This is a genomic window from Corynebacterium sp. HMSC062A03 (assembly GCF_001811145.1).
Taxonomy (GTDB): Bacteria; Actinomycetota; Actinomycetes; order Mycobacteriales; family Mycobacteriaceae; genus Corynebacterium; species Corynebacterium aurimucosum.
Map to the genome: position 1 here is coordinate 1 of NZ_KV803701.1, position 56,512 is coordinate 56,512.

The following is a 56,512-nucleotide window of genomic DNA, read 5'->3' on the forward strand; positions in this document are numbered from 1 at the left end:
CCCGCTACGCACCCCGAAACCGGAAGAGCCCCTTAAGCCCCCCAGTCCCAGTGTTGCCGTGGCCGGCATTCAGATATGTGACTAAGGTCGTTGCACTCGTAGAGCTGGCACTCTGGAATTATCCTTGATCCACGTCGCGGCTTCGGGATCAATGAATTTCGCTACCATGTGGATGGCGTTATCAACAGAGTCAAGATGTGCGATTTCACCAGGGATATTGTGTTGTTGGACGATTGATTCGTGGTGAGAGCACCTGTTTCTCATTTTGTAAATAATGACTACAAGTTCTTCGAATTGCTGTCTGTCGTCGGGTTTTACCTTCAATGCCTTTTCTATCTGCGGCCAGATGCTCGCCTGATAGTGGCTACTTAAGAGGAAGCGCCAGAAATCAAAACTGAGTTCAGCGATGATTTTTCCTGGTGGTGCTTTCCTCCCTCCGGCTCTCTTCATTGCTTTGTGGATGCTCTTGGCTGCTTCACTGCTGAAATTTATTCGATGGTTGTCAAACCACCGTTCGTCGTATCTGCGCGTTAGGGCGGTGTGGATGCAATTGCGGAGGAGCACTTCGAGATGCTCAATGTCGGCGAGATAGGTCTTTGTAAGGTGAGTATTCCAAAGGTATAGCGCTTCTGGAGTTGGATGGGCAGCGTAACGGCTCATGCGCGCAGATGAAAACCACTGAGATAGTGGTAGTAGGGCGGATTCTGGATTATTCATTATGGATATGCTAGTTTTTCTGTTGAAAGCCTCGGAACGATCCCTGCACTACAAAAGTAGGAGTAAATCGCCGGGGTTATTGATGTTTTTGGCTTTCCCTAAGCCTAAGCCCGTTGTATGGCTTGTGAGTTTTTCTTAGGACACGACGTGGCGGGTTCCCTGTGAATTGTAGGCTTTAAACCCCGTTAAATTTGTTTAAACGTCATCAAAACCGGCGTCTATAGATGAAAACTGCGGAGTTATCCACAGGCGGCTAGGAAGCCCTAGCGCGTGGTAGGTGTGCTCGCGCATGCTTCGGGCATGAGCACGTTTCACCTAGTTATCGCAGTCGGGGATGCCGCACTGCGAGCAGAAGCAGCTTCCGCGGCTGCTGCCAGTACTGCGGAAGTGAGCACCGTCGAGGATCCGCGGGACTTTTCCCGCCACCTGCCGAAGGCGGATGCTGTCTTAGCTGATTCGCTGACGGCCCGTCTCGTGGCGGGGCATCCGCGTGTGTATTTCCTGGCGCTGGATCCGGGGCCGATTGATTATGAGGCCGCACTCTGTTGCCGCGCGACTGCCGCCTTCATCGTTCCTGCCCAATCAAAAGAGCTCCTGGGCGCATTAGCTGCGGACGCCACTCCGGAGACCACCGTGTCCACCGGTATAACCCTGGCGGTGACCGGTTCCGCTGGGGGATTGGGTGTTTCGACTGTAGCGGTGGCGTTGGCCCGCGAGGCAGGCGCAGATCTCCTTGTTGACGCGAGCCCTTATTCCGGCGGCCTCGACTTGCTGACCGGCATTGAGAACAAGCCCGGCGCGCGGTGGCCGGATCTCGCCGCAGGGACCGGTTCGGTTGATGCAGCAGACCTTGTGCGCGCCTTGCCCACCACCCCGGATGGCATAGCGGTGCTCTCAGCTGCGAGGTCCGCCAACGCGGAGGTGGCCCAGATGACCGCGACCCGGCGCGCGGCGATTATGCAAGCAGCGTGTTTATATCCAGGGACCGTCGTGGTGGACTGCCCACCGTGGGATATCCCTGATGCTGCGGATCACGTGGTGCTGCTTACCGCTGCTGAGGTACGGGCGGCCGCCGCCTGCGCGCAGCTGGTGGCAGAGCTTCGTGCCCGGGCGCAGGAGTGCTCCGTCGTCGTGCGCAATCGTCAGTGGGCTGGCCTGGATGTCGGCGACATCGCCAAGGTGACCCACACAGACCCAATTGCTGAATTGCCGACCATCCGTGGTTTGACCCGCACGGTGGAAACCAGTGGGCTGCCGCGCCAGCTGCCCCGAGCCCTAGCTCGTGTCGCGCGCCAGATTTGGGAGGCCGTGGCATGAACCTGATCGATACGATGCGCACTATCGTGGCCGCCGAGCCGCAGTTAGCCCACGATGCACCAGCCTTGGCGCGGCGCATCCGGCAGGAGGCCGGAGTTATCAGCGACGTCGATGTACTCGACCTTCTGCAGCGCTTGCGCCACGATTCCGTGGGCTTAGGATTATTGGAACCGGTCCTATCGCTGCCGGGGCTGACCGATGTTGTTGTTAATGGCCCCGATTCCTGTTTCGTCGATTGCGGGCAGGGCCTGCAGCCGCGTGATATCGGCTTTGCCGATGACGCCGAAGTACGCCAGCTTGCTACCCGGCTGGCTGCGGTGGCGGGCGTGCGGCTAGATGATGCGCAACCTTTTGCCGATGGGCGCCTGACCCGCCCCGATGGAACGAGGATCCGACTTCACGCGTTGCTTGCGCCTCCTTCAGCAAGCGGAACCTGCATCAGCCTTCGTGTGTTGCGCCAGGCGCAAACCAGCCTAGAGGAGTTAATAACCAATGGCAGCATTGAATCCAGCCTGGAACATGTTTTGCGCGCCGTGGTTGAGCGCCGGGCATCCTTCCTGGTTACGGGAGGGACGGGCTCAGGCAAAACGACGTTGCTCGCTGCCTTGTTGGGGTGCGTGCCCGTCACCGAGCGCTTGCTCATCATCGAGGACACCCCGGAGCTTTCCCCGAATCACCCGCACGTGGTGACCTTGGTATCGCGCCGGGCCAACGCGGAAGGGCGCGGTGAGATTTCTATGTCGCTCCTGCTCCGCCAAGCGCTGCGCATGCGCCCAGACCGCATCGTGGTCGGTGAAATCCGCGGCGCAGAGGTAGTGGAATTGCTTGCCGCGCTCAACACTGGGCACGATGGTGGCGCGGGCACCGTGCATGCCAACTCTGTTGATGAAGTGCCCGCCCGCATGGAGGCCCTCGCCGCGCTGGGAGGACTCGACCGCGTGGCGCTGCACTCGCAGCTGGCGGCCGCCGTGCACGTGGTCCTCGGGATGGAACGCACGCCACAGGGGCGGCGTCTCGCGCACCTCGGCGTGCTGGAGGGAAACCCGGTCACGCCTCAGCTGGTGTGGACGGCCGAAGAGGGCCCGCTTCCCGGGTTTGCGCAGCTGTGTTCGCGGTTGGGGGTGGAACCATGATGTGGCTGTTCCTTGCAGCGGCGTGTTTGCTCTCGCAGCCTGCTTCGGTGACGCGGCTGGAATCGCCGAAACCACGTTCGCTGGCGCCTGCGGCGGTGTTTCTCGGGGTTGGGTGCTGTGTCTTTTTCGGTCGGCCCACTGTTGTGGTGGCGGTGGGCTGCATTGTGGCCTGTGCGCTGTGGTTTGCCAATGACCTGGCAGCCTCGAGGCGCGAGCGTCACAGTGCAGAGGCGCTCGCTTCCTACTTTGGTTCCGTTGCTGCTGAGCTGCGAGCCGGTTCGACGACGGCGGGGGCGTTGCGTCGGGGTGCCGATGCCCTTCCTGACTCCACCCCGGAGAATCTCCGCGCTGCGTTGAGCACGGCTGCGGGTCTCGCAGCACAAGGGGGCTCACCTGCGGTTGCTCTCAATGCACCGGAGGTTGCGCGCTATGCAGCGCTGCTCACCCTGTCTGGGCGCCATGGTGTGGCGCTGGCGAACCTCATTGAGCAGGCCCAAAGCCAGCTGGATACCGCGCGCCGCCACGCCGGTGAGACCGCTGCCTCTTTGCAGGGTCCGCAGGCCACCGCGGTTATCCTGGCGTGCTTGCCGCTGGCGGGCATTCTCATGGGTGGGGCGATGGGTGCGGATTCTCTGGGGTTCTTGTTGGGTGGTGGCTTAGGGGGCGTGCTTCTCGACGTCGGCGTGGCACTCGTCTGCGCCGGCTTTGCCTGGTCGCGCCTCATTCTGCGGAAGGCGGCGCAGTGATGGTCTTGACCTATATCTCCGCTGCATTAATGGCCGCGGCACTCGCTGTTACCGCTTCCGCACCAGCTGGGCGGATAGCCCAGTCGGGCTCGCGCACGCCGCGCCCGAAGACGCCGCGCGATGGTCCAGACACGGACTACAGTGCGCTTGATGCAGCCAGCGACCTGGAGCTCTTCGCCGCATGCCTGGAGGCCGGTCTCTCCACGCGCAGTGCCGTGCTAGCTGTCGCTGAAGCCTCGCCGCGGTGGTCAGAGGCAGCGGCGCTTATCGGGGTGGGGGTTCCCATGGGTACCGCGTGGTCGGCGCTGGCCAGTCAGCCGCATTTGGAAGAGCTGGTGCGGCTTGCGCAGCTGTCTGGCGAATCGGGGGCGGCCATGGCTACTGGGTGCCACCGGTTGGTGGCGCAGCTGCGTGCCGAAGCCTCGGCACAAGCTACCGCGCGGGCGGAGCGCGCTGGCGTGTTCATTGCAGCACCGCTGGCGGTGTGTTTCCTTCCCGCCTTCCTGGTCCTTGGGTTGATACCTGTCCTTATCAGCTTGGGGCAGCAACTTTTCTAGGCCCGTTCATACCAATAATCGCTCAACTAACCACTCACCAATTCAGTAAACGAAACCTACACAAACACAGGAAAGAAAGCTAGGTAAAACATGCAGAAAAAGTTAAACTACCAGTCACTATTAGGAAATGATGATGGTATGTCTACGATTGAGTACGCTATGGGTTCGCTCGCGGCTGCAGCGCTTGCCGCGGTGCTCTATGCCGTGGTCAATGGCGGTGAAGTAACCAGCGCTATTACCTCCATCATCACCGACGCGCTGTCTAACACCCCGGGCTAATGCGCGCGCTGGATGACGCCGGCTCCGTCACCATCGAGGCGGCCCTGTCGCTGTCCGCGCTCGTCATCGTTGCGGCGGGAATCGTGGGTGGCATCGCCACGCTGTCGGCCCACCTCGCTGCCGTTGACGCCGCGGGCGCTGCAGCTCGCTCCGCCGCCATCGGCGTGGACTTTCAGCGCGAAGGAGTGACGGTGACCGTGAGCGAAGGCTCCGGCCTCATGACCGCTGAGGCCGCCGTGCCCGCACCCCTGGGAACCATGCGCGCGCAGGCGGTGTTTCCCGCGGAGATGGCAGCCGGTGGGGCCGCAGGGGCGCAGCCATGAGTCGTCATCAGCGCAGCTGGGCGCGGATCCTGGCGGGCGAGGAGGGCTATGCCACTGTCGTCACCGCCGGGATCATCGCCGCAGTGGCTTCTCTGTTGCTGGCGGTTGCGGCGGTTGCTTCGCTCGTTGTGGCACGGCACGAAGCGCAGGTGGCGGCGGATCTGGCCGCGGTGGCCGGCGCGTGGGAGGTGGCCAAGGGCAGGGACGCCTGCACGAAGGCCACAGAGATTGCCGCGCTCAACGGCGCGGAACTCGGCTCCTGCGTCATCGATGGGAGCGACGTTGAGGTGGCCGCCCAGATGCGCGGGCGCAGCGCCATCGCCCGCGCCGGTCCGGTCTAAGAGGTCATGGTTACCAGCGCGCCAAGCAGCGCTACAGCGCCAGTCTTGTCCAGAGGGTTATTGCCGTTGCCGCACTTGGGGGATTGCACGCACGACGGACACCCGGACTCGCAGGGGCAGGAGCGCACGGCCTCAAAGGTGGCCTTAATCCACTCGGGGAAACGCCGGAATCCTTCCTCGGCGAAGCCGGCACCGCCGGGGTGGCCGTCGTAGACGAAGACCGTGGGCAAGCCCGTATCGGCGTGTTGGGCGGTGGACACACCACCAATGTCCCAGCGGTCGCAGGTGGCAATGAGCGGCAGCAGCCCAATGGCGGCGTGTTCGGCCGCATGGAGGGTGCCTGGCGTGCGCCCGGCGGTGACTCCCATCGCTGCGAGTGCCAGCGGATCGATGGTGTAGGCCACCGCCCGGGTCACCAGGCGCTGCTCCGGCAGGTCAAGGGGGATATCCTCGCCCACGGAGCCATCGGGAAGCCGAACCTGGTAGCCGGTGACCTTGTCGGTCACCTCGACCTCCAGGCTGGCCACCCACAGGCCGGGGGCGTAGTTCACCAAGTCATCGGCCTCGCGCAGGATGCGGATATCCGTCGTGGACTTCGGCTGCGTGGTGTAGTCCGGCGTCTTCGGTACGGCGAGGGCTACGCCTGGCTCGGCGGGAGCTGCGCCACCATCGCCTCCGCCGAGGTGAAGTTCCTCGATCACGAAACTTTCACCGCGGTGCAGGTACACCGCGCCGGGATGTACCTGGCTGACCGCGCGGGCTGCATCGATGGTGCCGAGCAGGCGGCCGTCGGAAGAATCGACAATCATGACCTCCTCGCCCGAGCCGCCGCGCAGCGAGACGGCCGTGTGCGCGGTCTCCGGGGTGAGCTCGCTGGAGCCAGCGGGCAGGGGAGCGGCGAACCAGCCCCGCGGGCGCCGCCGCAGCAGGCCCTGCTGGGCTAAGTCGTGGACCACGTCCTCGGCGTGGAAGGCGGCCACGTCGGCGTCGCTCAGCGGTTTTTCCACCGCCGCGCAGTACACGTGTCCGCCCAGAATATAAGGGTTAGCGGGGTTGAACACGCTGGCCTCGACCGGCCGGCCCAACAGCGCTTCCGGGTGGTGAACCAGGTAGGTATCCATCGGTTCATCGCGGGCTACCAACACCACCAGAGAGCCCTGCCCGCGGCGGCCCGCGCGTCCTGCCTGTTGCCAAAAGCTGGCGACCGTACCCGGGAACCCAGCGGTGACCACGGCATCCAGCCCGCCGACGTCAATGCCCAGTTCCAAAGCCGAGGTAGTGGCTACGCCGAGCAAGGAACCATCATCCAGTGCCTGCTCCAGCGCGCGGCGGTCCTCGGCCAGATAACCCGCGCGGTAGGCGGCAATCCGGCGCGCAAAATCCGGCCTGCCCAGCCTCCCGGAGAGCTCCTCCGCTGCCCGTAGCGCGGTGGTCTCTGCCGCGCGCCGCGAGCGCACAAAGGTCAACGTCCGCGCACCTTGCGCCACGAGCGCGGCCATCATCCACGCTGCCTCCGTCGTAGCGGCGCGACGCACTGGGGCACCGTTCTGCCCTTCGATGCCCTCCATGAAACCCGGCTCCCACAGCGCTACGGTCCGCGCACCCGTCGGCGCGCCGTCCTCAGTCACCGCGAGCACCTCGCGCCCCGTCAGCCGCGCGGTATGCCGCGCCGGATCCCGCATGGTCGCCGAAGCCGCAATTACCACCGGCCGCGAGCCATAGTGCTCGCACAGCCGCAGCAAACGCCGCACCACCAGCGCCACGTTCGCCCCGAAAACCCCGCGGTAGGCATGCGCCTCATCGATGACGATGAATTTCAAGTGCCTCAGCACCCGCGCCCACCGCTGATGCGCCCCCAGCAGAGAAGAATGAATCATGTCCGGGTTGGAAAAGATGAACCGCGCTTGATCCCGGATGCCGGCGCGCGCTTCGGTGGGGGTGTCGCCGTCGTAGGGGGCGGGGTGGACGTCGCGAAGCACGGCGATGCTCTGGGTAAGCTCCAGCACCGCGCGCAGCTGGTCCGAACCCAGCGCCTTCGTCGGCGTGATGTAGAGCGCGCACGCGGTCGAATCCTGCGCCAGGCGGGACAGGATGGGCAAACGGTAGCCCAGCGACTTTCCGGAACTCGTCCCGGTGGACACCACCACGTCGCGCCCCTCCCACGCGGCCTGTGCCACGGCGACCTGGTGGGCATAGAGCTTGGCCACACCTTGCTCCTCCAACGTCGCCCGCAGCTCCGGCAGGACCCACTCCGGCCACGCGGCATAGCTCGCTGGCTGGGCGGGCACGGTGGTGGAGTGCGTTAGCTCGGACTCGGGGAAACGCTCAACAAGGTGCTCGACGAGCTCCTCACCCAGAGGGTTCTCACTCACGCTTGCCTCCACTAATCTGCTGTAGGTGTCCAAACGTGGCACACTGGTGCACTAGTTTGCACTACTTTATTTCCGCAAAGGACAACTCATCATGGCATACGGTACCGTCAAGTTCTTCAACGCCGAAAAAGGCTACGGCTTCATTGAGCAGGAGGACGGCTCCGGCGATATCTTCGTGCACTACACCGAGATCCAAGGAACCGGCTTCCGCACTCTCGAAGATAACCAGCGCGTTTCCTTTGAGATTGGGGAAGACGCTAAGGGCCAGCAGGCCACCAACGTCGAGGTGGTTTAGGGGGATTCGGCATAGCCGCGCCGGGTATCCCACCATTCCAGCAGCTTATTCTGCCCCTTTTGCAGGCCGAAGCCGATGATGACCGCGGCGATGATGGAAATGAGCATGGCTATCGCGGGCGAGCCGGAGAAGGCCACGCCGCCGAGGTAACCAATGGCTAGCGCCTGCGCTACCCACAGCAGCACCCCGAAGGTGTCGAAGAAGAAAAACAGCGGCCACGGGTAGCGCATCGAGCCGAGCAGAATCGTCATGAAGAGCCGGGCCGAGGGGATGAAACGCGCAATGATGATCGCCGCGCCGCCGCTGCGCCGAATGTTGCGTTTAACCCACGTTAAGGCATCGTAGGCCTTCGTGCCTTTTTGGGCTCTATTAATAAGGGTAATGAGCCGCGTTCCCAGAAAGAAGCACAAGTTATCCCCCACAATGGCGGCAACCAGCGCGACGAAAAACATGGTGGGAAGGTGGGGAAAACCTTGGGAACCAGACCAAGCGCCAACCATGTTGAGGGGAACCTCTGAAGGCAACACGGGGAAGAAGCAGTCGAGGAAAATCAGCGAACCCACCAGCGGATAAATCCACTGGGTGGCCATGATGACCTCGAACCATGCAGTAATAGACGCAATCACGCTGTCTCCCGGTTGTGTACTGTGAGGCGAATCCTCGGACGGCCAGTATAGACCCCCTGTTGTGTGGACGCGTACTGGCCTGAATAACTAGAGTGAACCTCTATCTGTGTACTCTAGGGGCAATTGCCCAGCAGAGGACTAACCATCGGAAGGGATGAAGTCGAAGTGGCAGAAGCTACCGGCCCGGGGAAGACCCTGGTCATCGTCGAGTCAGCAACCAAGGCGAAGAAGATTCAGCCTTATCTCGGCGATAAGTACATTGTTGAGGCCTCCGTCGGCCACATCCGGGACCTTCCCCGCGGCGCTGCCGACGTCCCCGCTAAGTATAAGAAGGAATCCTGGGCGCGCCTCGGTGTTAACCCGGAGGATAACTTCACCCCGCTGTACGTCATCAGCCAGGACAAGAAGAAGAAGGTCGCCGACCTTAAAGCCAAGCTGAAGGAATGCGACCAGCTGTATCTCGCAACAGACCCCGACCGCGAGGGCGAGGCCATTGCATGGCACCTGCTCGAGGTGCTCAAGCCCAAGGTGCCGGTGCGCCGCATGGTCTTCAACGAGATCACCAAGTCCGCCATCCTGGAGGCGGCGGAAAATACTCGTGAGCTCGATGAGAACCTCATCGACGCCCAGGAAACCCGCCGCATCCTCGACCGCCTCTACGGCTACGAGGTCTCCCCGGTGCTGTGGAAGAAGGTCATGCCGCGCCTGTCGGCTGGCCGCGTGCAGTCGGTGGCTACCCGCGTCATCGTCGAGCGCGAGCGCGAGCGCATGGCGTTCATCCCCGCCGAGTACTGGGATCTCACGGCAACGCTCAAGTCCACACCGGACTTTGACGCACGCTTGAGCGCCCTTGATGGCAAGCGCGTGGCCGCGGGCCGCGACTTCAACGATAAGGGTGAGCTGAAGAGCGACGAGGTGGTCGTCGTCAAGCAGGCCCAGGCGGAGCAGCTGGCCAGCGCGCTGGAAGGCTCCACCATGACGGTGGCCAGCGTTGAGCACAAGCCTTATTCGCGCAAACCTTCCGCACCGTTTATGACCTCGACGCTGCAGCAAGAGGCAGGCCGCCGCTTGCACTACACCTCGGAGCGCACGATGCGCATTGCGCAGCGTCTTTACGAAAACGGTCACATTACCTATATGCGTACCGACTCGACCTCCCTGTCCAAGCAGGGCCTAGGCGCCGCGCGTGAGGCCGCCACCTCCATCTTCGGTGCGGAGTTTGTTTCGGATGGGCCGCGCACGTATGACCGCAAGGTGAAGAACTCCCAGGAGGCCCACGAGGCCATCCGCCCCGCCGGCGAACGTTTCGCCACCCCGGGCCAACTGGCCGGGCAGCTCGACGCTGAGGAGTATAAGCTCTACGAGCTAATCTGGAAGCGCACCGTGGCCTCCCAGATGGCCGATGCCAAGGGAACCTCGATGAAGGTGACCGCGGCCGTGAGCGCTGGTGGTCACGACGCGGACTTTTCTGCGACCGGCCGCACGATTACCTTCCCGGGCTTCCTCAAGGCCTATGAGGACGTGGCGGCGAAGGGCTCGAAGGAAGAGTCGCGCCTGCCGCACCTCAACGAGGGCGACACGCTGAAGACCGCTGCGGTTACTGCCGACGGCCACTCCACCAACCCGCCGGCGCGCTATACCGAGGCCAGCTTGGTCAAGAAGATGGAAGACCTGGGCATTGGGCGCCCGTCGACGTACGCCTCCATCATCAAGACCATCCAGGACCGCGGCTACGTGCTCTCCCGCGGCAACGCGCTGGTGCCTTCGTGGGTTGCCTTCGCGGTGGTGGGCCTGCTGGAGAATAACTTCACCGAGCTGGTGGACTATGACTTCACCTCCTCCATGGAGGACGAGCTCGATGCCATTGCTGCCGGTTCGGAGAACGGTACGGACTGGCTGAATAACTTCTATTTCGGCAACACGGAGGCCGGCGAGCGGAAGGCCGCATCCATTGCCCGCCACGGCGGCCTGAAGTCCCTGGTGGACATCAACCTGGAGGCTATCGATGCCCGCCAGGTCAACTCGCTGCGTCTCTACACCGACGCTGAGGGCCGCGATGTCTTCGTGCGCGTGGGCCGTTACGGGCCGTATATTGAGCGCGCCGTGGGTACCAACGAGGATGGCACGGTGGAGTACCAGCGCGCTAACCTCTCGGAGACGGTCACCCCGGATGAGCTCAATGAAGCTTTGGCGGAGAAGCTTTTCGCCACCCCGCAGGGCGGGCGCGAGCTGGGCCAGAACCCGGAGAATGGCCGCACCATCGTGGCCAAGGAAGGCCGCTTCGGACCGTACGTGACCGAGCAGGTGCGTGACGACGAGCGCGAGAAGGCCGAGGCCGAAGCCGAGGAGATCGTCAAGGAAGAGCGCGCCGCGGAGGACGCCCAGCGCGCCGCCGAGGGCAAGCGCGCCAAGAACTGGGAGACCAAGACCGCGGCGAAGCAGAAGGAAAAGCGCATTGCTGAGTACGTCGAGGAGAAGCTCAAGCCAGGCACGGCCTCGCTTTTTGCCTCGATGGAGCCGGCCAGCGTCACCCTCGAGGAAGCACTGAAGCTGCTGAGTCTGCCGCGTGAGGTGGGCGTGGACCCCTCGGATGGCGAGGTCATCACCGCGCAGAACGGCCGCTATGGCCCGTACCTAAAGAAGGGCAAGGACTCCCGTTCCTTGGCCAAGGAGGAGCAGATCTTCTCCATCACCTTGGATGAGGCGCGCCGCATCTACGCGGAGCCGAAGCGCCGCGGCCGTGCGGCGGCGCAGCCGCCGATTAAGCAGCTGGGTGATAACGACGTGTCCGGTAAGCCGATGACGGTCAAGGACGGCCGCTTTGGCCCGTACGTCACCGACGGCACGACGAATGCCTCGCTGCGCCGTGGTGACGACCCGGAGCAGCTTACCGACGCCCGCGCCAACGAGCTCCTCTCCGAGCGCCGCGCCAAGGATGCCGCGAACGGTGGTACGAAGAAGTCGACGAAGAAGAGCACCAAGAAGTCGACCAAGAAATCGACGAAGAAGGCCACGAAGAAGTCGACCAAGAAGGCCACGAAGAAGCCTTCGCCGGGTACCAAGAACGTGGTCAAGGCCGGCTCGCGCAGGAAGTAGCAGGACATGAAGACCAGCTTCGCCCGCGATATGGTGGCCCGCACCCAGGAAGGCACCGAGGCTCTCCTGCGCGCGGCGGGCCCGGCCTTTACTGGCCGCGATCACTTCACCCTCGGCGCGCTTGCTGCGGGGGAGACTGCTGTCTGGTCACGCCTGTTTAAGTGGCGCACGCTCGGTGTGGCCACGACGGCCGCTGTACCCGTGCTGCTGGCCCTGCGCCCGGACTGCGCACCGGAGACCCGCGTGGGGCTCATCGCCGCATCCCTGGGGCAGGCCGCCAAGCGCGGTGCACCAACGATGTTCAGCGTGACGTGTGTGAGCGCACAATACGCATCCTTCGCGTGGGCGCTGCGCGGCGCGCGCAATGATGCGGTGGGCTGGGGTCTGCGCGCCGAAGCGTGGGCCGCAGGCATTGCGCTCTCGCGCACCCGGAGTGAGCGCCTCGCCACGGCCGTCGCCGGAATCCCGGCGGCCGCTCTCTCCGCGCTAGCCGGTGATGAGAAGCTCCGCGCCGACGAAGCCACGCAAGGGCTGAGTCATGGCGCTAACCTGCTTCTGGCCTCTGAGGCGCTGACGGTCCTGAACCCGGTTGAGCAGCGCCAGGATGCGGGCCTGCGTGGCCGGGCCCTGGATGCGGCGCAGTCGGCGGCGCAGACGGTAGGCCTGGTACTGCTGGTGGATGGGTTGGCGCGGAAGGGCCGGGATTAGACGTCGCACCTAATTCCGGGCGCATTGTCTTGCCGTAGGACAAGCGGCGGTGCACCCACTCGAAGGGCCCAGGTTTGCCTGCGGCCTCGAGCGCGCAGGCGATGATAAGCGTTGCTAGCCATACCCCGGCGGCCAACGTTGCTTGGCCTGCGGCGCTGAACTCCGGTCCAATGTTGAGGGTGAAGGGGTAGACCAGCGCCAGGAAAAACACGGACTGCAGTACATAGCCGGTCATGGAACGCTTGCCCAGTGCGATGAGCGGCCACAGGAACCACGGGCGCGCACCACGGCGCTGCAGGGGTTCCAGGGCAAGTGTCGCCGCCGCCACGATGCCCGGCCCGGTGAGCATTCCGATGCAGCTATTTGCTGCGTTGAGGGGATCTGCCAGCGCTGGATCCAGCACCCCAATCGTCGACAAGCCCCAAGGCAGGCCGAGGAAGAGAATGATGGCTACAGCCACCAGTGTCCACGCCCATAGCTCGCGATGATGGCCCCCGGCCAGAGTGCCGCGGCGCGCCCACACGAAGCCCACGAGCATAACCGGCAGGACCATGGCGCCGGTTAGGGGGATGGACATCAGTTGGGCGCCGACCATGATGGCCTGCTCACCCAGCAGCTCCCAATAGGAGTCGGCGGCAGTAAAGCCGCTGAAATCGAAATCTGAAGTATCGATGAATGCGGCCCCAATACCCATTCCGATGCCCGACACAACCAGCAGCGAACAAAGCCCGTAGGCCACGCGCATGAGGAGCTTGTCAGTTAAAGAAAGCAGCAGTGCGATGAGCATGCCCATCGCGCCATAGAGGATCATGATGTCGCCGGAAAAGAGAAAGAGGCAGTGCAAGACGCCGAACAGGGCGAGAAAGCCATAGCGTTTTGCCAGCACGGCTTGTGCGCGGAGAAGCGGGAAGCCGCGCCGCCATAAGCTCATTGCGATAAGCCCCACGCCGAAACCTAAGAGCGTGGAGAACATCGGCAGGCCGCGCACGTGAATGAACATGGCGGCAAAGACCACGTAGATTTTGTCTGCGAGGGAGTCGACGCCGCCGAAATAAGCATCGGGGCCATTGCCGTCGTTCATAATCCACGCGGTGCAGACGTTTGCCAGCGCAATGCCTAGCAGAGCCATGCCGCGGGCGACGTCGGGGACGAGAAAGCGAGGACTCGAATTCTGGCGTGGCGGATGGGGCTGGTGTGGCTGATGGGGCATGGCCCCGAAACTACCAGAATCACAAAGACTTATTTATCCGAGGGCGCGCTCCGCCAGCGTCGGGCGGATAGGGCGCGCCAGTTGCGTCATGCGGCGACGCCCGCGCAGCTCGATAGACTTCATCAGTGTCCAGCGCGCTTGCTCGGCCTCGTTAGCGCCGCGCAGCGTGGCGGAGTTGGTGAGCACTTGGCCGGGCGTGTCCTTGGCCAGCTCGGTAAGGCGTGCGGCCTCATTGACGGCATCACCAATAACGGTGTACTCGAAGCGATCCGCACCACCAATGTGGCCGGCTACCACGTGGCCCGCGGCCACGCCGATGCCTGCCTGCAGTCGCAGCCCGCGCAGTTCCTGGCGCAGTTCGCGGGCAGCCTGCAGGGCCATGGAGTTGGCATCGTAGACCGTCAGTGGGGCACCGAACACGGCCAGAGCAGCATCACCCTGGAACTTGTTGATGATGCCCTTATTGCGGTGTACCACCTCAACGACGTGCTCGAAGAACTTGTTGAGCTCCTCCACGACCTCCTCCGGGGTGTGGTTGACGGCGAAGGTGGTGGAGCCGATGACGTCGATAAACAGCACTGCCACCTTGCGGTCCTCGCCGCCTAGCTCCGGGCGCTCCTCCAAGGCGCGCTGTGCCACCTCAGTGCCGACATAGCGGCCGAAGATGTCGCGCACGCGCTGGCGCTCACGCAGGCCGCGCATCATTTCGTTGAAACCAGCTTGAAGAACACCGAGCTCAGAGCCGTCGTAGATGTCTACCTGGACGTCGTTCTCGCCGCGGCGCACGCGGTTGATGGCGTCCTGTAGCTCCAGGATGGGGTCCACCACGCTCATCATGGCGAACATGGTGCCGATAAGCCCCGTGCCCAGCGCCGTGATGCTCAGCGCGATGATGGCGGGGATGATATCGGCGGTATCGGCGGTGAACATCCCCATTTTCTGTCCCAGGTGCACCAGGATGATGCCGATGAGCGGGATGCCGGAGGTCATGAGCCACGTGGAAAGCAGACGGTACTTAATCGGCGGTTCCAGGGTGGAATCCTCAAAGCGGCGGGCCACGGCCTCCGCCGCCACGGGGCGCACGAGGCGCTCCGCCTGCAGGTATGTCAGGAGAACGATGAGGCCGCCGGCCAGTGCAGCAGAAACACCGACGACCACGGCCAGCCGTGCCGAGTGCTGGCCCGCTAATATCACCGCCAAAAGAATGCCCAGCAGCCAGACACCTGCGGCCACGCCAGATTGGTAGAGCGGGATGCGCAGGACCAAGTTGCGCACCATATTGGGATCATGGTCATCGGGACTGCGCTGCCAGTCCAAGACCGGCCGGAACAGCCGCAGGGTCACCGCGATGCCGATGATGACGGCGAAGGTTACGAACAACGTGCCATAGGTCCACAGGTGGGGCGTGTGGGCGATGAAGTCGGAGATCTCCGGCATGGGGAGAAAGAAGACCACGAAGGTCATGATCGCAATGGCACCGATGATGTTGGAGCCAAGGACGAGCGCGGCGTACATCGGCCATTGAGTACCCCATAACCAGCGGGCGCCACGCATCAGTCTATTCATGGTTACTCACTTTAGTTATCCCAGTAGGCTAGGGCGAGTGAATACATCAAGCGTTGCAGAAAGGCTTGCCGACGCCCCCTCCGTCGCCCACACCATCCTCAGTGCTGCCCGCGCGGCACGGGGCGAAGGTGACCCGCGGGCGATGAGCCATTCCTGGCTCTTTACCGGTCCTCCCGGTGCCGGCCGCTCGCTGGCGGCGCAGTGTTTCGCCGCAGCACTCATGTGCACGTCTGCCGACGAGAACGGCAACCCCGGATGCGGGCGCTGTGCCTCCTGTCAAAGCGTCCTGGACAATCAAGAGCACACCGACTTGGTCTACGTGGACCCGCAGGAGCAGTTCATTACGGTCGGCGAGGCCCGCGAGGTCATTGGGCGCGCGGCCAGCCTGCCGAGTGTTGCACCCTGGCGCGTGGTCATCTTCAATAAGGCAGATCGCCTCCGCAACGAGGCCGCCAACGCACTATTGAAGACCGTAGAGGAACCCCCGGAGCGCACCGTCATCATTATGGTCGCGCCCTCGGAGGATCCGGAGGACTTCTCGGTCACTCTGCGTTCCCGCTGCCGCCACCTTTATATCCCGGCGCCGAGCGTGGAGGGTGTGGTCAAGCAGCTCGTCGCCGAAGGCGCCAGCGAGGATGACGCGCGCCTGGCCGCCGTGACCACCTTGCGCCACGTGGGGCGCGCGCGACACCTGGTCAACGAACCCGCCGCGCAGAAGCGCCGCGCCATGGCCATCAACCTGGCCGAGGATGTCTTTCACGGCTCCCAGGCCTTTCAATCCGTCACAGCGCTGCTGAAATTCATTGAGAAGGAGGCCAAGGACTCCCACGCGGCGGCGGAGGAGGCGGAGCGATCCAAGATTGAACAATCCTTCGGCGTTGGTGCCAAGGGCAAGGGCGCGACGAAGGCGCAGCGCGACGCCCGCAGTGCCCTGAAGGATATGGAGGAGCTTCACAAGAAGCGCGCTAAACGACGCATCGCCGACGGCCTCGACATCGCCCTCGTGGATCTCGCCGGCATCTACCGTGATGCGCTCATGCTCAAAGTTGGTGCCGAGGTGGAGATGACCCACCCGGATTTCGCCGGCCTGGCCGGCGAACTTGCCCAGCGTGTGAGCGAAGATGGCTTGCTGGCCGCCCAGTCCGCCATTCGCACCTGCCGCGAGCAGCTACCGCAGAACGTCACCCCGCAGGTGGCTTTCGACGGTATGGTGGGCCGCCTGCGCCTGGCCTGCGGTGCGCGCTAACTTGCAGCATTTGCTGTGCGTGCCCCACATCAAGCAGCCCGATTTCTTTCTCAGCCCCGGCCTAAGCTAAACTCTCACGCGGTGCATATACACACTGCATCGTGCCGCCTTAGCTCAGTCGGTAGAGCATCTCACTCGTAATGAGAAGGTCGCGAGTTCGATTCTCGCAGGCGGCTCCATTAAGCCCCAGCTAGAACAGTGTTCGGCCTAAACAACACGTTTTGTCGTTTAGGCCGCCAAGGTGAGAACAAAGTAAAAACGCCAACCCTCGGAGCAAAGGAATTCTCAGGCCGAAGCCCTACTCCATTCGGGAACCCAGCTTTATCCTTCTCGGGTTGACGTTGTGACTCAAGGATAATTGGGCGCGAGGCCTTCCACAACACATAACTTCCCGGTGTGGACAAAATGGAATCAAACTACCAGGTAAACTCGGCGCCAGAATTTTTGGGAAATACTCCGGTAACCCCAGCGTCTGCGACGACGCGCAGGCTTTCGTACTCGCTGCTTATTTCTGCTTGCGTCGGTAATACACCTGCCGGCGCACATGAGCGACGACATCGCCTTCCTCATCGATGATGTTGACGTCGAACCAATGGAGGTACTTCTGACCGTTGGCCGTCTTTTCTTCGATGAGCGCGTAGGTCTCCTCCGGAATGCGCATGTCGGCGGTGACCGTGCCACGGCCGGGCTTGAGGTACTTAATCTCACCAGCGGCATCCCAGATGCGGTACTCCTTGCCCAGGCGGTGCATGGAGGCAAGCATGAAGAACGGATCCGTCATGGCGGAGAGCGTGCCGCCGAAGGCAACGCCCATGGCATTCTTGGTCAACATGTTCGGCTTGTGGCTGACCACGACACGCGTGCCGTCATCAGCGAATTCCTTGATCTTTATGCCAGCGCCCAGAAAGGGCGGCCAGAAACCCATGAGGTGCTTGAGCTGACGTGCAGAAAAGTGGGCCATGAGGATAGCTCCATTTGGGTGGACGGTCAGGTGGGCTAAATGTGGTCAACTCTACCGTTGTGGGATGAGGAGAGTCCCAGACTTCGGTTCTTGAGCACACTATAAGTCACCTGCGCTCACACACCCCCTTCGGCGGAGGCGTGATTCACAAAAATCAGCAGCCCTGATAAATTTCAAGTGAATTGTCAACCGGGCTGCGCCACGCCAGCCCGTACAAGCAGAATCGAATGAGTCATGCAGACAGAGGCGAAAGGCCACGTCGAGGGCCTCTACATCGATGAGAACTTCGAGCTGCGCGCCGGGGCCGTCACATTTGGGGAGAGTATTGAGGGCATAGCGCTTGGCGACGTCCCCGCAGCCGAGGCCGCCTGGCGCGCCGGGGACCCGGATGCGTTGCTCTGGGTGCCCGGTTTCGTGGACCTGCACAACCACGGCGGCAACGGCGGGGGATTCCCCAACGGCGACTATGAGCAGTGCCTGGCCGCCGTCCGCTTCCACCGCGCACACGGCACCACAACGTTGTTGGCCAGCTTGGTTTCCGGCACGCAAGAAGAGCTGTGCGCGCGGGCCGAGCTTTTGGCCCAGCTGGCTGAGGAAGGCGAGAGCGCCGGCATCCACATGGAGGGCCCCTTCATCGCGGCGGCCAAGTGCGGCGCGCAGGACCCTTCGCGCATCGTGCCGGGCGACCCGGACTTCTTCCGTGCAGTCATCGCCGCGGCCCGCGGGCACCTGCGTTCGATTACCTTTGCGCCGGAGACGGAGAACGTCGACAAGCTGCTCGAAGTCTGCGCGGAGCACGGCATCATCGCCAGCTTGGGCCACACCGAGGCCGATTATGACACCACGCTGAACGTTATCGCCCAGGCCAAGGAGCTCGGCGTCACCGTGACCGGCACGCACCTCTTCAACGCCATGCCGCCCATCCACCACCGCGCGCCGGGCACGGTGGCCGCCTTGCTCACCGCGGCGAAGGCGGGGGACGTGGCTGTCGAGCTCATCGCCGATGGCGTGCATCTTGTGGACGGCACCGTGGACATGGCTCACAACCCCCGCTCCTTCGCGGTGACGGATGCCATGGCGGCGGCTGGCATGGCCGACGGTGACTATGAATTGGGCTCCCTCCCCGTCACCGTGAGCGGGGGAGTCGCGCGCGTGCCCAGCGGCGCCATCGCGGGTGGTACGTCCACCTTGGCCCAGCAATTCGCCAGCTTCGCCGCACGCCATGGTCTGGGCGAAGCGGTGCGTTTTACCTCCACCACGGCCGCCGATGTGCTGGGACGCAAAGATCTAGGCCGCATCGCGGTTGGTGCACGCGCCAACCTGGTGGGCCTCAATGCCCAGCTGGAACCGGTGCGCGTCATTGTCGGTGGCACTGAATTTATAAACTTTTAAACAAGACTCTCACTCACATCAGAAAGGCAGATTATGGACATCCTCATTCGCTCCACCCCCGCCGAGGTCGCCGCCGCGGCCGCCGATATCCTCGCACGCTACGCCAACAATTCCGCCACCCTGGGGCTGGCCACCGGTTCCACCCCGGTGGCCACGTACAAGGAGCTCATCGCCCGCCACGAGCGCGGCGAGGTCAGCTTCGCGGGCAGCCACGCATTTCTTCTCGACGAGTACCTTGGCCTTAACCCCGAACACGAGCAGTCCTACTACGCCACCATCCGCCGTGACTTCACCAGCCACGTCGATTTCGATGATGCCTTGGTCAAGAGCCCAGAGGGCAGCGCTGCCGACCCCGTGGCAGCCACCGCCGCCTATGACCAGGCCATCCGGAATGCCGGTGGCATCGATATCCAGTTGCTAGGCATTGGCGCGAATGGCCACATCGGCTTTAACGAGCCCTCGAGCTCCCTGACCTCGCGCACTCGCGTGGTGGCGCTGCACCCGCAGACTGTGCAGGATAACTCCCGTTTCTTCGACAATGTCGAGGACGTTCCGCGCCACGCACTCACGCAGGGCTTGGGCACGATTAGCGAGGCCCGCCACCTGCTCCTCATCGCCACCGGCAGCAACAAAGCCAACGCGGTGCAAGCGATGGTTGAGGGACCGCTTTCGGCGCGCTGCCCTGGCTCGGTACTGCAGCTGCACCAGCACGCCACGGTGATTGTGGATGAAGCCGCCGCTGCCCGCTTGGAGGATCGCGAGTACTACCTCTTCGCGGACCAGAACCGCCTGCGTTAAAGCTCCTTTTTCTAATTCCATAACTTCCCTTCTCGAAAGGACGTTTCAGACATGAAAATAGATGTCATGGGGCCGCTGCAGCGGCTCGGAAAAGCCCTCATGGGCGCCGTGGCGGTGCTGCCCGTCGCGGCGATCCTCAGTGGCCTTGGCTACTGGATTTCCAGCGCCGCCGGCCCGGATAACCTCGCCGCCCAGCTGCTGATTAGCTCCGGTGACGCGGTCCTGGCCAACCTGGGCTGGATCTTCGCCATCGCCATTGCTTTCGGCCTGGCCAAGGATTCCAACGGTGCTGCGGCACTCTCTGGTTTCTTGGCCTTCGCCACCTTCATGAAGCTGCTCGGCCCCGACGCCGTGGCCGGCTACCGCGGCATCGAAGACCCCACCGCGCTGACCGGCGATGAGGCTCTGCACTGGGCATCGGAGGGCTGGAACGCCGTGGGCGGCGGAAACGTCCTCTTTGGCATCCTCGCCGGCATCATGGCGGCCTGGGTCTATAACCGCTTCCACGGCACCAAGCTGCCGGACTTTTTGGCCTTCTTCTCAGGCCGGCGCCTCGTGCCGATTCTTACCGCCATCATCGCCATGGTGATTTCCGGCGTCCTCTACTTCGTGTGGCCGTTCATCTACAACGCGCTCTTCAACTTCGGTACCTCCATCCAGGGCCTGGGTGCGGCGGGTGCCGGTATCTATGGTGTGGCTAACCGCCTGCTCATCCCGACTGGCCTGCACCACGCGTTGAACTCCGTCTTCTGGTTCGACGTCATCGGTATCAACGACATTGGCAACTTCCAGGCGGGCCAAAAGACCATCGAAGCAGCCGCAGCCGCCACCTCCGCCGCGGACTGCCCGGGCATCTGGGCCAATGGCCAGTGCACGGTCGAGGGCGTTGTGGGCCGCTACCAGGCGGGCTTCTTCCCGGTCATGATGTTCGGTCTGCCGGGCGCGGCACTCGCGATGTACCTGCGTGCGGATAAGAAGAAGCGCAAGGTGGTCGGCTCCTTGATGGCTGCTGGTGCCCTGGCTTCCTTCTTCACCGGTGTGACCGAGCCGCTGGAGTTCTCCTTCATGTTCGTTGCCCCGCTGCTCTATGTGGTGCACGCGCTGCTGATGGGCCTGTCCGTCTTCATCGCTTCCACCATGGAGTGGACCGCTGGCTTCGGCTTCTCCGCCGGCTTTGTGGACATGCTGCTTTCTTCGCAGAACCCGCTGGCCAACAAGTGGTACATGCTGCTGGTGATGGGCGTGGGCTTCTTCTTCCTCTACTTCATCATCTTCTACTTCCTCATCGGCTGGCTTAACCTCAAGACCCCGGGCCGCGGCGAGGACGAAGCCGACAACGTGGAGGATTCTGCTACCGGCGATGACAAGACCGCAGCCGATGCCGCCCGCATCATCGAGGGCCTCGGCGGCAAAGACAACATCGACTCACTGGACTACTGCACCACGCGTCTGCGCGTGGGTGTGAAGGACCGCGCGCTTGTTCGCGACTCCCTGATCAAACGCGCCGCCGTCTCCGGTGTCATCCACCCCTCCGAGAAGAGTGTTCAGGTCATCGTGGGCCCGGCCGTACAGTTCATGTATGACGAGGTCAGCCACCAGCTGCGCCACGGTTCCCCGGCCCTGGCCACGACTGGTGCAGCGAGCGCGGCTGGAGCTGCGGGGGCTGCAGCCAGCGCCGGTGCCGCTTCCGCTAATCGCGTCAGCAGCGATGACGCGGATGTCGACGTGCGCGCCCCGTTCGCGGGTGACGTCGTTGAGCTCTCCCAGGTTCCGGATGCCTCCTTTGCCCAGGGCATGGTGGGCGAAGGCTTCGCGGTTATGCCTGATGCTGTCGATGCCTTCGACGTCTGCGCCCCAGTAGACGGCACCATCACCATGGTCTTCAAGACGCGCCATGCTTTTGGCATGAAGACAGCAGACGGGCTGGACCTGCTCATCCACATCGGTATCGACACCGTGGAGTTGAAGGGTGAAGGCTTCACGGCCTTGGCTAAGAAGGGTGATACCGTCACTGCCGGCACGCCGATCATCGCGGTGGAGGCAAGCAAGCTGCGCGAGCGCGGCGTCAACCTCATCACCCCGGTGGTGTGCCCGACGGCCAAGCAGGTTGCCGGAGTCGACATTGCTCGCGAGGGCCATGCCCTGCCAGGCGAGGTCGCCGCAACCGTCAAGCGCAGCAACTAATCTGATTCGGTTCAGCCCAGACATAAAACTGCCCTAGTTGACAAAACCCATGCTGCTTCATGCGGTGAGGAGCGAAGGTTTTGGCAACTAGGGCAGTTTTGGCTTGGTGGGTTCTATGCCTTGAGAAAACAAGCAGAGAAAAATGAGCGTGGGCTAGTCGGTGTGGCTTAGCAGGCGCGGCACCACTTTGCCCGTGGCGTTGCGCGGCAGCTTGTCTAGGAAGTGGACGTCGCGCGGCACGGAGTGGTCGGCGAGGTTCTCGCGGACCCAGGTGCGGATGCTATCGGCAGTCACGGTGTTGCCCAGGGCATCCCGCGTGGTTACTGCCCACACGGCGATGCGCTGGAAGGTGGTCTCATCCTCCACGCCGCCGGCGTGCACCTCCGCGATGCCCGGCATGGCCTCAAGAACCTCCGTCACCGACTGCGGGTGCACGTTCTCACCACCGACGATGATCATGTCATCGGCGCGGCCCACCACGTGCAGGTAGCCGTCGGGGTCGATATAGCCCAAGTCCCCGATGGAGATGAGGCCATCAACCTTGTTGAGCGGAATCTTCGGGTTCGTATAGCCAATGAGCGCGGTGGAATTAGTCAGGTAAATCTCGCCGACCTCGCCGCGCGGGACCTCATTGCCTTCCTCATCGAGGATGCGCAGCTTGGTGCCGGAGGCAATCTTGCCGCCGATGGTCGGGTCCTTAGCCACCTCTTCCATGGTGGCCGTCGATGCCAGTGCTAGCTCCGTGGAGCCATAAACATTGCAGAGAATCGGGCCGAAGCGCTCGTGGGTTTCCTTGACAATCTCCGGGGTCAGCGCGTGCCCGGCGGAGGCAATGAACTTCAGGCTTGAGGTGTCATACGCCGAATCCGGGTCAACCTCAACCATCTGGCGGAAGAAGACGGGGGAGGAGAGCAGGCCATCGAGCTGGTAGCGCTGGATATCATCGAGTGCGGCCGCCGGGTCAAAGACACGGCGGGTGACAATGGTATTGCGCAGGCCCAGAGCGATGTTAAGGCAGGCCCAGCCCCACGTGTGGAAGATGGAGGCGGTCATCTGCACCTTTTGGTCCCCGCGCCACGGCACCGCATCCACGATGGAGGCAACCACCACTGGCAGCGTGGGCTCCGGGCGCATGATTCCCTTGGGAATACCCGTGGTGCCGGAGGACATCAGCACGATATGCCCGTGCTTGGGCCAGGTGGGAAGCTTGTGCTTCTCGACGTCCCGCGGGTTCTCCACGATCTTGCGCAGCGATGCCGCTTGCGCCAGCTCAGCGGGAATTTCCGCACCGGACTCGTGGCCAATGACGACGTGCAGGCCATCAATGGGGCTAGCGCTATTGGTGGGATTAGGACCGTCGGCGGGGGCGAGACGGTCGATGAATTCATCGTCGATAACGAGCACGTTGATGCGGTTTTCCTCGATGCATCCGGCGAGCTGTTCGGGGGAAGATCCAACGTTGAGCAAAAAGATGTGTGCCCCCGCATAGCCTTTGGCGGCCAGCGGGGTGATGATGCCGCGGCCATTGCGTGCCATAACACCGAGGCGGATCTCATCGAGCCTCAAAGAAAGCAGCCAGCGCGCGAAGGTCTGGGAATGATCGCGCAGTTGGCGGTAGGTGAGTGCCCCGTCATCGTCGATAAGCGCTAGGCGTTCTGGGCAGGTCATGTATGCCTGCTCTACTTCGCGGGCGGTGGTGAAGCGGTAGCGCGCGAGAACCGGTGCGGTCAAGGCCACCGCCCGCGGGCCGCCGGCGGGGCTAATGAGGCCTGCGCGGAACAGCGAGGGGATAAAACGCCCGAGGGCAGCGGCGTGAAAGGTTACATCAGAAAGCTTCATAAGGTTCTCATCGATAAGAGGGGAAAAGAGGTTACGGGGCGGCGGGGGAGCCGCAATAAAAACGACAACCTGTTACAGGTGTTGCTATTGTTACATAAGCTGCAACCGCTAGCGTAGTCTATTATGGTTTCGGTCTAGAACATACTCTCTTGGAAGGACATTAGTCACGTGAAGTCTACTCAGCGCATTGCCACCCTCTGCGCCGCCCTCCTCGTGGCGGTTGGATTGACTCAAGCTCCCCAGGCAGTTGCCGGCGAGCGTAACCTCGTTGCCTTCGGTGATTCCGTGCTCGCGGATCCGCAACTGGATGTGTATCTGTCCTCGCGATTGGGCTCTTCTCAGCGCAACCCGAGCTTGAACTGCCCGTCCGGCAATAACTACGCCAAGCGCACTGCCGCCAAGCTGGGCATGCCGGTGGCGGATTTCTCCTGCTCCGGTGCTGTGTCCATGTCCCAGGGGCCGCAGGTGAATGCACAGATCGACGATGCCATTCGCCGTGGCGCGCTCAGTGCGGACACCCAGCGCGTGCTCTTCTCCAGCGGGTTCAACGATACGTATAACAACGCCGGGCTTTCCGACGGCGACCTGCGCGCCCGCTGGGTCGGCGCCAATGCGCCGCTGATCCACAAGATCCGTGCGGCAGCGCCCAATGCCCGCATCCAGATTGTGGGTTACCCGACCATTGGCTCGGGTGACCGCTACTGCCTCCTCCACTTCGGCCCGAAGCCGGCCGATGCCACGGCTCTGCCGATGGTGCAGCGCTATGAAAACGTCGCGCAGTGGATGCAGGTGGACCTGGCGCGCGCTACCGGAACCGAGTTCGTGGACATGAAGCCGATGACCTGGGATCGTGGCATGTGTGCCGACGCCGACAAGCGCCTGTGGGCGGGTCTGGTGGACTTCTCCGCGGGGCCGGGCAACCTGCCGCTGCACATTAATGCTCGCGGTCACGAGTTTGTGGCCAACCACCTCGCTAGCTTCTAGAAGCGCGCTCTTCTGACTTTTCAGGCCCGGGCAACGTTGCCCGGGCCTTTCGCGTACCCTCGCGGACATGGCTGTTAATGAAAATGTAAATGAAAATAACTCCCAGCAAGGCGCGGAGGTCGTCCGCGGCGTGATTGCGCGCGCGAAGGGCGAGCCCGTCGAGACCGTCAACATCGTCGTGCCCGCCCCGGGCGAGCACGATGTCGTGGTCAAGGTCCAGGCCTGCGGCGTCTGCCACACCGACCTGGCTTACCGCGATGGCGATATCGAGGATGCCTTCCCCTTCCTGCTTGGGCATGAGGCGGCGGGCGTCGTCGAGCGCGTGGGCGATGCCGTCACCCACGTCGAGGTCGGTGACTTCGTGGTCCTGAACTGGCGCGCGGTGTGCGGCGAGTGCCGCGCCTGCAAGAAGGGTGAGCCGAAGTACTGCTTCAACACCCACAACGCCTCCGCGAAGATGACGCTCGCGGACGGGGATAAGGACGCCGGCACCGAGCTCACCCCGGCGCTCGGCATCGGCTCCTTCGCGGAGAAGACCCTGGTCCACGAAGGCCAGTGCACCAAGGTCAACCCGGAGGCAGACCCGGCGGCCGCGGGCCTGCTGGGCTGTGGCGTGATGGCCGGCTTGGGCGCTGCGGTGAATACCGCGGACGTCAAGCGCGGCGAGTCCGTCGCGGTCTTCGGCTGCGGTGGCGTGGGCATGGCGGCCATTGCCGGCGCGGTGCTGGCGGGTGCCTCCAAGGTCATCGCCGTGGACCTGGACCCGGACAAGCTGGAACTGGCCAAGAAGTTCGGCGCTACCCACACCGTTGCGGCGAAGGATAAGTCTGAGGACGAGGTCATCGAGGCAGTCCGCGAGCTCACCGATGGTTTCGGCACCGACGTGGCCATTGACGCCGTGGGCATCCCGGTGACCACCCGCCAGGCCTTCTACTCCCGCGACCTGGCCGGCCGCATGGTCATGGTGGGCGTGCCGAACCTCACCAGCCGCTTCGACGTCCCGGCGATCGATTTCTTTGGACGCGGCGGATCGCTGAAGTCCTCCTGGTACGGCGATTGCCTGCCGGAGCGTGACTTCCCCATGTACGTCGACCTCTCCCTGCAGGGCCGCTTCCCGCTGCAGGACTTCGTCACCGAACGCATTGGTCTGGACGACGTTGAGGAAGCCTTCGCTACCATGAAGGCTGGCAAGGTACTTCGATCCGTAGTGGAGCTGTAAATGATCATTGAACAGTTTGTAACCTCAGGAAAGTTCCGCCTGGATGGCGGTGAGTGGGACGTGGACAATAACGTCTACATCCTGGCCGCTGGTGGCGCGTCAAGCGACGCCGAGTGCTACATCATCGATCCTTCCCACGACGCCGAGCGCGTCATCGAAGAGGTAGGACAGCGCACCGTCAAGGGCGTTATCCTCACCCACGCACATAACGACCACTGCGAACTCGCGCCCCAGGTGGCTGAGCACTTCGGTGTGTCTGTGTACCTGCACCCGGATGATCGCCCCCTGTGGGAGGAGACGCACGAGGACGCCACCTTCGTGCCGCTGGAGGATAACCAGCTCTTCACCGTGGGTGATAGCGATTTCGTGGTCTTCCACACGCCGGGTCACTCGCCGGGATGCGTGGTGCTCTACATTGCGGACGAGGCCACGCTGCTGTCGGGAGATACTCTCTTCAACGGCGGGCCGGGCGCTACCGGCCGCAAGTACTCTGACTTCGACGTCATCATCGAGTCCCTGCGCAACCGCGTGTTGAACCTCCCGCCGGAGACCCGCGTCCTCCCGGGCCACGGCGATGAGACCACCATTGGTGCTGAGGCGGCGCGCATCGATGAGTACATCGCGCGCGGTTACTAGACCTTAAGCAAACCTTAGGCCTGGGTGCGGGCTGCTTTCACTCCCACGGCCACCGTGGCAGCGAGTGAAAGCCCGAACCAGACCCACGCATCCGCCACGCCCGCGCTGAAGGCGCGGGCTTTTTCCTGCACTGCGAACTGTGCATCCGTGCTTAAGACCGCGGGTAGTGTTGCGCTGCCGTAGCTCAAAATAAACAGCACGCCGATGAGCACGAAGAACGCGCCCGAGACAATGGACAAGGTATTCGTGCGCACGGGGCCGAGGACCACCTCGCGCCCGCGCAGCCAGGACCACGAGCCCACATCGAGGCGCTCCCACAGCGCAGCCAGCACAAAGAGCGGTGCAGCCATGCCCGCAGCATAAGCCACCATAATGAGTCCGCCGTAGAGCGCGCTGCCCGACGCTGCGGCCGTGGTGAGAACAGCACCTAGGAGCGGGCCCGCGCAAAAGCCGGCGAAGCCATAAACCGCGCCGAGCAGAAATACCTTGCCCCGCGCCTTACCGGACAGGGCATCCATGCCGGGGATGCGGAAGCCGCCACCTAGGGCGGTAAAGATTCCCAGCGCGATGATGATCCACCCCGCCACCGTGATGACCTGGCTGCGGTATTGCGCAAGCAGGGCGGCCAGGCCCATGCCGATGGGCACGAGCGTGGTGCACAGGCCCAAAAAGAAGACCATGGTCTTGAATAGCAGCTGGCGCTGTGACTCAAAGGCATAGGCAAAGAAGGCTGGCACCAACAGCGCTGAACAGGGGCTGATCAAAGTCAGCACACCGGCGATGACGGCGCCAAAAATTCCGATGCTCATACGCTCACCCCTACTGCATAACCGCCCAAGAATGCGGTCAAGATAACCAGTGCGATGAAGACCCACACGATAAGCGGTGGTTTAGGCATTGGCCGCCTTTCCCAGCTGTTCCTGGATGACCTGCTCAAATACCTCTAGGGGCTGCGCACCACTGACGAACTGATCTCCCACCACGAAGGCCGGGGTACCCGTAATACCAATCTGGGACGCATAGCTGGTGGCTGTCTCGATGACCTCGGTGTAGGTGTCATCCGTGGCCTGCTGGCGGAACTTCTCCAAGTCCGCAACGCCGGCCTTCTTGGCAAACTTCATGAAGTCCTCGATGCCGAATTCTGGGTGGCCGCTGATGTCCTTGCTGGCGGTGTAGAGCTCGTGCTTGAACTCCTGGAACTTGCCCTGTGCTGCGGCCGCGCGCCCGGCCTTGGCAGCTTCGACGGCGGCGGGGCCGTTCACGGGGAAGTCATTCCATTCGATGCGCACCAGGCCCTTTTCCACGTACTTTTTAAGGATATCCGGCTCGGTGACATTAGCGTGGCGGGAGCAGAACGGGCACTCGAAATCGGAGAATTCCGAAATCACCACGGGCGCATCCACCGCGCCCACGGCGAAAGGATCGTCCTCTTTCTTGCGGTGCACGACTGTGATATCCCCGGTCTTGATATCGCCGCCGGGGCCGAAAATCATCGGGTCACCCTTGCCGTCGGCGAATTTCGTGCCGGGTGTGGCCTTGTCAGCGTCCTTCGTTAGGTCTTCGGTGGGTGCCGTGCTCGTCGCGGTCTCCTGCGCTGCGTGAGTACCTTCGTCGTTGGAAGAAGCACGTTCCGCCAGCAGGAAACCAATGATGATGGCCAGAATTACAATGATTACTAACAATCCCCACGCCACGGGGCTGATGGTGGATAGCGCTGATTTCTTCGAATCATTGGTGGGACGAGAGGATGAACTAGGCATGCGATTACCTTAACGCGTCTGGGCTCGTTTGGGTGATGGTGGCTCCTGATACAGGGCGAGGGACGCTTAGGCGCGTACCGATCGATCAAATAAGGTCCGAAAACCTCCGGTATCTGAGCCCTTATTTGATCGATCGGTACCTCGGGCTTAGCTCTCTTGGGCGGCGGCGAGGAGATAACGGCCATAGCCGGACTTCAGGAGGGGCTCGGCCAGCTCGGTGAGTGCGGCGGCATCGATGAAGCCTTCCTCGAAGGCAGCAACCTCCGGCGAACCAATGACGGTGCCGGTGCGTTTTTGCATCACCTCGACGTAGGACGAGGCCTCACTCATGGAGTCCACCGTGCCGGTATCCAACCAGACGTCACCGCGCTGCATGCGCTTGACGCGCAGCTGCCCGCGGCGCAGGTATTCCTCGTTGACGGCGGTGATCTCTAACTCCCCGCGCGCGCTGGGCTGGATGGATTTGGCAATCTCCACCACCGAATTGTCGTAGAAATACAAGCCCACCACGGCGTGGTTAGACTTGGGTGCATCGGGCTTTTCCTCGATGGACAGGGCCTGGCCGGAGGAGTCAAAGTCGACAACGCCGTAGCGCTGCGGATCGGAAACCTCGTAGGCAAAGATGATGCCGCCGCCTGGGCGGCTGCACTCATTCAGTGCCGTGGAGAAGCCGTGTCCGTCAAAAATATTGTCGCCCAAGACGAGGGCCACATCATCCTCAGCGATGAAGTCTTCCGCGATGAGGAAGGCCTGCGCCAAACCTTCGGGCCGGGGTTGGACCGCATAGTGCAGCATGAGGCCGAGCTGCGAGCCATCGCCGAGCAGGCGCTGGAAGGCTGCCTGATCTTCCGGGGTGGTGATGATGAGGATCTCGCGTATGCCGGTCTGGATCAGGGTGGTCAGGGGATAGTAGACCATCGGCTTGTCATAGATGGGCATGAGCTGCTTCGAGATGCCCTTGGTAATGGGGTAGAGGCGGGTCCCAGAGCCGCCTGCGAGAATGATGCCCTTCATGGGCTTCAAGCTTAACGGAGGGGTCCCGCGCCGGGGCGCGACGGCGCGGGCTGGCGAACATAACACTTAACTTCCCACATAACATAACACCTGGGAAGTTAAGTGTTATGTTGAGTGTTATGCCGGGTAAAGCCCCAGGTAGAGCGCCAAAGCGGCCCGCCAGTTCATGGGTTTAAAGCCGGTGGCTTCAATCTTGGACAGGTCGAAGGTGGACTCCTTCGGGCGGGGGGCTTCGGGCCCGGCGATCTCGCGGTACTGCTCGGTGCTGACCGGCGCGACATTGGCGGGATCCTGGCCCACGCCGGTGAAAACGGCCATGGCAATCTCATCGCGGCCCACCACATCGCCCGAGTTGGAGATGTTGTACACGCCGTACTCGGCTTCAGTCTTGAGCAGGTGGATGATGCCCTTGGCCAGGTCCTCGGCGAAGGTGGGGCGCCCGCGCTGATCATGAATGACGGAGGGCTTGACGCCCTTATTCGCCAACGAGCGCATGGTGGCCATGAAGTTGGCGCCATCGCCGAAGACCCACGAGGTGCGGATGACGTAATGGCGCGGTGCGGTTTGCGCGGCGGTATCGCCCGCGGCTTTCGACGCCCCATAGGCCGAGAGCGGGGAAGGCACTTCCTCCTCGGAGTGGACCTCGTGAGAGCCATCAAAGATATAATCGCTGGATACGTGTACCAAGGTCAGGTTATTCTCCGCCGCAATGCGCGCGAGCTTCGCCGGGGCGGAAGCGTTGACCGCCCAAGCTGCGGCGCGATCGTCCTCCGCACCGTTGACATCGTTATAAGCCGCGCAGTTGATGATGGCTGAGTATTGCTTCCACGGGCGGGCAGGCGGGTTAGTGATATCGAATTCTTCGTGTCCACAGAACTCCACCGCGCCCAAGCCAGCGGAGGGCAGGAACTTCTTTAATGCGCGGCCCAGTTGCCCGTTGGCCCCGGTGACCAGGATGCGGCGAGGGGGCATGGGGGAGACGTCGGCAAGCGCGGGGTGCCCCTTGTCCTTGTCGGAGATCTCCGTTGGTTCCAGCGGCCAGTCCACCATGTCCAGGTTGACGCAGGTGTACTCCGCGTCCGGGGACCAATGGTCATTGACCAGGTAGGAGTAGGCGCAGGCCTCCAGAGCCTGGAAACCATTAGCCACGCCCCGCGGCACGAAGACGGCCACGTCCTCGCGCAGCTCGTGGGTTACCAGTTGGCCAAAGGTAGATGAGCCCTCACGCAGATCGCACCACGCGCCGAAGGCCCGGCCGGAGGCTACGGAGACGAGCTTGTTCCAGGGCTCCGCGTGCAACCCGCGCGTAACCCCCTTCTCCGCATTGAAGGAGACGTTGTTCTGCACCGGCTGGAAGTCCGGTAGCCCGGCCGCCACCATCTTCTCGCGCTGCCAGTTCTCCTTGAACCAGCCGCGGTTATCGCCGTGGACGTCGAGCTCCACAATGAGCAGGCCCTCAATGGCCGTTGACTGCACCTTCATGGTTTCTTTACTGTCCTTGCTTTGCGTAGTTGGCTTCGACTTCTTCCTTGCCTGGGCGCCACCAGTCCTCGTGTGCGCGGTACCACTCAATAGTGGCGGCCAGGCCCTCCCGCAGATCTGTGTAGCGCGGGGTCCAGCCCAGCTCGCGGCGCAGCTTGCTGGCATCCATGGCGTAGCGCTGGTCATGGCCCGGGCGGTCCGCCACGTGCTCAAAGCGCGCCCGGCCATTATCCGTCGCCCCCATGAGCTCACAAATCATCTCGATGACCTGGCGGTTGTTCGTATCCTCCTGGTCGGCGCCGATGTTATAGGTCTCCCCGATGCGCCCGCGGTCCAGGATGGCGAGCACCGCCTCGTTGTGATCATCCACGTGGATCCAATCCCGCACCTGCTCGCCGGTGCCATAAAGCTTGGCTGGCTGACCTAGAAGCAGGTTGGTGATTTGTCGCGGGATGAACTTCTCAATGTGCTGATACGGGCCATAATTATTGGAGCAATTAGACATGGTTGCCCGCAGCCCAAAGCTGCGCACCCACGCACGCACCAGGTGATCGGAGCCGGCCTTCGTGGCCGAATAGGGCGAAGAGGGGTTATAGGGAGTCTCCTCGGTGAAGTAGGTATCGGCGCCAATGTCCAAATCACCAAAAACCTCATCGGTGGAGACGTGGTGGAGGCGCACATCGTGGCGGCGGCAGGCCTCCAGCAGCACGAAGGTGCCCATGATGTTGGTGTGGAGGAAGGGCGAAGGATCCCGCAAAGAGTTGTCATTGTGGGATTCCGCTGCGAAGTGCACCACGGTATCCGCCTGGGACACGAGCTTGTCGACGACCCCCTCATCCGCCACGTCCCCTACCACGAGCTCGGCGTCCACGCCGTCGAGATTGGCGCGATTGCCCGCGTAGGTGAGCTTATCTAGGACGGTGATCTCCACCTCCGGGCGCTGCTGGGCCACGAGCCGCACGAAGTTTGCACCAATAAAGCCGGCGCCGCCGGTAACAAGCAGTCTGCGCATGGTCTCCCAGTTTAGAGCATGCAGTGCTCATGGTACTGCCGGGATGAAGCGGCCGATTTTTATAGCGGGAAGCGCGGCAGCTCCGGCTTATCCAACCACTGGGCTAGGAGCTGGTCGACGTCACCCGGGTTCTCCGCTGCCTCGCGCATGCGGCTGATGAGATCCTCCGGGGTCACCACCGAGTGCTGCGCTGCGGTGAGGTACTCCCGCACCGTGCGGAAGAAGGCCTCATCACCCACGAGGCGGCGCAGTGCGTGGACGGTCAGCGCACCGCGCTTGTAGACGCGGTCATCGAACATATCGCGCGTACCAGGATCGCTGAGCAGGATGTCCTGCTTCTTGCGGGCCAGCACCTGATAATGCGAGCGCGCTGATTCATGTGCCGGGCGGCCATGCGCGTGCTCAAACCACAGCCACTCGCAGTAGCAGGCGAAACCTTCGTTGAGCCAGATATCCTTCCACTCCATCAGGCCCACGGAGTTGCCGAACCACTGGTGGGAGAGCTCGTGCGCGATGAGCCGCTCGAAGACGTGATCCCCCTTGACGTGGTTGGAGCCAAAGATAGACAGGCCCTGGGCTTCGAGCGGGATTTCCAGCTCATCATCGGTGATGACTACCTGGTAATCGGCGAAGGGGTAGTGGCCAAAGAGCGTGGAATAGAAATCCAGCATCTCCTGCTGCTGGGCGAATTCCTCGAGCACTACGTGCTTGAGGCGGGCCGGTGCCCACGCGCGGACGTTGGCCCCAAGTGAGATCTCGATGTACTCACCAACTTGGACCGTGGCGAGGTAGGTGGCCATGGGGTGCTTGACGCGGTAGTGCCAGCGCGTCATGGAACCACCCGCGCTACGGCGGGAGACCAGCTTGCCGTTGGAGATGACCACGAAAGGATCGTCGGCGGTAATGCGAATATCGTAGGTGGCCTTTGCGGACGGGGTGTCATCGCACGGGAACCAGCTGGGCGCGCCATTGGGCTGGCTAGCTACCAAAGAGCCGGAATCCGTCTCCTCCCAGCCGATCTCACCCCATGGCGTGCGCAGCGGGCGGGGTGATCCGCCATAGCGAATCAGCAGTTCAAACTCTTGGCCTTCTGCGATTGTGTCGGCGAAGTTCAAGCGCAGCTTCCCGCCGGATAGGCGGAACTTGGCTACGCGCGGTGCATGCTTTGCCGTGATGCGGCGGGCCACCATGGCGCCGCCGAGGTCGAGGGTGAGCCTGTCCAAGTCCTCCAATGCGCGAATATGAAGCACAGCTTCGCCTTGGAGCATGTTGGGCTCCACGCGGTAGGCCAGGTCCAAGTCATAGTGGGTGATTTCGAAGCCGAGGTTGAAATCCACCCCGGTATAGCTATCCCGAGTAGGTGCGGCGTGGCCGCGGGCGGACGAGATATGCGAAAGGGCGGTAGAAAGCAGCTTCATAATGCCGCTATCCTACCGCCCTGTTTGACTTATCCGAAGCCAGGGGAGCAGGCATGCCGAACCACGACATGCTTAGCTCACTGTTTAGGAGTTGAAGGCTTCCTCAAAGGTAGGCCAGGACTTCACCAGGTCCTCGCGCCAGCCCGGCCAGGAGTGCGTGCCCACATTGCGGAGGTTGTAAGTTGCCGGAATGTTCTGCTTATCCAGCTTTGCCTTGAGCATGTGGGTGCAGTGGTTAACTGCCGCCTCGATGACGCCGCCTTCCACCTGCAGCTGCGCCGAGCCCAGGTAGGCCGTCAACGGGCTGTAACCCTTGTTGATGTAGTAGGACGGGGTATCCTGCTCACCGGCGAAGCCCGATGCGGAGGAGATGTACAGCTTGGTGCCGCGCAGCTTCTCGGAGTTCATCAGGGCGTCGTTGTAGCGGTTGTAGGCAGAGCCCATCGGTCCCCACATCTGCTCCGGCTGGCCGCCACCGCGGTTCACAGTGAGGCGCAGGAACTCGTACTCGGTGGGGTAGGCGGTCGCAGCACAGCCGGCGAAGGAACCAACTGCGTCATAGAAGCCTTGGTTGTGCTGAGCAAACAGCAATGACGACGTCGCGGACATGGACATGCCGGCGATGGCGCGCTTGTTGCTTGCGTTCAGACGCTCCTCCAGCGGGCCAGGCAGCTCCTTGGTCAGGAAGGTCTCCCACTTCTGCGGGCCCTTGAGGTACTTGCCGTTGGGATCCTCCAGCCAGTCGGTGTAGTAGGAGAAGGCACCTGCCTGCGGAACCACCACGTTGACGTCCTTCTCAGCGTAGAAGTCCACGACATCCGACATGTACAACCAGTCGGAATCCTGCTCGGCGGAACCAGCGCCGTTGAGCAGGTAGACCGTCGGGCGGTCCGGGTTCTTAGCCGGGATGACAGCCAGCGGAATGGCGCGGCCGTTCATCGCCGGCGAGGTAGCCTCCAGCTTGAGAACGCGGGCGTCATCCTTGTAGTGCTCATACCACTTTTGGCTCTCCACCTCCGGGGTGACCTGCAGGTCCGAGATAGTGGATAGGGCAGTGTCACCCGCAACCTGCTGCGGGGTGATGGTGGCAGCACCGGCAACGGGGCTGACCAGCGCGGCGGCGCTGAGCGCGCCGGCGGCGAGGAGAGAGCTAAGACGCTTCATAACGTTCCTTATTCAATAATTGGTACGGCGAATAGAGCTTAGTGCTCGGTCGCCTCAGTATCTACTGGCAGGGAATCAGCGGGGGCGTCGTTGTTCGCCTCTGCCTCATCCAATTTCGCATCCTGACTATCGGCCTCGGCCTTCATTTCGTTAGCGCTCGTGTCCTCATCTGCGGCATAAGTTGCCGCTTCAGGTGCGGAGGGGTTCTCAGGAAGACCGAAGGCGCGTGCAAAGGTTGGCCACGAGGAGTTGACGTCGTCGTACCAGCCCGGCCAAGAGTGGGTACCGGTGTTGCGCATGTTGAATACAGCGTCGACACCTTCGCGCTCCATCTTTGCCTTCAGGTCATGCGTGCAGGCGTTCATGGCTGCCTCGATGACGCCGCCCTCAACCACGAGGGTGGAGGAGGACTTGAACGCCTGGGACGAGCCCAAGGCGTCAATCTTGGACGAGCCCAAGTCAGTTGCTCCAGCCAAACCGGAGTTGGCGGAAACGTAGACCTTGGAATTGCCCATGTTGTTCTTCGTGGCGTTAATGAGGCCATCGTTGTAGCGGTTGTAATCGCCGCCCTTCGCACCCCACATCTGCTCGGTGCTTCCGCCACCGCGGTTCACCGTGAGCTGCGCGTAGAAGTTTGGCAGCGGAGTCGAGGTAGCAGCGCAACCGGAGTAGGAGCCGATGGCATCGTAGAAGTTCGGGTTGTGCTGCGCCAGCACCAGCGAGGAGGTAGCAGACATGGACATGCCGGCGATGCCGCGCTTGCCGTTGCCGTTAATGCGATCCTCCAGCGGTCCCGGCAGCTCCTTGGTCAGGAAGGTCTCCCATTTCTGTGGGCCCTTGAGGTAGTCGCGGTCCGGGGTAGTCAGCCAGTCGGTGTAGTAGGAGAAAGCACCCGCCTGCGGGATGACGACGTTCACGTTGCGGTTGGCGTAGTAGTGAACGAGATCCTGAGTCTTCTCCGTATTCGGATCGAGATCCTTGGCCACGGTGGAAGTAATCCAGTCCATGCCCTGCTCGGCGCCGCCGGCACCGTTGAGCAAGTAGAGGGTGGGGCGGGAGGCGTCAAAGGTGCCGTCCGGGGTGATCACTGCAAGGGGGACGTCGCGGCCCATAGCGGGCGCGGTGGCCTTGATGCCCCTCACCTTATGGCGATAATCCCAGTACTTGAAGACATAGCCCATCCACTTTTTGTCATCCGGGATGTTCTTGATATCGACGTTCTTAAAGGAGACTTTCTTGTCGAAGGAAGCCTCAAACTGCTCACGGGACGGCGTCGGGTTGCCGGCTTTGTCCTTAGGCAGGTACTCCTCGAGCTCGTCGTAAAGGTCGATATCGGAAATCTGGGATTTTTCAGCGTTACCGCGGATTTCATCCGGGTCAATGTCGGATGCGCTGGCGATAGGGGATACAACGGCGCCGAGGGCTAAGGCTGATGCCGCTGCCAGCGTCGTGAGAGAGCGCGCAATCTTCATGGAATCTCGCTTTCTTGATGATGAGCGGAAGTGTAGGGGCAAGTTTAAAAGATGCTCCGGACAAACCACCCTTGAAATGGGCAAAAGTACTGATAGACGGGCAATTCAGTACCCCCGAAGATAAGGGTAGCGTGATTAAACATACCAAGTTATTAGAGTGAATGGTGGTATTGAAGTTGAAACCGTGTCATAATCTTTCCGCGCCTATTCCTGGGTTATGTAACGCAACGACAGTCTCGTTCGTTAGTGGAGCTAGGTACCGAGACCGCCTCCGGCGGCTGCCTGCATCGCTGTGACCTCGCGGGAGGGGTGCCGCGTAAAGTCGCGCACGCCGCTCAAATACCAACAGAAAGAAGAAGAATGAACTTTTTTGACACCATCCTCGTTTCCATCAACCAGGTGCTGGGCCAGATCGCTCACTTCGGCTCCTCCACGTCCTCGAAGGCTGCCCTGGACTGGGGTCTGTTCTAAGAAATCTGCAGGGGGTAGTGCCCCGCTTTCCTTCCCCTAATCCCCTTCATTGGGGGTTGGGGGTTTATTTGTGCCAGTTTGCATTCCGCGCGTTAGGCCTGCATCGGGACGGCTATGAACGTCTGGTGGATACATGCTCGGGGGTGGTGGGACAGCGAGCCTAAAGTTACGTATCCTATAGAGCGTGACTAATGAACATTTTGACGTTGTAGTACTCGGCGCGGGCCCCGGCGGCTACGTGTCCGCCATCCGCGCTGCCCAGCTGGGCAAGAAGGTTGCCGTTATTGAGAAGCAGTACTGGGGCGGTGTCTGCCTCAACGTGGGCTGCATCCCGTCCAAGGCTCTTCTTAAGAACGCTGAGGTTGCACACACCTTCAACCATGAGGCAAAGGCCTTTGGTATTTCCGGCGATGTTTCTTTCGACTTCGGTGTTGCGCACAAGCGCTCCCGCAAGGTTTCGGAGGGCATCGTCAAGGGTGTGCACTACCTGATGAAGAAGAACAAGATTACGGAGATCAATGGTCTCGGCTCCTTCAAGGACGCCAAGACCATCGAGATTACCGAGGGCGATGACAAGGGTAAGACCGTTACCTTTGATAACTGCATTATCGCCACCGGCTCCGTTGTCCGTTCCCTTCCGGGCGTGGAAATCGGCGGCAACATCGTGTCCTACGAGGAGCAGATCCTTAACGATGATGCCCCGGATTCCATGGTGATCGTTGGCGCAGGCGCCATCGGTATGGAGTTTGCTTACGTTCTGGCCAACTACGGCGTGGACGTGACCATCGTGGAGTTTATGGACCGCGTCCTGCCAAACGAGGATAAGGATGTTTCCAAGGCTATTGCCAAGGAATACAAGAAGCTTGGAGTGAAGCTCCTGACCGGTTACAAGACCACCGCCATCAAGGACAACGGCGACAATGTCACCGTTGAGGTCGAGTCCAAGGACGGCTCCAAGACCGATACGCTGACCGTGGACCGCTGCATGGTCTCCATCGGCTTTGCCCCGCGCACCGAGGGCTACGGCCTGGAGAACACCGGTGTCGAGCTCACCGAGCGCGGCGCCATCGCTATCGATGATTACATGCGCACCAACGTTGAGGGCATTTACGCCATCGGTGACGTCACCGCGAAGCTGCAGCTTGCACACGTGGCTGAGGCGCAGGGTGTCGTGGCCGCTGAGGTCATCGCCGGCGCTGAGACCCAGCTGCTGGGTGACTACATGAATATGCCGCGCGCTACCTTCTGCAACCCGCAGGTTGCCTCCTTCGGTTACACCGAGGAGCAGGCTCGTGAGAAGTTCGCTGACCGCGACATCAAGGTTGCTACCTTCCCGTTCTCCGCTAACGGTAAGGCAGCTGGTCTGAACGAGACCGCGGGCTTCGTCAAGCTCGTCGCTGACAGCGAGTTCGGTGAGCTCATCGGTGGCCACATGGTGGGCTCCAACGTTTCCGAGCTGCTGCCGGAGCTGACCCTAGCGCAGCGCTTTGATCTCACCGCTGAGGAGATCGGACGTAACGTTCACACACACCCGACTCTGTCTGAGGCTATGAAGGAAGCAGCCGAGGGTATCGGCGGCCACATGATCAACCTCTAAGGTCACGGCAAGAAGCCAAAACAAGAACTCTCCCCCTCAAACCCAGAAAGGGTTTGAGGGGGAGAGTTGGTTTTAGCGCCGTAGCGCGCCTGCCTTTAGCCGAAGAGCTTGGAGGACAGAACGAACGGTGCATTAACGATGGTTACGAGAAGGCCCTGAATCTGGCCAAGGAAACCGTTAGCAAAGCTGCTCATGATAGTGATCCTTTCGATAGGGGATATCGGTCATGTTCCATTATAAGAAATTCGACCCTGAAAAATCTATGTATTTTGATAGGCAAAATCATGAGAAAGCTTTTTAAGGTCAATGTATATGGGCTGGCGGAAGCTTAAATGTCCAGTTCAAGATGTATAACAGGATTCCTGGGGGCGGATCTGTCCCCGGAAAAATTCATCCCGACTCTGGAGAGCGCTCCCCATAAAAGACAATAAAACGTTATTTGTGGTGTAAAAGCGTTCCTTTTGGCTAGTCCCTACTGCACGTGTCGCGAGATCTGGTTAGTACGGCGCAACCGCGGAGCGGTGGGCATCAATGACTAACTGCTCGTTGATAGCGGGGAAAGCTCGCTGCGAACAGTTCTGGCGCGGGCAGGTGCGGCAGCCAGCGCCAATCGGGGTCGCGGAAGAAAGGGCATCGAGGTTCAGGCCCTGGGCGTAGACAGTGCGGTTGGCGTGGCGGGCCTCGCAGCCCAAGCCGATGGAGAAGAGCTTGTTGGTATCCCCGAAACGGCCTTGCGGGTAGCTCACCGTGCGCGAAACCCAGAGGTAATTGCGCCCATCCGGCATCTGTGCCAGCTGGCGGGAAATGGTGTTGGGGCGTGAGAAGGACTCGTAGACATTCCACAGCGGGCAGGTGCCGCCGGAGTTGGAAAAGTGCACGCCCGTGGCTGATTGGCGCTTGGACATGTTGCCGGCGCGGTCCACCCGTACAAAGGTAAAGGGGATGCCGCGCTTGTTGGGTCGCTGCAGCGTGGAAAGGCGGGAGGCAATGGTTTCATAGCCCACGCCGAAAACATTGCAGAGGTACTCCACGTCATACCCGGATTGCTCGGCCTCACTATGGATGAGGTTGTAGGGCAAAAGGATGGCTGCAGCGTAGTAGTTGGCGATTCCCCGCTTGGCCAAGTTGATCGAGGCATCCGAGGTGAAGGGTTCTTCGTCCACGAGGTGGCTAATAAGCTCACCCGCTTCCAGGAACCCCAGCTCCGCCGCCATGCGGAAGGCGCGCTGGCCCACGCTCAGGCGGCTGGCTAGGCGAAGGGTGCCGGTGTTCTTGTCAAAGCGGTGCAGTGTGCCATCCATGCGATCGGTGGTGAGAATCTCCACGCCGTGCTGGGATGTGAGCCTGTCATTTAGAGCCTGCTCGATATCGCGGATGTGGAAGGGGGTGACGCCGAGCTCCGCGGCAATTCCCTCCGCATGAATATCCAATTCATCGAGGTAATTCTGCCGGGCATAGAAGAAGTCCCGCACCTCGTCGTGGGGCATGGATAGCGCCTGGCTGCCATCCGAGCGGCGGGTGTCGGTGGCAAGCGAAAGCTTGTCGCGAATGTTGCGGTAGCGACGGTGGATATCCACGAGCGTGCGGGCAACGGTGGGGTGGTTATAAACCAACTCGGACAATTCCTGAAGCTCCACGGGGGAGGGGCAGATTTCCTGGTCTTGTACGACATCCTGGATTTCTGCCAGCAGGCGTGAGTCATCATCGCGGGAGAAGAACGTGGCATCAACGCCAAATGCTTCAGTGATTTTCAGCAAGACCGGGACGGTAAGCGGGCGCACGTCATGCTCAATCTGGTTGACGTAGCTCGCTGAAAGTCCCAGCGTAGCGGCGAGGGAGGCTTGGCTGAGATCACGTTCGCGGCGCAGCTGGCGCAGGCGCGAACCCACGTATGTCTTGCTCATGTGAGCTAGGTTACCTAGTGCCTTTCACTCATAACAATATTTTTGCAAGGAATGTGTGAAGTATTTTAACTCCGCTGCGAAGTGGGGGTGTTGGCAAGGTGCTGGGCGGGAAATGAAAGGCGGATACCAAGCGAAAGTTTGACACCTAAAGGGGTAGGGTCGTCACTCACGCCACACCCTGTGACAAAAGTCTCATCCGCGAAATGTTTTCGCAAGGTCAATATTGCGTAAAGGGAAGTGATCAAGGTAGAGCGGCAAAAGGGGTGGGGCACTTAAGGCAACCCTTGCCTTATCTCAAATCTTTCGGCGGGCTGTAGGAGGGGCAAGAGGCCTGCAAAGCAAAGAGATAACTAGTGGTCAGCGTGAAGTTCTGCGTAAGGTAAGGACGACTATGGAGGTGTCATGTCTGTAAAAAATCCTGACCGTGAAGCTCTCGCTCACGGCCGCATTACTAATGAAACGATTCGTCCTAAGCCGGGAATTCCGTCCTGGGCTTTGAAACTGACGATGGCAATTACCGGTCTGTTCTTCGCACTCTTCGTTGTGGGACACATGGCCGGCAACTTGAAGCTTTACCTGCCGGCTCATGACGGCCAGGAAGCCCTCGATGCCTACGGTGCATTCCTGCGCAGCATGGGTGATCCGCTGATTCCGAGCGGCCACCTTCTGTGGATCATCCGCATCGTTTTGCTGGCGTGCGTGATCGCCCACATTTACGGTGCCTTCGCGCTGACCGCTCGCTCCAAGGCATCCCGCGGTAAGTTCAAGCGCACCAACCTGATGGGCGGCATGGATTCCTTCGCGACGAAGACCATGCTGGTGACCGGCGTCGTGCTGCTCCTGTTCATCGTCTTCCACATCCTGGATCTGACGATGGGTGTTCAGCCGATCGCTCCGGAGGCTTTCGCTCATGGTGCCGTGAAGGCCAACATGATCGCTACCTTCTCCCGCTGGCCGGTGACCATCATTTACATCGTCGCCATGCTCTGCCTCTTCCTGCACCTGACCCACGGCATCCGCCTTGCGGCTTCCGACCTGGGTATTACCGGTGCTAAGTGGCGCGAGGTATTTGTCATCCTGGCGTACGTTGTCCCGGCCGTCGTGTGCCTGGCAAACATCGTCATGCCGTTGTCCGTCGCCCTGGGCTGGGTCAGCTAAAGGAGTTTTGAACCCATGACTAACGCGAATCCTGTGTCGAACGCGAACACTGAACTCAAGCGCGAGCACCCGAACTTCTCGCACCCGCAGTCCGTCGTCCCGGGCGTTAAGCCGGGCCGCATTCTGGAGTCCCACGAGCCGCACGGCGTCCCGATGAAAGACATGTGGAGCTACCAGAAGGACCACATGGAGCTGGTCTCCCCGCTGAACCGCCGCAAGTTTGAAATCATCGTTGTCGGCACCGGTCTGGCTGCTGGTTCCGCTGCGGCTGCCCTTGGCGAGCTGGGCTACAAGGTAAAGGTCTTCACCTACCACGACTCCCCGCGCCGTGCGCACTCCATTGCTGCGCAGGGTGGTGTGAACTCCTCCCGCCACAAGAAGGTGGATAACGACTCCGCTTACCGCCACACCAAGGACACCGTCAAGGGTGGCGACTACCGCTGCCGCGAGTCCGACTGCTGGCGCTTGGCTTATGAGTCCATCCGCGTCATCGACCACATGAACGCCATCGGTGCTCCGTTCGCTCGCGAGTACGGCGGCACCCTGGCTACCCGTTCCTTCGGTGGCGTGCAGGTCTCCCGCACCTACTACACCCGTGGCCAAACAGGCCAGCAGCTGCAGCTGTCCACCACGTCTGCGCTCTACCGCCAGATTGGCCTGGGCAACGTGGAGCTCTTCGCTCACCACGACCTGCAGGACATCATCACCTACACCGACGGTGGCAAGAAGCGCGCCGGCGGCATCGTGACCCGTAACCTCATCACCGGCGAGCTGAAGGCCTTCACCGGCCACGCAGTTATCCTCGGTACCGGTGGCTACGGCAACGTCTACCACATGTCCACGCTGGCTAAGAACTCGAACGCTGGCGCCATGATGCGTGCGTACGAGAACGGTGCTTACCTGGCTTCCCCGGCATTCATCCAGTTCCACCCGACTGGCCTGCCGGTGAACTCCGAGTGGCAGTCCAAGACCATCCTCATGTCCGAGTCACTGCGTAATGACGGCCGCATCTGGTCTCCGATCAAGGAGAAGGATGACCGCCCTGCCAACGAGATTCCGGAAGAGGAGCGCGACTACTTCCTGGAGCGCCGCTACCCGGCCTTCGGTAACCTCGTCCCTCGTGACGTGGCGTCCCGTGCCATCTCCCAGCAGATCAACAAGGGCCTGGGTGTTGGTCCGCTGCACAACTCCGTGTACCTGGACTTCCGCGACGCCATCGAGCGTCTGGGTAAGGACAAGATTCGTGAGCGTTACTCCAACCTCATCGAAATGTACGAAGAGGCCATTGGTGAATCCGCTTATGAGACCCCGATGCGTATCGCCCCGACCTGCCACTTCACCATGGGTGGCCTGTGGACGGACTTCAATGAGATGACCGCCATCGACGGTCTCTTCGCCTCCGGTGAGTGCTCCTGGACCTACCACGGCGCCAACCGTCTGGGTGCGAACTCCCTGCTGTCCGCTTCCGTTGATGGCTGGTTCACCCTGCCGTTCACCATCCCGAACTACCTGGCACACCACCTGGGTGAGGCCAAGCTGGCTGAGGACTCTGCTGAGGCCAACGAGACTGTCGCTCGCGCTCAGGCTCGCATCGACCGCCTCATGTCCATCCAGGGTGCGGACCCGCACGGTCCGGCGTACTACCACCGCCAGCTGGGTGACATCCTCTACTGGGGTTGCGGCGTATCCCGTAACGTCGAGGACCTCAAGGTTGCCATCGAGAAGGTCCGCGAACTGCGCAAGGACTTCTGGGCTAACGTCCGCATCACTGGTGAGGCCAACGACATGAACCAGGTCCTCGAGTATGGTCTGCGCGTTGCTGATTACATCGACCTGGGTGAGCTCATGTGTATTGACGCCCTTGACCGCGACGAGTCCTGTGGTGCTCACTTCCGCGAGGACCACCTCTCCGAGGACGGCGAGGCCGAGCGTGATGACGAGAACTGGTGCTTTGTTTCCGCATGGGAGCCGGGCGCTGCTGAGGGCGAGTTCATCCGCCACGCTGAGCCGCTGTACTTTGATTCGATCCCGCTGATGACAAGGAACTACAAGTAATGAAACTGACACTTGAGATCTGGCGTCAAGCCGGACCGACGCAAGAAGGCAAGTTCGAGACCGTGCAGGTTGACGACGCCGCCGAGCAGATGTCCATCCTGGAGTTGCTCGACCACGTCAACGACCGCCTCATTGAGGAAGGCACCGAGCCTTTCGCATTCGCTTCTGACTGCCGTGAGGGCATCTGCGGTACCTGCGGCCTCCTGGTCAACGGCCGCCCGCATGGCCCGGGCCAGAACACCCCGGCCTGCCAGCAGCGCCTGTTCCAGTTCAAGGATGGTGACACCATCAAGCTGGAGCCTTTCCGCTCCGCTGCCTACCCGGTTATCAAGGACATGATCGTGGACCGCGCCAAGCTGGACCACGTCATGGAGCAGGGCGGCTACGTGTCCATGGATGCGGGTACCGCTCCGGATGCTGACACCCTGCACGTTAACCACGAGACCTCCGAGTACGCCCTGGATCACGCTGCCTGCATCGGCTGCGGTGCCTGCGTGGCATCCTGCCCCAACGGTGCTGCTCACCTGTTTACCGGTGCCAAGCTGGTTCACCTCTCCCTCATGCCGCTGGGCAAGGAAGAGCGTGGCCGCCGCGCACGCAACATGGTGGACGATCTGGAGCAGAACTTCGGCCACTGCTCGCTCTACGGCGAGTGTGCCGACGTTTGCCCGGCTGGTGTGCCGCTGACCGCGGTTTCTGCGGTTACCCGCGAACGTGCACGTGCTGCTTTCCGCGGCAAGGACGACTAAGCTATAGTCATTCACAGGATTAACAGGAACGAGAGAAAGTTTCAGCCATGAGCGACCTCAACCCGGCAGTTGCTGATCACCACAGCGAGACCTACCCGGAGTTCTCCGGTAAGATTCAGGACTCCTACATCGAGGGATATGACCCCGTTTCTTACGGCGCACCGCACTCTTCTTTGCTGCGCACCTCCACCTGGGTGGGCATGGGTCTGACTCTCTCGATCCTGCCGCCGCTGGGCATCCTGATCTGGGGCCTCGGCACCTGGCTCTACCCGGACGGCACCGCGGGTGCTGATTACCAGATCAACCTGATCGTGGGCGCCATCGCCAGCGTCGTCGTAGCCATCCTGGCTATCGTCGCCGTCAAGTATGGCCGCCGCTACTACCGCCAGTACCGCAAGGAAACCGGCCGCATCAACTAGGCACCTCCTAGGCCGTTGAACGCCTGAGTTTCTGTACTGACACCACAACAACCCCCACTTCCACACAAACACATGGGAGACCATGTGAGGAGGTGGGGGTTGTTGGTGTTTGAGGGGTGGGGTAGAGGGAGCACAGCGAAGCACAACGGGGAGTGGATGACTGAGGCGCCGGCGCTTGGCGACGCCTCCCGCCTCCCGCCACAATGAGAGGGAGGGAAGTGCTCAGAATGACGTCTTTAGGTCACTTGGTGTTTGCCTAATAGTTCTCCACTGCGTACATCACCACGCTTTGATAGAGTTCCCCGTCCACAGGCAGCGACCTTTCCATGAACTCTGTACGCACGACCTCGAAAACATTTGAGCTCCCGCGCGAGATAAGTGCATCATCTAACACTTGTGCAAATTGATCCTCAACTTGTGAGTTGCCCGCGTGAATCAACATCACGTCAAGCAGCTCCTGGATACGACGATCCACGGGCGATTCATCGGGGACAATCTCGGCGCCACTAGCAAGTCCATTTTCCGGAAGCGCAATACCGTCCGCCTTATCCTCCATAGCAGCCACCGCCAAGCGCGCCATAGCAGCAGTGAGCACACTCAGTGCGTCCTCACCACCAAGAACAAGGTTGGTGAACTTGTCGCTGTCAGCACCCACGCCCAGAACAGCAGCAAGCACTTTATCGCGCATTTTCGGAGATTTCGCGAGCGCTTCCATCGGATTCTTTGTGGCGAGTACTTCCACTTCATCGTCCTTGGCGAGGGCCTCCCACACACCATGGACCATGCGGGTATTCGCCGAATTCGACATGTCAATCCCAGCAGCAGCGAATAACTCATTAACCTGCTCCACCGCTTGGTGAAATGCCCCTTGCAACGGGTCAGCCGCGCCACCGGTAGACACACGCCCGTCGAACCCAGGCACTGGCAGTGGTGTTCGAGAATCCTCAGTTTTGAGTTCCAAATCTGCTGTTTTATCTAGATCCCCAGTCACCGCTGTGGCGACAACATCCACGCCGGTGACGTAATCGCCCACGTGTTCCTTCTTACCGAGCTTGAGGTTGCGAACGAGGAGATCAGCGAAGATCGCGCGTTTATGTAAACGCACATCCTGGAAGTCAATGAACTGGCTTAAAAAGTCCCAAGCGTGAACGTACTTGACCAAGTTAGCGCGAAAATCTGTGGCTACGGCTTCGTTCTCCTTGTCTCCTGAGGAGAGAGCACCTAGATAGAAATCCGTCCAGCGCGTCACTATTGGGTCAATGCCGATCCGAATGAGGCTGTCCTTCTTCTTCACATCCACCTCTGGATCCATGACCACGTTGGCGAGGGCTTCCATTTCTCTCACGTCATAGAACTGAGAGGTATCCAATATACGAGCCAAATCGCTAAGCACGTTGGGATCAACGTCAGTATCGATAGACGCTTGTGAGTAGTACGGCTGGAATGCGTGCAGGATCGTCTCGGGGTCATTGATGAAATCGACCACGTAGGTTTTGGACTTCTTCTTCGCCGGAAGTGTGCGGTTAAGTCGAGACAGCGTCTGTACCGCCATAACCCCGGATAGTGGCTTATCCACGTACATAGCGGAAAGACGAGGCTCATCAAATCCGGTTTGGTACTTATTCGCCACGATCAAGAATTTGTAGGACTCACCATCAAACATCTTGGTGGTCTCCATACGGCGATTACCCTCAGGTGCGTTCTCATTATTGAGCGAGGATTCGGTGACAAGTTCTTCAACGTCTGGGTCTTTCGAAACATCCAATGATCCGGAAAACGCCACGAGTGCTTCCATTCCCCGGTATGCAGGGTCAGCCTGGATTACATCTTGAACCGCTCTAAACCAGGTGTATGCACTCATACGGTCATCACAGACCACCATCGCTTTGGCGGTGGAGCCAAGCAGGTTACGCACGTTGTTGTGGAAGTGTTCGACGGCAACTTGTGCTTTGGAATGGATGGACTTCTCGTGGGAGCGAACGAACTGCTTGAGAGCGGACTTGGCTTCTCCAAGATTGACCTCATCTTCGCGCCCGAGCTTGTCTTCAATCTTGGCGTACAGGTTCAGCGAGATGTAGTTCTGGAGCACATCCAGAATGAAGTGTTCATCGATTGCTTGCGCCATGGAGTAGAGATCAAATGCCACGCGCTTGTCCGGATTATCCGTATCGGGTTCACCAAACACCGCAAGAGTTTTTGCTTTCGGGGTGGCGGTGAGCGCCACAATGGTGACATTGGAAGAGCGCGCCACAGCAGAGTCGCGCTGTTGCTGGAGTTTGTCCTTTTCGGCGCGGCTAAGCATGGCTGGCGGGGGTGGGATTAGCGCGTCCTTGTGGGACTCATCATCCGCTGACGAGACCTCCCCAGGTTCGGAAGCTGCAGCGGCCCGCGACGCTGCGTTCACGATCTCATCAGGTGTATCCGAAAGAGTCTCCAAAAGCGTGCGCGAAGCTTTACCGTGCTGGGATGAATGCGCTTCATCGATAATCACCAGCCAACGGCGGTTACGCAATTTCGGAGAACGATCAATCGTCTGCGCCAGCGCGGGGAAGGTTTGCAGCGTACAAGACAAAATCCGCTTGCCTTGGGTGAGGTAATGATTCAGCTTCTCCGACTTGGACGTGGCATCGTTGGTGATGTTGATGACCATTCCCTCGGAAGCCTGGAGCAGCGAAAGCCCATCAGCGACGTTCTTGTCCAGTACAGTGCGGTCAGTCACGACGATCACACAATCAAACAGTTTCGTGCCGTCAGTGTGGATCATCTTGTTCGCGCGGTGCGCCATCCACGCAATCGTCTTCGTCTTTCCCGAACCGGCAGAGTGCTGAATGAGGTAGCGCTTGCCCGTGCCGTTTGCGACAACATCGGCGGTGACTCGCTCTACAGAGCGCAACTGGTGGAAACGCGGGAAGATTAAGCGCCCTTCATTTCCTTTAGAGGACGGCTCCCACAGGGCGTAATCTTTTAGGATGCGCAACAGTAAATCCGGCGAGCAGACCCACTCCCAGAGGTAGGAAACGTTATAGCCATTCGGGTTATCGGGATTGCCCGCGCGCCCTTCTTCAGTTCCCTGGTTGAACGGGAGGAAAACCGTCTCCGCACCCTTCAACTCGGTGGTCATCATGACCTCGCGAGAAGACACCGCGAAGTGGACTAGGCAGCGTCCGGGATTGAGCAGCGGGCGCTTCGCCTTATTCGGCTTACGATCTTGCCTGTACTGACGAACAGCATCATCGATGGTTTGAGTGTTGTCTGTCTTGAGCTCCATCGTGATGACGGGAATTCCATTGACCAACAAAACAAGGTCAATTTCACTACCGTCACCTTTTTCGAAGTGTACTTGTTGGAGCACACGTAGGCGGTTGTTTTTCGCCTTCTCAATCACGTCCGTTTTCGCCGGGTCGTAAGGGAAGAATCCCGCCATGTCCGGGAAATTGACGGTGCCAAGATCTGTTTGGGTGAACGAGAAGCCATCTCGCAAAGTGCCGAGTAGTCCACCATTGACCTTTTTGGTGATTCCGTCCAACAGCGGAGTGGAATCGAGTTCTTTTGTCAGGCGATTGAGCAGTCGGTGTTCGCGGGATTGACGTTCCACATCGTTCGCAGTCGGCGGGATTGCGCGCTCATATTGCTCGGGGTACTGGGTTTTCAGCCAATGGAGTACGTCCTCAGGAAACAACCCAAGTTCGGGGGAGAAGCCCTTGTCGTTGGCTCCCTTATTCCAGATCCAGCCCTGGTCGTTGAGGGCTCGGCAAATAGTCTCTTCCATTGCTTCTTCGTGGACTGGGTTCACCATGATTAGACCTCTTTCCGCCCGGTAACGACTTCAGTGATCAGAGCTGTCTTACGTGCTTTCAGGTTCTCGATGAGTTGAGTGGATTCCTCGATGAGGGAGTCCATCTCGGAAGTTTCCTGTTCAAGCCTTTTCGCTTTTCTTCGTTGCTCTTCAATAGGTGGAACTGGCATCTCGAAACGTCTAATTACGTCCTGACTGATGTTGGGCTGTCCCCCACCACTACCAAGCAGTATGAGCTCACCCCTCTTCGCCCATAAACTTGAATAGAAGAAGTCCGGATCAATCTTATAGGGATTTGAGAGAACGCAGCATGCCTGATTGCAACTAGCGGGTACACTCAACCTTCCAAATCGACCGATGGTCGCGCCATACATCGCAATCAAAATCGATCCCGCAGGGTGTGTGCGTAATCCCGGAACTTTTTCAATCGCTTCTTGGGTGACGTATTTCTTTGTTTCAGTAATACTAATCTCTCGAAGCTCAGAGGTGGTTACCCATGGAATTCCGTTCTTTGATGGCTCCGTGTACCACTCATCTCCCCTAGGAGTAGTTCCGCTTCCTATATTTCCAAAGAGAAGACCAATTGGATACGTTGGGTACTTTTTCCCGCTCTCGTCTTGAGACGTGATTCTTGCAGTTAGAAGCACTTTTCGAGACTGAAGGTTAGTCACCAGCGCTTCCAGCTCGGCAATTAGCGCGTCCATCTCGCTGATTTCCTTATCGAGGTAATCCGCGATACGGTGCTGGGTCTCGAGATCGGGAAGTGGAATTGTCAATGACGAAACTACTTGCTGAGGAATCGAGACACGAGTAACTCCGTTTGCTCGTTTTTCCCAGTATTCGCCGGTTTCCCTAGCGAGCATCGAATAGTAGAGAAACTTTGGGAAAGCTTTTTGGGGATGAGCACGAAGAATTGTCAAGTGATAACCGCAGATGAGCGAATCATGAGTTGATTCTACGTATGCCGGGATGCCGATATCATCCGCTGTTTCGGAGTCCTTTGTGATAATGACATCACCCTCCGACAACCGGAGCCTCTCAATCTGATCCGGAGAAGCGGTTGCTTTCATGAAATCTAAATCCGCTGTGATCGTGTCGTTGTAGTAAACGTCCGTGTAGTTGCACAGTTCGACAGCGGGTTCATCCGGCTTTGATTTCTTATCGACATTCGATTGCAAGATTGCGGAGATTAACCCCAACTTGCTTGGCTGGAACTCAGTCATCTGAACGTACCTCCCCAAACATTGCGTAAATACGTTCCAGGGAGGCAGCAATATCTGCGTCCAACTCTTCCAAGGAGCGGGACTCTTCCGGCTTGTAGAACAGACGCGTCAACGGCAGTTCTGTGCCCACCTTTGCCAAGGATTCATCCCACTGCATATCCGGGACGAACGGCAACACTTCACGCTCCATGTGCTCGGATACGTCCTCCAGGTACGGCACACGCTCAATCACCTTCGAGGATGCATCCACAACGGGAAGTCCCTTCTCATCGAGGGAAGCGGGCGCGTTCTCGTCTTCAACTGCAAGTGATTTCATGATGTGTCTGAGAAGCGGTGCGCCCATCTTCACGCCGTGTACCTTGGCAGATGCTTTTAGCGCCTTCGGTAGATCGTTGTAATCGCGTCCTTTCATCTCGCGGACAACGTCCTCGTGCGCGGGGAAAGCAGACTTGTGCTTCATGGCTTCTGTAACCGTCTCATCAGTCATGTTTACGGCGTAGTGCGCCACCTTAAACATCGGCACGTCGCGGTACGTGAGTTCATCAGCGGTGACGATGATGGAGCGCTCAGATTCCTCGAAATCCCTGTAAATCTTGGTGATTTCGCGAATATTGGCCTCGGAAAATTCGACGCGCTTTTGTCCCATGTTCTTGCGCATAGGAGCGTAAATCTCAGTTGCATCGATGAACTGGATCTTGCCACGGCGACGCGGTTCCTTGTTCTGATCAAGAATCCAAATGTAGGTGGCAATGCCGGTGTTGTAGAACATGTCATTTGGTAGCGCAATGATTGCGTCAAGAACTTCAGTCCCGCCTTGTGCACCGATGAGGTATTTGCGGATACTATCCGGACCACTTTCGGCATCTCCGGTGAACAGCGGAGAGCCATTCGTAACCACCGCAGCACGCCCGCCCTTCGTGGCTCCATCAGCTGGCGCAAGTTTGTGCGCGATGTGCATCAAAAACAGCATCTGTCCGTCACTGACAGCGGGTAGCCCTTCAGCAAAACGGGGATCGCCCTGGTCTTGCAGTTCCTTAACGTCCTTTTGGAATGCCTTCCAGGACGAGCCGTAGGGAGGGTTCGCCATGATGTAGTCGAACGTATCTCCTGAGAACTGATCGTTGGTCAGTGAGTTACCAAATTTGAGCACCTCCGGGTCTTTGAAACCCTGCATGAGTAGGTCGGACTTACCCATTGCGAAGGAAGATTCCTTCAACTCTTGTCCAGCAATAACAACCTCAATGCCGGGGTTGATTGCACGCAGCGCATCACGAGCAGCGATCAACATGCCGCATGTACCGGCAGTTGGGTCATAGACGGAACGGATGATGCCGTCTTCCTCTAACTCGGTGTCATCAGAGGTAAACAAGATGGAAGTCATGAGACGGATCGCGTCGCGTGGGGTGTAGAACTCACCGGCATCCTTCGCTTTGCGGGCGAAGGAGCGATACATCAGGTTCTCAAAGATGTCACCCATCGTCTGGTCCTGGAGCGCTTCATCAGACATGTCGATGGACGCGAAGTGGTTAACCACATTCCAGAGTTGATTGTTGCGGTCGAGGAAATCGATGAGTTTGTCAAACTCGAACGCATCCCAAACCTCAAGAATGTTCGGGGAGAAGGTGTTGAGATATTGCTTCAATCCTGGCTTGAGAGCGTCATCTGATGTTGCCAAGCGCTCCAGTGACAGTTCAGATGTGTTCCAGAAGCGGAGCTTGAACAGATTCTCGATCTTGAGAGCAACGATTGCGGGGTCTGTCCCCTTCGTGTTTTCACGGTGAACGAGGTCAAGTACGCCCTGTTTGGTGGATTCCAAGCGCCCTTCGAGTCGGCGAAGCACTGTGAACGGGATGATGTAGTCACCGTAATTTTCCGCGGGGACGATAAGGCGTAGGTAGTCGTCGGCGGTCTGCCAGATTGCAGCATTAAGGCTGTTGACCTTGGAGTTTTGTTTCGGCGTAATAGAGTCGAGAATTTCTGAAGTGCTAGACATAAAGCATTACCAATTTGTGTGAATTGTTCTATCTACTAATTCTCTGATTGTTTCACAGTTCGTCATCCTCAGAACGCTATATCTGGTGTTTCCAGCATGCTGGTGAGGACTTCAGAAAGAATTCAGCGGTAGTTCTGATGCGGCGGCCGAGTGCGTCTCCTACGCACACTAGTGTTATAAGGCGAAGCTTCACTTCGTCTTTGCTACCCCAAGGAGAACCAACCCATGACGCACCGTGCGGACGCAGGGCTTGAGCCGGCTCAGGAAACGTCGGCGTCGCAGACGTCGTTTGTACCGCAGCCAGGAAACCAGGAGGCGCGCCGGGCGGACCTGCGCCGCTGGAAGGCGATTGCGTTGTCCTTCCTGATTGGTGCGGCGGTGATCTTTTTGGGGTGCTCGTGGTGGCAGGCGTCGGCAAGCGGGGCTCCGGTCTGGGTGGGCTACGTGCGTGCGGCAGCGGAGGCAGGCATGGTCGGTGGACTGGCGGACTGGTTTGCCGTGACCGCGCTGTTCCGCCGCCCCATGGGGCTGCCCATCCCGCACACAGCACTCATCCCCAACAACAAGGACCGCGTGGGTGATGCACTCAAGGACTTCGTGGAGGAGAACTTCCTCACCGCGGATGCACTCAGCGCCAAGGTGCGGGAGGCGGAGATACCGCTGTGGCTGGCGCGCCAGGGCGTGGAGCCTGGGCGGGCGGAGGAGGTCTCCGCGTGGATTGGTGAGCGCGCAGCCAGTGTGGTCGCAGACCTAGACCCGGCGGAGGCGGAGCAGTTCATTCGCACCCAAGTCATGGACCGTCTGGCAGAGCCGGAGTGGGGCCCGCCGCTGGGGCGCCTGCTGGAGGGCTATATTGCAGACGGCAAGGCTCGCCCGCTGGAGGATGACCTCATCGAGTGGGCGCACGGCAAGATCCTTGGCATGGAATCCACTGTGGTCACCGCCATCGATGAACGCATGCCAGGCTGGGCGCCGCGCTTTGCCCGCGAGATGGTGGGGGAGAAGGTCTATGCCGAGCTCGTGGAGTTCGCTGATGAGGTCCGCCGCAACGGCAACCACGAAGCCCGCCTAGCCATTCGCCGCAACCTGTCCAAGCTGGCTTCGGACCTGCAGTGGGATGAGGATATGCGTGGGCGCATCGAAGGAATCAAGCAGGAGATGTTGGCCTCCGATCAGGCGCAGAAAGCCCCGGCGGCGATGTGGGCGACGGTCTCCTCCACGCTCATTGAGCAGCTCACCGACTCAGAGTCCTTCCTGCGTCAGAAGATCACCGCCAAGGTGAAGGAATTGGCGCACCGTCTGTTGGAGGATTCGGAGTTCCTGGCTCAAGCCAACGAGCTGGTGGATAAGGCCGCGCGCTACGCGGTGGAGAAGTTCGCGCCGGAGATCATCGCGATTATTCCAGAGACCATTAAGCGCTGGGATGCCCAGGAGGCTTCCGAGAATATCGAGCTGATGGTGGGCAAGGACCTGCAGTTCATTCGCCTCAACGGCACGGTCGTGGGTGCGCTGGCTGGGTTGGTTATCTACACTGTTAATCATCTGCTTTTTGGCGTCTAACAAGGAGTGACGACCATGTCCGTATTTGACTCAATCAAGAATGCCGGTTCCTCTGCTTTTGATGTGGCCAAGGATTTTGGTGGCCGTTTCAAGGAAGAGCGCCAGAACCAAGCCCAGAGTGCGCAGGCGGATCGCATCGCGCGTGCTGCCGATGAGGCGGGCATGGGTGATGGCACTGCGAAGGAGGAGTCCTTCTTCGACCGCGTGACCTCCACGGCGAAGAATATTGGGGAGTCTGTGTCCTCCGCCGCCCGTGAGACCCGCAACTCGGAGTCTTTCGAGAAGGCTCGTGAGGATTTCAACACCGCCTTCAACGAGACCCGTGAGGGTGTGCAGGGCGCTATCAACAATGCCAAGGAGCAGCGCGCGGAGGGCAAGCATGCCCAGCAGCCGCAGGAGCCGCAGAGCCCGCGCAACCCTTATGCCCCGAAGCCGAATGACGATGTCATTGACGGCGAAGTAGTTGACGAGAACTAGTTAGTCTTTCTTGATGCACACTTTTCTTAACACCATTGCGTCGATACCGCAGTACATTTTCATGGCGGTATCCCTCTTCGCCCTCTTTGGTGCCGTTCTGGCAGCGATGACGCGGGAGGACGCCTTCCGCGCCGGTGACCGCCAGAACAAGTGGGTATGGGTCGGGCTGCTCGTCGGCTCTGCCCTGTTGATGAACCTGCCGCTGCCCTTTGTCAGCTGGATTGGCGCCATCATCACCGGCGTGTACTGGTTCGATGTGCGCCCGCAGCTCAAGGCCATCATCAACGGCGATTATTCCTACTAATGCTGAACCTGCTTGAGGCCTCCGTGGAGGAGGCGCGAACCCAGTCAGCGGGGCAGCAAAGAGCGCTTGTCTCCCCGCACCACGTGCTTGCCGCCGAGGGCGCAGAGCACGTCATTGCAGTTGCCGGCTATCCCACCGGGCGCCACCACTCCTTGGTGAAGGCGGCAGAAGCGCGGCTGGCCGTGCAATCAGGTGCGGCCGAGGTGTGGGTTGCGGTGGATGCGCTGCTAGGGGATGCCACCTCGCTCCTCTCCGAGCTCGTCACCCTCCGCGAAGCCTGCCCGCTGCCCGTGCGCTTGGGGCTCATTCTTCCTGAGCATCCAGCTCTGCCGGTGGCGGAGTATCTGCGTGCTGCCGAACAGGCAGGTTATCAGTGCCTCATTGAAACGGGCTCCGTCGTTTCAGACGACGAAGCCCTGGATACGCAACTGTCCGTGGAGAGTCTTAATTCTTAATTAGCCGGTGCCTGCTGTGCTGGTGCGGTAGCGGAATCGAGCTCGCTCATCGGAACGTCGTGGCCAATGAGGGTGAGCGTGAGTTCGCCAGCCCCAACATCCACGGATTCGAAGGTCAGCTGCTGGCCCGCGAGCTGTTCCTCCATGCCTTCGGCCAAGGCATTCGAAATCGCGGAGGTGGCCTGCTCGGGCAGGTCGAAGCCGAAGAGCGATGCTTCCTTCGTATCGATGGCGAGCTTGCCGTCGCGAGCTTCCGGCTTGAGCGAGAGCGTGGCCAGGCCAGCGGCAAATTCCACTTCGAGGTCATCCTCGGCATCGTTGGCGGTAATCGCGGTCACCACGAGGTTGCCCAGCGCGTCATAGCCGGACTGCTCAGCAATAGCCTTTTGGAAGCTGGCCAGTAGGAATTGATCCGGGACCGTCGTCGAAGCCCGCAGCGTGCCCGCGACCGGCTCCTGGGACAGCGTCATGTCTTCGACGTGAATATCAGCGGCCGGTTGGCCGATGATGTTAGTGCCCTCAATCTGTAGCGTGGACGGGGTCTTCATATCCATCTGCGGAATCTTGCCGTTGAGCATGCCAAAGACCATGGGGCTGGCACCAAAGCTTACCTCCGGTTCCTCGGAGGTCTCCACGCCTTGCTCCTTGGCGGACTGGGTGAATTCGCTCTTCATCTGTGAGCCCAAGAACCAGCGTATACCGAGCTCAGCTACCAAGATGATGAGTAGGAGTACTACGAGTACGCCGATGAAAATTTTCCAGGCCGTTGAGGCGGGAGATTTAGAAGAAGCCATGACTACTAGTGTGGCGCACGGGCTTAAAGTTGGCCAACTACGAGTTCCCAATCCACTGTGAGCACGTTATCCCGCAGGCGGCGGTTCACCGGATGGATGGGCACTGTCTGTCGGAGTTCTTTACGCGCCATGCGCCAGCGCACCCGCGGTCCATAAGGAGACCAGCCGGCGGCGTGGTCCCAGGCGGCATCGGCCGCTTGCAGGAGTTCATGGATTGGCTCACCCGGCACGTTGCGGTGGATGAGGATCTTGGGCAGGCGCTCCGCGATATCGCTGGGGCGCTGAACGTCGAAGGGATCCCAGGCGAGGGTCAGCGTGCGTGGACCGGCGGCGCTGAGAAGCACCCAGGCCGCCCTGCGCCCTAGCTCATCGCAGGTTCCCTCCACGAAGAAGCCGCCCGGAGCAAGACGCGAGGTCACCGTGTTCCAGGCTTTCTCTACTTGGTCAACGTCATACTGGCGCAGCACATTGAAGGCGCGCACCAGTTGCGGGCGGTAGCCGGCAAGCTCGAAGCCACCGAGCTCGAAGGTGACGCCATCGCGCGGCGGCAAGACGCGCTCGGGGGAAATCTCTAGGCCCGTTACCCGGGTATTCGGGTTAACGCTGCGCAGCCAGCCGGCCCACTCCACGGTGGTGGTGTGGGAGGCGCCGTAGCCGACGTCGAGAGCCAGCGGCTTACTCGTGGAGCGCAGCAGCGAAGAGATTTCAGGGTGCGCCACCATCCAGCGATCGCAGCGGCGCAGCCGGTTGGGGTTGGTGGTGCCGCGGGTAACAACGCCGAAAGGCCGACCAGCGCTTTCCTGAGCCTTCAGGTTATGCGCGTGATCGGCCATAGCAACAACTGTGGTGTAGGGAGTTGTTTAGAGGTTGTTGGAGATCCACTCTTCGGTGAGCTTGCCCTCGTTGGTGTAGAGCTCTTGCAGAGCCTCAGCGACCTTCGGCTCGATGGCAGCGCCCATCATCGGGATGTTGACGGAAACCTCGGAGACATAGTCCAGAACGGTGGTCTCATCCTGGGACTTGTAGGTGATGTCACCCTTGAAGTCGACCGGGGTGCCCTTGACGTCAGCGGTGAAGGAAACGGACATCTGATCATCGACAACCTCGCCGATGGTCACGGTGCGCTTTTCCTTCAGGTCCTGGGAGACCATGGCACGAACAGCCTCCGGGAGGAGGGAGGTCGGAAGAATCTCGTAGAGCACAGCGGTGTTGCCAGTGAACTCGTGCACGGTACCCGGTTCCGGGGACAGCTTGGCCACGATGAAGTCCCAGTACTCCCGTGTGGTCAGTGCCTTGTGCACCTTATCGATGGGCTGGTTGATGATAACGGTGTTTTCGCTACGGGTTGACATGAGTTACAGACTACCTTGGTAGACGTGCTAGATAAATTCCTGACCCTCGCTGACATTGACGGAGTCACTCTGGATTCCGAGACCACCTTCGCCGATCTCACGACGCTGCGCATCGGTGGTGCACCGCTGGTGACGGTGCGCTGCGCCAGCGCTGAGGCCGCTATCGCTGCGTTGGCCACGCTTGACGAGTCCTCCCAGGACTACCTCGTTGTCGGCGGCGGCTCCAACCTCGTGGTGGCGGAAGGCCAGTTGGATGTCGTGGTGGTCACCCTCGACTTCGAGGACATCGACGTCACCGTGGCCAACGGACTCGTGCGCGCTGATGCGGGCGCGGTGTG

Annotated in this window: 48 protein-coding genes and 1 tRNA gene (1 of these 49 cut by a window edge); 27 read left to right on the forward strand and 22 right to left on the reverse strand. The window is 60.6% G+C overall.

From position 1 onward, the window contains the following. Window positions 1-81: 81 nt before the first annotated feature. The gene (locus HMPREF2781_RS09805) at window positions 82-717 is read right to left on the reverse strand and encodes an Abi family protein (RefSeq protein WP_070444124.1); all 636 of its coding nucleotides are present in this window, start codon (window positions 715-717) and stop codon (window positions 82-84) included. A 300-nt stretch (window positions 718-1,017) separates the two neighbouring features. Here HMPREF2781_RS09805 and ssd point away from each other — a divergent pair, with 300 nt between their 5' ends. The 7 genes from ssd (at window position 1,018) to HMPREF2781_RS09840 (ending at window position 5,413) form a co-directional block, all read left to right on the forward strand. Continuing rightward, window positions 1,018-2,034: a septum site-determining protein Ssd gene (ssd, locus tag HMPREF2781_RS09810; protein WP_070645829.1), complete on the forward strand. Its 1,017-nt coding sequence runs from the start codon at window positions 1,018-1,020 to the stop codon at window positions 2,032-2,034. Then, complete coding sequence (locus HMPREF2781_RS09815) at window positions 2,031-3,167, forward strand: TadA family conjugal transfer-associated ATPase (protein WP_070645691.1); 1,137 nt, start codon at window positions 2,031-2,033, stop codon at window positions 3,165-3,167. The genes ssd and HMPREF2781_RS09815 overlap by 4 nt, the downstream gene beginning before the upstream one ends. After that, the gene (locus HMPREF2781_RS09820; protein WP_070645693.1) at window positions 3,164-3,913 is read left to right on the forward strand and encodes a type II secretion system F family protein; all 750 of its coding nucleotides are present in this window, start codon (window positions 3,164-3,166) and stop codon (window positions 3,911-3,913) included. Before HMPREF2781_RS09815 ends, HMPREF2781_RS09820 begins: the two co-directional genes overlap by 4 nt. After that, window positions 3,913-4,470, forward strand: a complete 558-nt coding sequence (locus HMPREF2781_RS09825; RefSeq protein WP_070645695.1) for a type II secretion system F family protein — start codon at window positions 3,913-3,915, stop codon at window positions 4,468-4,470. The genes HMPREF2781_RS09820 and HMPREF2781_RS09825 overlap by 1 nt, the downstream gene beginning before the upstream one ends. Before the next feature lie 90 nt (window positions 4,471-4,560). Beyond that, on the forward strand, window positions 4,561-4,749 hold the full coding sequence (locus HMPREF2781_RS09830; protein WP_070645697.1) for a DUF4244 domain-containing protein: 189 nt from the start codon (window positions 4,561-4,563) through the stop codon (window positions 4,747-4,749). Further along, a complete protein-coding gene (locus HMPREF2781_RS09835) occupies window positions 4,749-5,072 on the forward strand; it encodes a hypothetical protein (RefSeq protein ID WP_070645699.1) in 324 nt (107 codons plus the stop codon). The genes HMPREF2781_RS09830 and HMPREF2781_RS09835 overlap by 1 nt, the downstream gene beginning before the upstream one ends. Next, window positions 5,069-5,413 (forward strand): Rv3654c family TadE-like protein, encoded by a 345-nt coding sequence (locus HMPREF2781_RS09840; RefSeq protein ID WP_070645700.1) that lies wholly within the window; start codon window positions 5,069-5,071, stop codon window positions 5,411-5,413. The genes HMPREF2781_RS09835 and HMPREF2781_RS09840 overlap by 4 nt, the downstream gene beginning before the upstream one ends. Here HMPREF2781_RS09840 and HMPREF2781_RS09845 read toward each other — a convergent pair. After that, window positions 5,410-7,785 (reverse strand): DEAD/DEAH box helicase, encoded by a 2,376-nt coding sequence (locus tag HMPREF2781_RS09845; RefSeq protein ID WP_070645702.1) that lies wholly within the window; start codon window positions 7,783-7,785, stop codon window positions 5,410-5,412. The two genes, HMPREF2781_RS09840 and HMPREF2781_RS09845, sit on opposite strands and share 4 nt — an antisense overlap. A gap of 91 nt (window positions 7,786-7,876) precedes the next feature. On the opposite strand from HMPREF2781_RS09845, the gene HMPREF2781_RS09850 reads away from it, so the two are divergent. Further along, window positions 7,877-8,080, forward strand: a complete 204-nt coding sequence (locus tag HMPREF2781_RS09850) for a cold-shock protein (RefSeq protein ID WP_010189920.1) — start codon at window positions 7,877-7,879, stop codon at window positions 8,078-8,080. Here the strand turns inward: HMPREF2781_RS09850 and HMPREF2781_RS09855 are convergent. Further along, entirely contained in the window at window positions 8,077-8,670 is a 594-nt protein-coding gene (locus tag HMPREF2781_RS09855; RefSeq protein WP_253287253.1) for a DedA family protein, read from the reverse strand. The two genes, HMPREF2781_RS09850 and HMPREF2781_RS09855, sit on opposite strands and share 4 nt — an antisense overlap. A gap of 201 nt (window positions 8,671-8,871) precedes the next feature. Between HMPREF2781_RS09855 and topA the strand changes: the two genes are divergently transcribed. Beyond that, complete coding sequence (gene topA, locus HMPREF2781_RS09860) at window positions 8,872-11,802, forward strand: type I DNA topoisomerase (RefSeq protein WP_070645706.1); 2,931 nt, start codon at window positions 8,872-8,874, stop codon at window positions 11,800-11,802. A gap of 544 nt (window positions 11,803-12,346) precedes the next feature. Here topA and HMPREF2781_RS09865 read toward each other — a convergent pair. Further along, window positions 12,347-13,720, reverse strand: coding sequence for a DUF418 domain-containing protein (locus HMPREF2781_RS09865; RefSeq protein WP_083308559.1), 1,374 nt, complete (start codon window positions 13,718-13,720; stop codon window positions 12,347-12,349). Window positions 13,721-13,753: 33 nt separating this feature from the next. Then, complete coding sequence (locus HMPREF2781_RS09870) at window positions 13,754-15,286, reverse strand: adenylate/guanylate cyclase domain-containing protein (protein ID WP_070444091.1); 1,533 nt, start codon at window positions 15,284-15,286, stop codon at window positions 13,754-13,756. Here HMPREF2781_RS09870 and HMPREF2781_RS09875 point away from each other — a divergent pair. Together HMPREF2781_RS09875 and HMPREF2781_RS09880 are read left to right on the forward strand one after the other, a co-directional pair. Then, window positions 15,285-16,532 carry a DNA polymerase III subunit delta' gene (locus tag HMPREF2781_RS09875; protein WP_083308560.1) on the forward strand — a complete coding sequence of 416 codons (1,248 nt, stop codon included), beginning with the start codon at window positions 15,285-15,287 and terminating at the stop codon, window positions 16,530-16,532. The two genes, HMPREF2781_RS09870 and HMPREF2781_RS09875, sit on opposite strands and share 2 nt — an antisense overlap. Window positions 16,533-16,635: 103 nt before the next feature. Further along, window positions 16,636-16,711: transfer RNA gene (locus HMPREF2781_RS09880), tRNA-Thr, on the forward strand. A 326-nt stretch (window positions 16,712-17,037) separates the two neighbouring features. Here HMPREF2781_RS09880 and HMPREF2781_RS09885 read toward each other — a convergent pair. Further along, window positions 17,038-17,493 carry a DUF4442 domain-containing protein gene (locus tag HMPREF2781_RS09885; RefSeq protein ID WP_070645713.1) on the reverse strand — a complete coding sequence of 152 codons (456 nt, stop codon included), beginning with the start codon at window positions 17,491-17,493 and terminating at the stop codon, window positions 17,038-17,040. 234 nt (window positions 17,494-17,727) lie between these two features. Here HMPREF2781_RS09885 and HMPREF2781_RS09890 point away from each other — a divergent pair, with 234 nt between their 5' ends. The 3 genes from HMPREF2781_RS09890 to nagE are packed head-to-tail and all read left to right on the forward strand — an operon-like array spanning window position 17,728 to window position 21,867. Continuing rightward, window positions 17,728-18,885, forward strand: a complete 1,158-nt coding sequence (locus HMPREF2781_RS09890; RefSeq protein ID WP_070645715.1) for an N-acetylglucosamine-6-phosphate deacetylase — start codon at window positions 17,728-17,730, stop codon at window positions 18,883-18,885. A 33-nt stretch (window positions 18,886-18,918) separates the two neighbouring features. Further along, the gene (gene nagB, locus HMPREF2781_RS09895; RefSeq protein ID WP_070645717.1) at window positions 18,919-19,683 is read left to right on the forward strand and encodes a glucosamine-6-phosphate deaminase; all 765 of its coding nucleotides are present in this window, start codon (window positions 18,919-18,921) and stop codon (window positions 19,681-19,683) included. A gap of 51 nt (window positions 19,684-19,734) precedes the next feature. Further along, window positions 19,735-21,867 carry an N-acetylglucosamine-specific PTS transporter subunit IIBC gene (gene nagE / locus HMPREF2781_RS09900; protein ID WP_070645719.1) on the forward strand — a complete coding sequence of 711 codons (2,133 nt, stop codon included), beginning with the start codon at window positions 19,735-19,737 and terminating at the stop codon, window positions 21,865-21,867. Window positions 21,868-22,020: 153 nt separating this feature from the next. Here the strand turns inward: nagE and HMPREF2781_RS09905 are convergent, their stop codons facing one another. Beyond that, the gene (locus HMPREF2781_RS09905; RefSeq protein ID WP_070645721.1) at window positions 22,021-23,706 is read right to left on the reverse strand and encodes an acyl-CoA synthetase; all 1,686 of its coding nucleotides are present in this window, start codon (window positions 23,704-23,706) and stop codon (window positions 22,021-22,023) included. A 168-nt stretch (window positions 23,707-23,874) separates the two neighbouring features. Here HMPREF2781_RS09905 and HMPREF2781_RS09910 point away from each other — a divergent pair, with 168 nt between their 5' ends. The 3 genes from HMPREF2781_RS09910 (at window position 23,875) to HMPREF2781_RS09920 (ending at window position 26,545) form a co-directional block, all read left to right on the forward strand. Then, complete coding sequence (locus HMPREF2781_RS09910; protein WP_070645723.1) at window positions 23,875-24,690, forward strand: GDSL-type esterase/lipase family protein; 816 nt, start codon at window positions 23,875-23,877, stop codon at window positions 24,688-24,690. A 67-nt stretch (window positions 24,691-24,757) separates the two neighbouring features. Continuing rightward, window positions 24,758-25,909 carry an S-(hydroxymethyl)mycothiol dehydrogenase gene (locus tag HMPREF2781_RS09915; protein ID WP_070444064.1) on the forward strand — a complete coding sequence of 384 codons (1,152 nt, stop codon included), beginning with the start codon at window positions 24,758-24,760 and terminating at the stop codon, window positions 25,907-25,909. Next, on the forward strand, window positions 25,910-26,545 hold the full coding sequence (locus HMPREF2781_RS09920; RefSeq protein WP_070444061.1) for an MBL fold metallo-hydrolase: 636 nt from the start codon (window positions 25,910-25,912) through the stop codon (window positions 26,543-26,545). It begins immediately after the preceding gene. 14 nt (window positions 26,546-26,559) lie between these two features. On the opposite strand, the gene HMPREF2781_RS09925 is transcribed toward HMPREF2781_RS09920, so the two are convergent. From HMPREF2781_RS09925 to HMPREF2781_RS09960, 8 genes are all read right to left on the reverse strand, one after another. Beyond that, window positions 26,560-27,354 carry a cytochrome c biogenesis CcdA family protein gene (locus HMPREF2781_RS09925; RefSeq protein ID WP_070444058.1) on the reverse strand — a complete coding sequence of 265 codons (795 nt, stop codon included), beginning with the start codon at window positions 27,352-27,354 and terminating at the stop codon, window positions 26,560-26,562. Between the two features lie 81 nt (window positions 27,355-27,435). Further along, window positions 27,436-28,305 (reverse strand): thioredoxin domain-containing protein, encoded by an 870-nt coding sequence (locus HMPREF2781_RS09930; protein ID WP_246815690.1) that lies wholly within the window; start codon window positions 28,303-28,305, stop codon window positions 27,436-27,438. Window positions 28,306-28,452: 147 nt separating this feature from the next. After that, the gene (gene rfbA, locus HMPREF2781_RS09935) at window positions 28,453-29,319 is read right to left on the reverse strand and encodes a glucose-1-phosphate thymidylyltransferase RfbA (RefSeq protein ID WP_070444055.1); all 867 of its coding nucleotides are present in this window, start codon (window positions 29,317-29,319) and stop codon (window positions 28,453-28,455) included. Window positions 29,320-29,436: 117 nt separating this feature from the next. Next, window positions 29,437-30,801: a sugar nucleotide-binding protein gene (locus HMPREF2781_RS09940; RefSeq protein WP_070645725.1), complete on the reverse strand. Its 1,365-nt coding sequence runs from the start codon at window positions 30,799-30,801 to the stop codon at window positions 29,437-29,439. Window positions 30,802-30,808: 7 nt separating this feature from the next. Beyond that, window positions 30,809-31,813 (reverse strand): dTDP-glucose 4,6-dehydratase, encoded by a 1,005-nt coding sequence (rfbB, locus tag HMPREF2781_RS09945; protein WP_070645727.1) that lies wholly within the window; start codon window positions 31,811-31,813, stop codon window positions 30,809-30,811. A gap of 59 nt (window positions 31,814-31,872) precedes the next feature. Beyond that, the gene (locus HMPREF2781_RS09950; protein ID WP_070645729.1) at window positions 31,873-33,231 is read right to left on the reverse strand and encodes a M1 family metallopeptidase; all 1,359 of its coding nucleotides are present in this window, start codon (window positions 33,229-33,231) and stop codon (window positions 31,873-31,875) included. An 84-nt stretch (window positions 33,232-33,315) separates the two neighbouring features. Further along, the gene (locus HMPREF2781_RS09955) at window positions 33,316-34,395 is read right to left on the reverse strand and encodes an alpha/beta hydrolase (RefSeq protein ID WP_070645731.1); all 1,080 of its coding nucleotides are present in this window, start codon (window positions 34,393-34,395) and stop codon (window positions 33,316-33,318) included. A 38-nt stretch (window positions 34,396-34,433) separates the two neighbouring features. Beyond that, on the reverse strand, window positions 34,434-35,867 hold the full coding sequence (locus HMPREF2781_RS09960; RefSeq protein ID WP_070645733.1) for an alpha/beta hydrolase: 1,434 nt from the start codon (window positions 35,865-35,867) through the stop codon (window positions 34,434-34,436). A 655-nt stretch (window positions 35,868-36,522) separates the two neighbouring features. Between HMPREF2781_RS09960 and lpdA the strand changes: the two genes are divergently transcribed. Further along, window positions 36,523-37,935 (forward strand): dihydrolipoyl dehydrogenase, encoded by a 1,413-nt coding sequence (gene lpdA / locus HMPREF2781_RS09965; RefSeq protein WP_070645735.1) that lies wholly within the window; start codon window positions 36,523-36,525, stop codon window positions 37,933-37,935. Window positions 37,936-38,432: 497 nt separating this feature from the next. On the opposite strand, the gene ramB is transcribed toward lpdA, so the two are convergent. Continuing rightward, window positions 38,433-39,839 (reverse strand): acetate metabolism transcriptional regulator RamB, encoded by a 1,407-nt coding sequence (ramB, locus tag HMPREF2781_RS09970; RefSeq protein WP_070645737.1) that lies wholly within the window; start codon window positions 39,837-39,839, stop codon window positions 38,433-38,435. 402 nt (window positions 39,840-40,241) lie between these two features. On the opposite strand from ramB, the gene HMPREF2781_RS09975 reads away from it, so the two are divergent. Genes HMPREF2781_RS09975 through HMPREF2781_RS09990 form a run of 4 tightly spaced genes read left to right on the forward strand, consistent with a single transcriptional unit; the run spans window position 40,242 to window position 44,220 of the window. Then, window positions 40,242-40,997 (forward strand): succinate dehydrogenase cytochrome b subunit, encoded by a 756-nt coding sequence (locus HMPREF2781_RS09975; RefSeq protein WP_070444033.1) that lies wholly within the window; start codon window positions 40,242-40,244, stop codon window positions 40,995-40,997. Window positions 40,998-41,012: 15 nt separating this feature from the next. Beyond that, the gene (locus HMPREF2781_RS09980; RefSeq protein ID WP_070645740.1) at window positions 41,013-43,052 is read left to right on the forward strand and encodes a fumarate reductase/succinate dehydrogenase flavoprotein subunit; all 2,040 of its coding nucleotides are present in this window, start codon (window positions 41,013-41,015) and stop codon (window positions 43,050-43,052) included. Then, window positions 43,052-43,801, forward strand: a complete 750-nt coding sequence (locus HMPREF2781_RS09985) for a succinate dehydrogenase/fumarate reductase iron-sulfur subunit (RefSeq protein WP_070444027.1) — start codon at window positions 43,052-43,054, stop codon at window positions 43,799-43,801. The genes HMPREF2781_RS09980 and HMPREF2781_RS09985 overlap by 1 nt, the downstream gene beginning before the upstream one ends. Window positions 43,802-43,848: 47 nt before the next feature. Then, on the forward strand, window positions 43,849-44,220 hold the full coding sequence (locus HMPREF2781_RS09990; RefSeq protein WP_070645742.1) for a hypothetical protein: 372 nt from the start codon (window positions 43,849-43,851) through the stop codon (window positions 44,218-44,220). Between the two features lie 256 nt (window positions 44,221-44,476). On the opposite strand, the gene HMPREF2781_RS09995 is transcribed toward HMPREF2781_RS09990, so the two are convergent. Genes HMPREF2781_RS09995 through HMPREF2781_RS10005 form a run of 3 tightly spaced genes read right to left on the reverse strand, consistent with a single transcriptional unit; the run spans window position 44,477 to window position 51,232 of the window. Beyond that, the gene (locus HMPREF2781_RS09995) at window positions 44,477-48,016 is read right to left on the reverse strand and encodes a type I restriction endonuclease subunit R (RefSeq protein WP_070645744.1); all 3,540 of its coding nucleotides are present in this window, start codon (window positions 48,014-48,016) and stop codon (window positions 44,477-44,479) included. Window positions 48,017-48,018: 2 nt separating this feature from the next. After that, a complete protein-coding gene (locus tag HMPREF2781_RS10000; protein ID WP_070645746.1) occupies window positions 48,019-49,239 on the reverse strand; it encodes a restriction endonuclease subunit S in 1,221 nt (406 codons plus the stop codon). Then, window positions 49,232-51,232, reverse strand: a complete 2,001-nt coding sequence (locus HMPREF2781_RS10005; RefSeq protein ID WP_070645748.1) for a type I restriction-modification system subunit M — start codon at window positions 51,230-51,232, stop codon at window positions 49,232-49,234. The genes HMPREF2781_RS10000 and HMPREF2781_RS10005 overlap by 8 nt, the downstream gene beginning before the upstream one ends. A 225-nt stretch (window positions 51,233-51,457) precedes the next feature. On the opposite strand from HMPREF2781_RS10005, the gene HMPREF2781_RS10010 reads away from it, so the two are divergent. The 4 genes from HMPREF2781_RS10010 to HMPREF2781_RS10025 are packed head-to-tail and all read left to right on the forward strand — an operon-like array spanning window position 51,458 to window position 54,028. After that, window positions 51,458-52,792 carry a DUF445 domain-containing protein gene (locus HMPREF2781_RS10010; RefSeq protein ID WP_070645750.1) on the forward strand — a complete coding sequence of 445 codons (1,335 nt, stop codon included), beginning with the start codon at window positions 51,458-51,460 and terminating at the stop codon, window positions 52,790-52,792. Window positions 52,793-52,807: 15 nt separating this feature from the next. Next, a complete protein-coding gene (locus HMPREF2781_RS10015; protein WP_070444004.1) occupies window positions 52,808-53,269 on the forward strand; it encodes a CGLAU_01105 family protein in 462 nt (153 codons plus the stop codon). Window positions 53,270-53,282: 13 nt separating this feature from the next. Beyond that, complete coding sequence (locus HMPREF2781_RS10020) at window positions 53,283-53,573, forward strand: DUF2516 family protein (protein ID WP_070444001.1); 291 nt, start codon at window positions 53,283-53,285, stop codon at window positions 53,571-53,573. Continuing rightward, a complete protein-coding gene (locus HMPREF2781_RS10025) occupies window positions 53,573-54,028 on the forward strand; it encodes a deoxyribose-phosphate aldolase (protein WP_070443998.1) in 456 nt (151 codons plus the stop codon). The genes HMPREF2781_RS10020 and HMPREF2781_RS10025 overlap by 1 nt, the downstream gene beginning before the upstream one ends. Here HMPREF2781_RS10025 and HMPREF2781_RS10030 read toward each other — a convergent pair. The 3 genes from HMPREF2781_RS10030 to HMPREF2781_RS10040 are packed head-to-tail and all read right to left on the reverse strand — an operon-like array spanning window position 54,025 to window position 56,174. Further along, complete coding sequence (locus tag HMPREF2781_RS10030; RefSeq protein ID WP_070645752.1) at window positions 54,025-54,822, reverse strand: LmeA family phospholipid-binding protein; 798 nt, start codon at window positions 54,820-54,822, stop codon at window positions 54,025-54,027. The two genes, HMPREF2781_RS10025 and HMPREF2781_RS10030, sit on opposite strands and share 4 nt — an antisense overlap. A gap of 23 nt (window positions 54,823-54,845) precedes the next feature. Beyond that, the gene (locus HMPREF2781_RS10035) at window positions 54,846-55,655 is read right to left on the reverse strand and encodes a class I SAM-dependent methyltransferase (protein ID WP_070645754.1); all 810 of its coding nucleotides are present in this window, start codon (window positions 55,653-55,655) and stop codon (window positions 54,846-54,848) included. Between the two features lie 27 nt (window positions 55,656-55,682). Further along, entirely contained in the window at window positions 55,683-56,174 is a 492-nt protein-coding gene (locus tag HMPREF2781_RS10040; RefSeq protein ID WP_070645756.1) for a DUF2505 domain-containing protein, read from the reverse strand. Between the two features lie 24 nt (window positions 56,175-56,198). Here HMPREF2781_RS10040 and HMPREF2781_RS10045 point away from each other — a divergent pair, with 24 nt between their 5' ends. Further along, a protein-coding gene (locus HMPREF2781_RS10045; protein WP_070645758.1) for a UDP-N-acetylmuramate dehydrogenase crosses the window boundary here: on the forward strand, window positions 56,199-56,512 show its 5' portion. The gene runs 802 nt beyond the window's last position; only the first 314 of its 1,116 coding nucleotides appear in the window; its start codon is at window positions 56,199-56,201; its stop codon lies off the right edge, out of view.

Excerpts from the sequence above, each read along its gene's own strand:
- HMPREF2781_RS09850 (WP_010189920.1), top strand. The coding sequence starts at position 7,877 with ATGGCATACGGTACCGTCAAGTTCTTCAACGCCGAAAAAGGCTACGGC.
- HMPREF2781_RS09835 (WP_070645699.1), top strand. The coding sequence starts at position 4,749 with ATGCGCGCGCTGGATGACGCCGGCTCCGTCACCATCGAGGCGGCCCTG.
- HMPREF2781_RS09865 (WP_083308559.1), bottom strand. The coding sequence starts at position 13,720 with ATGCCCCATCAGCCACACCAGCCCCATCCGCCACGCCAGAATTCGAGT.
- nagE (WP_070645719.1), top strand. The coding sequence starts at position 19,735 with ATGAAAATAGATGTCATGGGGCCGCTGCAGCGGCTCGGAAAAGCCCTC.
- HMPREF2781_RS09815 (WP_070645691.1), top strand. The coding sequence starts at position 2,031 with ATGAACCTGATCGATACGATGCGCACTATCGTGGCCGCCGAGCCGCAG.
- HMPREF2781_RS09960 (WP_070645733.1), bottom strand. The coding sequence starts at position 35,867 with ATGAAGATTGCGCGCTCTCTCACGACGCTGGCAGCGGCATCAGCCTTA.
- HMPREF2781_RS10035 (WP_070645754.1), bottom strand. The coding sequence starts at position 55,655 with ATGGCCGATCACGCGCATAACCTGAAGGCTCAGGAAAGCGCTGGTCGG.
- HMPREF2781_RS10025 (WP_070443998.1), top strand. The coding sequence starts at position 53,573 with ATGCTGAACCTGCTTGAGGCCTCCGTGGAGGAGGCGCGAACCCAGTCA.
- HMPREF2781_RS09805 (WP_070444124.1), bottom strand. The coding sequence starts at position 717 with ATGAATAATCCAGAATCCGCCCTACTACCACTATCTCAGTGGTTTTCA.
- HMPREF2781_RS09955 (WP_070645731.1), bottom strand. The coding sequence starts at position 34,395 with ATGAAGCGTCTTAGCTCTCTCCTCGCCGCCGGCGCGCTCAGCGCCGCC.
- HMPREF2781_RS09830 (WP_070645697.1), top strand. The coding sequence starts at position 4,561 with ATGCAGAAAAAGTTAAACTACCAGTCACTATTAGGAAATGATGATGGT.
- HMPREF2781_RS09995 (WP_070645744.1), bottom strand. The coding sequence starts at position 48,016 with ATGGTGAACCCAGTCCACGAAGAAGCAATGGAAGAGACTATTTGCCGA.
- HMPREF2781_RS09915 (WP_070444064.1), top strand. The coding sequence starts at position 24,758 with ATGGCTGTTAATGAAAATGTAAATGAAAATAACTCCCAGCAAGGCGCG.
- HMPREF2781_RS10010 (WP_070645750.1), top strand. The coding sequence starts at position 51,458 with ATGACGCACCGTGCGGACGCAGGGCTTGAGCCGGCTCAGGAAACGTCG.
- HMPREF2781_RS09950 (WP_070645729.1), bottom strand. The coding sequence starts at position 33,231 with ATGAAGCTGCTTTCTACCGCCCTTTCGCATATCTCGTCCGCCCGCGGC.
- HMPREF2781_RS09855 (WP_253287253.1), bottom strand. The coding sequence starts at position 8,670 with ATGGCCACCCAGTGGATTTATCCGCTGGTGGGTTCGCTGATTTTCCTC.
- HMPREF2781_RS09890 (WP_070645715.1), top strand. The coding sequence starts at position 17,728 with ATGCAGACAGAGGCGAAAGGCCACGTCGAGGGCCTCTACATCGATGAG.
- HMPREF2781_RS09975 (WP_070444033.1), top strand. The coding sequence starts at position 40,242 with ATGTCTGTAAAAAATCCTGACCGTGAAGCTCTCGCTCACGGCCGCATT.
- HMPREF2781_RS09920 (WP_070444061.1), top strand. The coding sequence starts at position 25,910 with ATGATCATTGAACAGTTTGTAACCTCAGGAAAGTTCCGCCTGGATGGC.
- HMPREF2781_RS10015 (WP_070444004.1), top strand. The coding sequence starts at position 52,808 with ATGTCCGTATTTGACTCAATCAAGAATGCCGGTTCCTCTGCTTTTGAT.
- HMPREF2781_RS10030 (WP_070645752.1), bottom strand. The coding sequence starts at position 54,822 with ATGGCTTCTTCTAAATCTCCCGCCTCAACGGCCTGGAAAATTTTCATC.
- rfbB (WP_070645727.1), bottom strand. The coding sequence starts at position 31,813 with ATGCGCAGACTGCTTGTTACCGGCGGCGCCGGCTTTATTGGTGCAAAC.
- HMPREF2781_RS09825 (WP_070645695.1), top strand. The coding sequence starts at position 3,913 with ATGGTCTTGACCTATATCTCCGCTGCATTAATGGCCGCGGCACTCGCT.
- nagB (WP_070645717.1), top strand. The coding sequence starts at position 18,919 with ATGGACATCCTCATTCGCTCCACCCCCGCCGAGGTCGCCGCCGCGGCC.
- ssd (WP_070645829.1), top strand. The coding sequence starts at position 1,018 with ATGAGCACGTTTCACCTAGTTATCGCAGTCGGGGATGCCGCACTGCGA.
- HMPREF2781_RS09940 (WP_070645725.1), bottom strand. The coding sequence starts at position 30,801 with ATGAAGGTGCAGTCAACGGCCATTGAGGGCCTGCTCATTGTGGAGCTC.
- HMPREF2781_RS09840 (WP_070645700.1), top strand. The coding sequence starts at position 5,069 with ATGAGTCGTCATCAGCGCAGCTGGGCGCGGATCCTGGCGGGCGAGGAG.
- HMPREF2781_RS09820 (WP_070645693.1), top strand. The coding sequence starts at position 3,164 with ATGATGTGGCTGTTCCTTGCAGCGGCGTGTTTGCTCTCGCAGCCTGCT.
- HMPREF2781_RS09885 (WP_070645713.1), bottom strand. The coding sequence starts at position 17,493 with ATGGCCCACTTTTCTGCACGTCAGCTCAAGCACCTCATGGGTTTCTGG.
- HMPREF2781_RS10000 (WP_070645746.1), bottom strand. The coding sequence starts at position 49,239 with ATGACTGAGTTCCAGCCAAGCAAGTTGGGGTTAATCTCCGCAATCTTG.
- HMPREF2781_RS09930 (WP_246815690.1), bottom strand. The coding sequence starts at position 28,305 with ATGCCTAGTTCATCCTCTCGTCCCACCAATGATTCGAAGAAATCAGCG.
- HMPREF2781_RS09870 (WP_070444091.1), bottom strand. The coding sequence starts at position 15,286 with ATGAATAGACTGATGCGTGGCGCCCGCTGGTTATGGGGTACTCAATGG.
- HMPREF2781_RS09985 (WP_070444027.1), top strand. The coding sequence starts at position 43,052 with ATGAAACTGACACTTGAGATCTGGCGTCAAGCCGGACCGACGCAAGAA.
- HMPREF2781_RS09990 (WP_070645742.1), top strand. The coding sequence starts at position 43,849 with ATGAGCGACCTCAACCCGGCAGTTGCTGATCACCACAGCGAGACCTAC.
- HMPREF2781_RS10005 (WP_070645748.1), bottom strand. The coding sequence starts at position 51,232 with ATGTCTAGCACTTCAGAAATTCTCGACTCTATTACGCCGAAACAAAAC.
- HMPREF2781_RS09980 (WP_070645740.1), top strand. The coding sequence starts at position 41,013 with ATGACTAACGCGAATCCTGTGTCGAACGCGAACACTGAACTCAAGCGC.
- HMPREF2781_RS10040 (WP_070645756.1), bottom strand. The coding sequence starts at position 56,174 with ATGTCAACCCGTAGCGAAAACACCGTTATCATCAACCAGCCCATCGAT.
- HMPREF2781_RS09875 (WP_083308560.1), top strand. The coding sequence starts at position 15,285 with ATGGTTACTCACTTTAGTTATCCCAGTAGGCTAGGGCGAGTGAATACA.
- HMPREF2781_RS09905 (WP_070645721.1), bottom strand. The coding sequence starts at position 23,706 with ATGAAGCTTTCTGATGTAACCTTTCACGCCGCTGCCCTCGGGCGTTTT.
- HMPREF2781_RS09925 (WP_070444058.1), bottom strand. The coding sequence starts at position 27,354 with ATGAGCATCGGAATTTTTGGCGCCGTCATCGCCGGTGTGCTGACTTTG.
- ramB (WP_070645737.1), bottom strand. The coding sequence starts at position 39,839 with ATGAGCAAGACATACGTGGGTTCGCGCCTGCGCCAGCTGCGCCGCGAA.
- HMPREF2781_RS10020 (WP_070444001.1), top strand. The coding sequence starts at position 53,283 with ATGCACACTTTTCTTAACACCATTGCGTCGATACCGCAGTACATTTTC.
- rfbA (WP_070444055.1), bottom strand. The coding sequence starts at position 29,319 with ATGAAGGGCATCATTCTCGCAGGCGGCTCTGGGACCCGCCTCTACCCC.